This window comes from Paenibacillus sp. FSL H7-0940 (genome assembly GCF_037979415.1).
Classification (GTDB): Bacteria; Bacillota; Bacilli; order Paenibacillales; family Paenibacillaceae; genus Paenibacillus; species Paenibacillus amylolyticus.
This window is the reverse complement of sequence record NZ_CP150280.1, coordinates 2,595,215-2,652,885: the sequence shown is the minus strand read 5'-3', so window position 1 is coordinate 2,652,885 and position 57,671 is coordinate 2,595,215. Positions and strand designations below refer to the sequence as shown.

At 45.4% G+C, this 57,671-nt stretch carries 39 protein-coding genes and 1 other annotated feature (2 of these 40 running past the window's edge); of the genes, 33 read left to right on the top strand and 6 right to left on the bottom strand.

Going from position 1 to position 57,671, the window contains the following annotated elements; genetic code table 11:
• From MHB71_RS11520 to MHB71_RS11460, 13 genes are all read left to right on the top strand, one after another.
• On the top strand, window positions 1–101 hold the 3' portion of the coding sequence (locus MHB71_RS11520; RefSeq protein WP_340029641.1) for an SDR family oxidoreductase. The gene continues 922 nt to the left of window position 1, outside the view; the window shows 101 of its 1,023 coding nt (coding positions 923–1,023); the start codon falls outside the window, past its left edge; the stop codon is at window positions 99–101.
• Window positions 102–256: 155 nt separating this feature from the next.
• Window positions 257–7,759 carry a fibronectin type III domain-containing protein gene (locus MHB71_RS11515; protein ID WP_340029640.1) on the top strand — a complete coding sequence of 2,501 codons (7,503 nt, stop codon included), beginning with the start codon at window positions 257–259 and terminating at the stop codon, window positions 7,757–7,759.
• Between the two features lie 127 nt (window positions 7,760–7,886).
• Window positions 7,887–8,597: a trehalose operon repressor gene (treR, locus tag MHB71_RS11510; protein ID WP_036670703.1), complete on the top strand. Its 711-nt coding sequence runs from the start codon at window positions 7,887–7,889 to the stop codon at window positions 8,595–8,597.
• Between the two features lie 173 nt (window positions 8,598–8,770).
• Entirely contained in the window at window positions 8,771–12,109 is a 3,339-nt protein-coding gene (locus tag MHB71_RS11505) for a DUF5107 domain-containing protein (RefSeq protein WP_340029639.1), read from the top strand.
• A 51-nt stretch (window positions 12,110–12,160) separates the two neighbouring features.
• Complete coding sequence (locus MHB71_RS11500) at window positions 12,161–14,500, top strand: beta-galactosidase (protein WP_340029638.1); 2,340 nt, start codon at window positions 12,161–12,163, stop codon at window positions 14,498–14,500.
• 363 nt (window positions 14,501–14,863) lie between these two features.
• Window positions 14,864–15,844 (top strand): glycoside hydrolase family 5 protein, encoded by a 981-nt coding sequence (locus tag MHB71_RS11495; protein ID WP_036670707.1) that lies wholly within the window; start codon window positions 14,864–14,866, stop codon window positions 15,842–15,844.
• A 179-nt stretch (window positions 15,845–16,023) separates the two neighbouring features.
• Complete coding sequence (locus tag MHB71_RS11490) at window positions 16,024–18,093, top strand: bifunctional aldolase/short-chain dehydrogenase (RefSeq protein WP_340029637.1); 2,070 nt, start codon at window positions 16,024–16,026, stop codon at window positions 18,091–18,093.
• Between the two features lie 19 nt (window positions 18,094–18,112).
• The gene (rhaA, locus tag MHB71_RS11485) at window positions 18,113–19,384 is read left to right on the top strand and encodes an L-rhamnose isomerase (RefSeq protein WP_101313986.1); all 1,272 of its coding nucleotides are present in this window, start codon (window positions 18,113–18,115) and stop codon (window positions 19,382–19,384) included.
• Between the two features lie 158 nt (window positions 19,385–19,542).
• Entirely contained in the window at window positions 19,543–21,216 is a 1,674-nt protein-coding gene (locus tag MHB71_RS11480; RefSeq protein ID WP_340029636.1) for a ribonuclease J, read from the top strand.
• Window positions 21,217–21,648: 432 nt separating this feature from the next.
• Window positions 21,649–22,632, top strand: a complete 984-nt coding sequence (locus MHB71_RS11475; RefSeq protein ID WP_036608469.1) for a LacI family DNA-binding transcriptional regulator — start codon at window positions 21,649–21,651, stop codon at window positions 22,630–22,632.
• Between the two features lie 147 nt (window positions 22,633–22,779).
• On the top strand, window positions 22,780–24,255 hold the full coding sequence (locus tag MHB71_RS11470) for a sucrose-6-phosphate hydrolase (RefSeq protein WP_340029635.1): 1,476 nt from the start codon (window positions 22,780–22,782) through the stop codon (window positions 24,253–24,255).
• A 26-nt stretch (window positions 24,256–24,281) separates the two neighbouring features.
• On the top strand, window positions 24,282–26,264 hold the full coding sequence (locus MHB71_RS11465) for a sucrose-specific PTS transporter subunit IIBC (RefSeq protein ID WP_340029634.1): 1,983 nt from the start codon (window positions 24,282–24,284) through the stop codon (window positions 26,262–26,264).
• A gap of 421 nt (window positions 26,265–26,685) precedes the next feature.
• Window positions 26,686–27,081, top strand: a complete 396-nt coding sequence (locus tag MHB71_RS11460; RefSeq protein WP_340029633.1) for a hypothetical protein — start codon at window positions 26,686–26,688, stop codon at window positions 27,079–27,081.
• 128 nt (window positions 27,082–27,209) lie between these two features.
• Here MHB71_RS11460 and MHB71_RS11455 read toward each other — a convergent pair whose 3' ends face one another.
• Entirely contained in the window at window positions 27,210–28,934 is a 1,725-nt protein-coding gene (locus tag MHB71_RS11455) for a cellulase family glycosylhydrolase (RefSeq protein WP_340029632.1), read from the bottom strand.
• 260 nt (window positions 28,935–29,194) lie between these two features.
• On the opposite strand from MHB71_RS11455, the gene MHB71_RS11450 reads away from it, so the two are divergent.
• From MHB71_RS11450 to abc-f, 5 genes are all read left to right on the top strand, one after another.
• Complete coding sequence (locus MHB71_RS11450; protein WP_340029631.1) at window positions 29,195–30,025, top strand: amidohydrolase family protein; 831 nt, start codon at window positions 29,195–29,197, stop codon at window positions 30,023–30,025.
• Between the two features lie 241 nt (window positions 30,026–30,266).
• Window positions 30,267–31,709, top strand: a complete 1,443-nt coding sequence (locus tag MHB71_RS11445; protein WP_076318032.1) for a 6-phospho-beta-glucosidase — start codon at window positions 30,267–30,269, stop codon at window positions 31,707–31,709.
• A gap of 424 nt (window positions 31,710–32,133) precedes the next feature.
• Window positions 32,134–32,964 (top strand): PRD domain-containing protein, encoded by an 831-nt coding sequence (locus MHB71_RS11440; protein ID WP_047842771.1) that lies wholly within the window; start codon window positions 32,134–32,136, stop codon window positions 32,962–32,964.
• Between the two features lie 211 nt (window positions 32,965–33,175).
• On the top strand, window positions 33,176–35,065 hold the full coding sequence (locus tag MHB71_RS11435; protein WP_340029630.1) for a beta-glucoside-specific PTS transporter subunit IIABC: 1,890 nt from the start codon (window positions 33,176–33,178) through the stop codon (window positions 35,063–35,065).
• Between the two features lie 487 nt (window positions 35,066–35,552).
• A complete protein-coding gene (gene abc-f / locus MHB71_RS11430; protein ID WP_076318030.1) occupies window positions 35,553–37,022 on the top strand; it encodes an ABC-F type ribosomal protection protein in 1,470 nt (489 codons plus the stop codon).
• 144 nt (window positions 37,023–37,166) lie between these two features.
• Here the strand turns inward: abc-f and MHB71_RS11425 are convergent, their stop codons facing one another.
• On the bottom strand, window positions 37,167–37,757 hold the full coding sequence (locus MHB71_RS11425; protein WP_076318029.1) for a biotin transporter BioY: 591 nt from the start codon (window positions 37,755–37,757) through the stop codon (window positions 37,167–37,169).
• 112 nt (window positions 37,758–37,869) lie between these two features.
• Here MHB71_RS11425 and MHB71_RS11420 point away from each other — a divergent pair, with 112 nt between their 5' ends.
• The 7 genes from MHB71_RS11420 (at window position 37,870) to MHB71_RS11390 (ending at window position 44,342) form a co-directional block, all read left to right on the top strand.
• On the top strand, window positions 37,870–38,724 hold the full coding sequence (locus MHB71_RS11420) for an ATP-binding cassette domain-containing protein (protein WP_340020241.1): 855 nt from the start codon (window positions 37,870–37,872) through the stop codon (window positions 38,722–38,724).
• Window positions 38,709–40,472 carry an ATP-binding cassette domain-containing protein gene (locus tag MHB71_RS11415; RefSeq protein ID WP_340029629.1) on the top strand — a complete coding sequence of 588 codons (1,764 nt, stop codon included), beginning with the start codon at window positions 38,709–38,711 and terminating at the stop codon, window positions 40,470–40,472. Before MHB71_RS11420 ends, MHB71_RS11415 begins: the two co-directional genes overlap by 16 nt.
• Before the next feature lie 159 nt (window positions 40,473–40,631).
• Window positions 40,632–40,931, top strand: a complete 300-nt coding sequence (locus MHB71_RS11410; RefSeq protein ID WP_036608432.1) for a hypothetical protein — start codon at window positions 40,632–40,634, stop codon at window positions 40,929–40,931.
• Window positions 40,932–41,080: 149 nt separating this feature from the next.
• Window positions 41,081–41,542 (top strand): NUDIX domain-containing protein, encoded by a 462-nt coding sequence (locus MHB71_RS11405; RefSeq protein WP_340029628.1) that lies wholly within the window; start codon window positions 41,081–41,083, stop codon window positions 41,540–41,542.
• A 33-nt stretch (window positions 41,543–41,575) separates the two neighbouring features.
• Entirely contained in the window at window positions 41,576–42,151 is a 576-nt protein-coding gene (locus MHB71_RS11400) for a GNAT family protein (RefSeq protein ID WP_253508091.1), read from the top strand.
• 122 nt (window positions 42,152–42,273) lie between these two features.
• Complete coding sequence (locus MHB71_RS11395; RefSeq protein WP_340029627.1) at window positions 42,274–43,731, top strand: S8 family serine peptidase; 1,458 nt, start codon at window positions 42,274–42,276, stop codon at window positions 43,729–43,731.
• Between the two features lie 35 nt (window positions 43,732–43,766).
• Window positions 43,767–44,342, top strand: coding sequence for a GNAT family N-acetyltransferase (locus MHB71_RS11390; RefSeq protein ID WP_340029626.1), 576 nt, complete (start codon window positions 43,767–43,769; stop codon window positions 44,340–44,342).
• Window positions 44,343–44,528: 186 nt separating this feature from the next.
• On the opposite strand, the gene MHB71_RS11385 is transcribed toward MHB71_RS11390, so the two are convergent.
• Window positions 44,529–44,888: a MerR family transcriptional regulator gene (locus tag MHB71_RS11385; RefSeq protein WP_076249478.1), complete on the bottom strand. Its 360-nt coding sequence runs from the start codon at window positions 44,886–44,888 to the stop codon at window positions 44,529–44,531.
• 102 nt (window positions 44,889–44,990) lie between these two features.
• Between MHB71_RS11385 and MHB71_RS11380 the strand changes: the two genes are divergently transcribed.
• Window positions 44,991–45,701, top strand: a complete 711-nt coding sequence (locus MHB71_RS11380) for an SDR family NAD(P)-dependent oxidoreductase (RefSeq protein ID WP_340029625.1) — start codon at window positions 44,991–44,993, stop codon at window positions 45,699–45,701.
• Window positions 45,702–46,329: 628 nt separating this feature from the next.
• On the opposite strand, the gene MHB71_RS11375 is transcribed toward MHB71_RS11380, so the two are convergent.
• Window positions 46,330–47,847, bottom strand: coding sequence for an ATP-binding protein (locus MHB71_RS11375; RefSeq protein ID WP_340029624.1), 1,518 nt, complete (start codon window positions 47,845–47,847; stop codon window positions 46,330–46,332).
• Window positions 47,847–48,530: a response regulator transcription factor gene (locus MHB71_RS11370; RefSeq protein ID WP_036670730.1), complete on the bottom strand. Its 684-nt coding sequence runs from the start codon at window positions 48,528–48,530 to the stop codon at window positions 47,847–47,849. Before MHB71_RS11370 ends, MHB71_RS11375 begins: the two co-directional genes overlap by 1 nt.
• Before the next feature lie 204 nt (window positions 48,531–48,734).
• On the opposite strand from MHB71_RS11370, the gene MHB71_RS11365 reads away from it, so the two are divergent.
• From MHB71_RS11365 to asd, 6 genes are all read left to right on the top strand, one after another.
• A complete protein-coding gene (locus MHB71_RS11365; RefSeq protein ID WP_076327736.1) occupies window positions 48,735–50,921 on the top strand; it encodes a glycosyltransferase family 39 protein in 2,187 nt (728 codons plus the stop codon).
• Window positions 50,922–50,970: 49 nt separating this feature from the next.
• On the top strand, window positions 50,971–51,957 hold the full coding sequence (locus MHB71_RS11360) for a glycosyltransferase family 2 protein (protein WP_076327735.1): 987 nt from the start codon (window positions 50,971–50,973) through the stop codon (window positions 51,955–51,957).
• Complete coding sequence (locus MHB71_RS11355) at window positions 51,950–52,342, top strand: GtrA family protein (protein ID WP_076327734.1); 393 nt, start codon at window positions 51,950–51,952, stop codon at window positions 52,340–52,342. The genes MHB71_RS11360 and MHB71_RS11355 overlap by 8 nt, the downstream gene beginning before the upstream one ends.
• 57 nt (window positions 52,343–52,399) lie before the next feature.
• Complete coding sequence (gene galU, locus MHB71_RS11350; protein WP_076327733.1) at window positions 52,400–53,272, top strand: UTP--glucose-1-phosphate uridylyltransferase GalU; 873 nt, start codon at window positions 52,400–52,402, stop codon at window positions 53,270–53,272.
• A gap of 149 nt (window positions 53,273–53,421) precedes the next feature.
• Window positions 53,422–54,267, top strand: coding sequence for a class I SAM-dependent methyltransferase (locus tag MHB71_RS11345; RefSeq protein WP_076327732.1), 846 nt, complete (start codon window positions 53,422–53,424; stop codon window positions 54,265–54,267).
• A 189-nt stretch (window positions 54,268–54,456) separates the two neighbouring features.
• Window positions 54,457–54,734, top strand: a binding site (T-box leader).
• A gap of 172 nt (window positions 54,735–54,906) precedes the next feature.
• Window positions 54,907–55,992: an aspartate-semialdehyde dehydrogenase gene (asd, locus tag MHB71_RS11340; RefSeq protein WP_340029623.1), complete on the top strand. Its 1,086-nt coding sequence runs from the start codon at window positions 54,907–54,909 to the stop codon at window positions 55,990–55,992.
• 264 nt (window positions 55,993–56,256) lie between these two features.
• On the opposite strand, the gene MHB71_RS11335 is transcribed toward asd, so the two are convergent.
• On the bottom strand, window positions 56,257–57,225 hold the full coding sequence (locus tag MHB71_RS11335; RefSeq protein WP_074094894.1) for a bile acid:sodium symporter family protein: 969 nt from the start codon (window positions 57,223–57,225) through the stop codon (window positions 56,257–56,259).
• 141 nt (window positions 57,226–57,366) lie between these two features.
• Here MHB71_RS11335 and MHB71_RS11330 point away from each other — a divergent pair, with 141 nt between their 5' ends.
• Window positions 57,367–57,671: the 5' portion of a DUF6376 family protein gene (locus tag MHB71_RS11330; RefSeq protein WP_127545763.1), read on the top strand. 166 nt of this gene lie beyond the right edge of the window; the window shows 305 of its 471 coding nt (coding positions 1–305); its start codon is at window positions 57,367–57,369; the stop codon falls past the right edge of the window.

The following is a 57,671-nucleotide window of genomic DNA, read 5'->3' as shown; positions in this document are numbered from 1 at the left end:
ATCCTGAGTTACAGACGGAAGATCCGGAATTTGATGTATGGTGTGACAAGGTCGTTGGCGCATTGGACGAAGCGTTACTAAAGATCAGAGATGAGAAATGAGAAGTAAGGCGTTCATGATCAAGTGTTTACATTCATGCGCTTAATCGTTATAATCAAGAAAAATAACACTTGTTAGGGGAGGCACCCCAACTTAGGACATCGTTCCTTTGTTGGGGTGCCTCCTTTTTTTTGTGTGCCAAAAAGGAGAGTAGACGTTGAAGAAATCAGGAAAACGTGTGAAGAAACAAGCGGAACAATTAACCAAAGTGGTACTGGCATTTGCGTTATTATCACCTCAAGCCCTGTTGCTTGAATGGGGCGCAACGACGGTAATGGCTGAAACGGTTGAAACCATCGGGATTGTATCCGATACGTCCAGCATGAAGGCTGTACAGTCCTCCAAGGTGAAAGTGGAGATGAACAGTGATGGTAAATACAGAATTGTATTACTACCAAACACAAATGTATTTTACGGTGGTGATACAGGGAATGTATCCACCATTATCGACCATAATGGATCGCCCGTGAACTTCAAAACATTGCCGCTTAATTATTACCGAATTAACAATAATGTGATTGAAATGTCCCGGCAAAAGGACAATGTCGAATATATTTTGCGTGTATCTATCGTTAATGCTACCTCACAAGGTGGATACATGAAGGTTGAACTGGAAGCCATCAACCGCAGTGGATCGGCACTGAATTTGGGTGGAACATTTTATTGGGATACGATGGTGAATGGCAATGATGCATCTCCGTTTGAAGTCATCGAGAATGGATGGCGCAATTACAGCGGCGGCGTTCAGGTCACGGCTTTTTATGCGAATACGTACAATGTTGTGAATGCAGATCGCATATACATGGGACAGTACAGCGGTCCGGACAATGCGCAGCTAACAGGGGGTTCTTCACCTTCGTCATTCACTACAGGGCAGACCGTTACGGCGAGTGATACAGCTGCGCAATTCTGGTGGAATGCCAAAGCAACAGCGAATCAGGCTTCACGCAAATTTTCAACGATCGTGGGAATCGGCCCTCAGAACGTTCCGCCTTCATTTACACTAACGGCTCCTTCTTCGGGGCAAACGTATTACAAAGGCGAGCAACTTCAGATCTCTGGTACAACGCGAGATACGGATGTAGGCGACCTGTTGACCGTGAAATGGTCCATTGATGGTGGGTCTGAGAACATTTTGACCCAGATGACCGCGACGGGTTCAAATCAGTCTTTCAACACCAATTACGCGTTGCCTGATACCTTGCCAGATGGTACGCATACGTTGCAAGTATGGGTCATGGATGACAAAGGTGGGGTGTCCTCAGCAGGAACCGTTAACTTTACAGTAAGAAGTTTTGTTGTGCCTGGAACGCCGACTTATACACTGGTTAACCCTAATAACCTGACGGTCAACTGGGACAAGAAGGCTAATGATGCATCCGTAACGTATGAACTGAAAAATATGACGACGAATCAGATCGTGGATACAGGTGCATCAAACAGTCGGCAGGTGACTGGGCTCACTCCGAATACGAGTTATTCTTTTGCTGTACGTGCCAAAAATTCAAGTGGTTCCTTCACGGGGTACTCCAGTCCATCCACCAAATATACATTGGCGAATCCACCGGCTGCTGCGGCTGTGACACAATCAGGCAACTCTGTTACAGCGAGCTGGAATAATAATGGAAATCCTGCGGGTACCCATTACAAAACGGAAATACGCAGTCCAGGTGGGCAAGTCCTCGCAACGGGAACAACAACGTCCACACGTACAGCGTTTGCCCTGACCGGACTCGCGGACGGAAAATATGAAGTATTTGTGGCGGCACTGAATGGTGAAGGGATACAGACCCCGTTTATATCCGCTGGAGAGATGATTAAAGATACAACGGGTCCAACTGCTCCTTCCGTTACAGTCACTCCATCCTCATGGACCAAGGAAGATGTTCTCATCACGGTTGAAGAAGGAAAGGATGCTTTGAGCGGAACTCAGAAGACTGAAGTTAAAGTTGGTCCGGCAGGAGAATGGCGTGAATATAGCGATCCGTTTACCGTAAACAGTGAAGGCAACACAACTGTTATGGCACGCAGTATTGATGCGTTTGGTAATACAGGACAGGAAACGGCTGTGACAGCTAGGGTAGATCGGACGGCACCAACGCCTCCCGTTATCTCGCTGAATCCGCCCGATTGGACAAAAGCGGCGGTAATCGTGACATTAACGGAGGGTACGGACGAAGCAAGTGGCATTGGTCTGACACAATATAAGCTGGGAAGTGAGGGAGAATGGATCGACTATAAGGCTCCTCTTACACTAAGTGAAGAAGGGATAACCGAGATTTACGCACGAAGTGTTGATCGGGCCGCCAATGTCAGTGCTTCCACTTCGGCAACAGCCAGAATCGACAAGACTGGGCCTGAGCAACCAACGATTGCGTTAAGTGAAGAGGATTGGACGAATGAGGATGTAACTTTTGCGATAAACAGTGGTGAAGATGCGGGCAGTGGGCTTGCCAAGAGTCAATATCGACTTAACAAAGAAGGTCCTTGGATCGATTATACGGGTGAAGTGACGGTTACCGATGAGGGAGAAACGATCGTATATGCACGCTCAATTGACCGTGTAGGGAATATAAGCACGTCCGCTCAGGCTACAGTTCGAATCGACACGACAGCTCCAACCGAGCCGGTTATTCGTTTAAGTTCTTCTGGATGGAGTAAAGAGCATGTGCAATTCACCATTGCTGGAAGTGTGGATGAACAAGCAATTTCCTATGAATACAGCATGAACGATGCTCCTTATATTGCAGGCAATACGGGTACAGTAAGCACAAACGGCGGTACCACCATTCGAGCTAGAGCAAGGGATACCGTTGGCAATGTGAGCAAGGAAATCAGTCGAATCGCCTATGTGGATCAGATCGCGCCCACGATTACATTTGCCCCGAATGGACATGGATGGACGGCCATGGATATATCCACTACCATTCAGTATGCCGACGCCCACTCAGGCATTCAGGAACTGGAACGATTCTATCAAGTTACGAACAGTGCAGAATCACCGGAGCATTGGCTTGAAGCTCGCTCTGACCAGCATAAAATATCCATCGAATCGGAAGGTATATGGTACATCCATGCGAAAACCATGGACAGAGCAGGGAATACATATGAGACAACATCATCACCTTACCTTATTCAACGCAAGCCCCAGCAACCGACTCATGTGAAAACGACACAGATCGCTGAGACTTCAGCTGAACTTACAGTGGATTTGCCAACTGGGGAAAGGTATACCGATGGATATCAGTATGAGATAACGAACAAAACTACAGGGCAGTCATGGACACTCGATTATCCTAACCACAGTATAATCGATCACTCCCTAAGTGGTGGTCAGGTCTATGAATATGAAGTTAGAGTGAGAAACCATACCGGAGTAAGTGATGCAGTAAGTACTCAAGTATTAACTACCCCGGCAGCTCCCGGAACGTTGCACGTTCGAAAAGTAGATTCACAGCCCCATTTGGCCGAAATCCAATTTGATTCAGTACGGGGTGCAGATGCTTACCGCATCATTGCTGCAACTTCGGACGGTGCCACCGTGTTTGATCAGACGGTATCTGATCCTGGCAGCCTTCCCTATGTCAGCAACCTCGTTCCAGGAACCATTCATAACATCTCGGTAACCGCAATGAATGAAAGTGGCACAGGTGGTAGCAGTAGGACCGGATTTCTCACACTGCCGGCAATGCCCGGTGAGTTTATGGCGGTTCAAATTCAGGAGCATGATATTTCATTAACGTGGGAGACAGTGACTTCTGCAACGTATTATGGTCTTTCACGTGATGGAACAGCCATATATGAAGGAGAGCAGACGGAGTATCTGGACTCGGGTCTGGATAGCGGAACGGAGTACAGCTATACGTTAATAGCCGAAAATGAGACAGGAACAGGACCGTTGGCAGGATTACCTTTGCTCAAGACTTTACCTGGGCAGGTGTCCGGCTTACAGGTATCCGATGCTTCCACAGGGAGCCTTCGTCTGAATTGGGAAGCAGTACGAGGAGCCGATCGTTATGAGTTATGGTTGAATGGAGAGAAGTCTGGAACGGTTCCTGCTGGAACCCAAGAATGGGTCTTTGCGGGACTGAGTTCAGGAACATCTTATCAACTGGATGTACAAGCAGTGAACGGAAGTGGTCAGGGGATGCGCAGTTCGGTATCAGGAACAACGTTACCAGAAAGCCCGTCGGGAATTCACGTTGTTCAAGTAACTGAACAGGGAGCAATCTTGAGCTGGGAACCTGTAGCTGGGGCAACGAAATATCGGGTGGTCATCGATGGACAGAGCCATGAGATATCAGATACACAACTCGCAGTTCACCACCTGTCAAGCAGTCATGAGTATACCTATGAAGTACAGGCGGGCAATGCTGCCGGGTACGGTGTATCTACCAGTAGTACAATTCTTACGCTACCTAGCAGGCCGGAAGGACTTAATGTCACATCGACTGGTGAGACAAGTATGGGACTTGCATGGCAAGCTGTAGATACAGCAAATCTCTATATTGTGAAAATCAATGGAACAGAAATGGGCAGAACATCAGAACTGGCCTACATGCTTGAGGGATTGTTGCCAGGTACAGAGTACGCTTTGCAAGTTCAGGCTGTGAATGCTTCTGGATCAGGTGAAACAGCGCAGCTCATCCGATTGTCCAAACCTGTGTCGCCTGCCGAAGTACTTGTTGATTCAGGAGTACATCATGCAAAAGTTTCCTGGTCTGTCGTGGAAGGTGCCGCTGAATACGTGATTGAGCAGAATGGTAAGGAGATCTATAGAGGAATGGAGAATGAAGCAACGATTACAGGACTCAAGGATGGAACGTGGCATCGCTATCAACTATGGGCGGTCAACAGACAGGGAACTCGTTCTGAAGCGACGGATGTATCTCTGCTGACTTTGCCTGAGAAACCCGTTAAGATTGCGTTATATGATGTGGCAAAAAACAGCCTGGGTCTGGATTTCAGTAACACTGGTGTCCAAGGGGCAGATCATTATGTCATTGAAAGGGATGGAAGAGAGATCACTCAGATGGATTTAAGTGAAACCCATTTCGTAGACAAGGATCTGTTGCCAGGAACGAAATACACTTATGTGATTCGGGCAGTCAATACGAGTGGAACGAGTGCGCCGCTTACTTTCAGTGTAATGACTCAAACGTTGCCATTGGTTGCAGAAAGTATAACAGTGAAAGCCGGAACACATGTGGTGGATCTGGCTTGGGATGTTGTTCAGGGAGCAGTAGCATATGAGATTCGTAATCGGGTAACGGGAGATGTGCAGAGCGTGTCTGAACCGTCTGTACATCTCAATAGTATCCTGGATGGCACGGCGTATGAATTCGAACTTGTTGCGATTAATGAAGATGGGCATCGGTCAGAGTCTATTCAGATTCAAGTTTTAACGAAACCCATATCACCTCAGACGGCAGGCATAACACACATCACAGATAAGACTGCGGTATTGGACCTGACTGGAAGCTCAACACGGGGAGCAGAGCAATTCATCATTATGCGGGATGGTGTTGAAGTCGCTAAGGTTCCAGCGGATCAAGCTTCATTTGAAGATCTTGGACTGACACCAGGAGAGCATTACACGTATACCATCAAAACATCCAATGCAACGGGAGAGAGTGATTCCGGTTTCGAAGTTCACTTGCGAACGTTGCCTGCGATCATTCATGAACCTTTACATGCAAGCAAGATTGGGGAAAAAGAGGGATTGATCTCTTGGCCAAAGGTACAAGGTGCGGAGGGATATACCATACGTATCGGAGATCAGATGTTCACCACGATTGAAGAAGGGGATATCACAGAGGTGAGATTAACTCATCTGGAGAGTGCAACCCGATATGATCAGATACAGATTATTCCTTATAATACGGCTGGTTCAGGAAGTCCAATGATCGTGACTCCTTTTTACACCTTGCCTCATGTGGATTCACTGGAAATGAAGATATATCCGGAGACAGATCACGCCAAACTGGAATGGGACTTCCCTTATGGGAACGAAACTTTCGTTATATTACTGGATGGTATAGAAGTATACCGAGGCAAACAAAAAGAGTTTATTGTTGATCAACTGGATGCAGGCAAACAGTACTCGATTGAAATCTACACAGAGAATGATCAGGGAGATGCATCGGAGAAGCTGGCGTATTCCGTTCTGACCAAACCAGTAGCTCCTGTCAAAGTAGAGTTTAATTCAGCGAAGGATCACATTCGTCTTCTATTGGAACAGAGCCGGGTCGAAGGTGCCGAGCAGTTTATCATTGAGCGTGACGGTGTAGAGATTGCTCGTGTTCCTGCAGACGAAATGTTCTATGACGACAAGGAACTCGAACCGGGCGTGAACTATATCTATACAGTGAAGGCCATGAATGCCTCCGGCAGTAGTGATGGTGGTTATTACCTTCATGCAATGACTTTGCCTGGTAGTGCTGCTTCATCTCCTGTAGTAGAGGGGCGTTCCGTGTATGGTGCAGACATTGTATGGGAACTGATTCCTGGTGCTGGGGGTTATCGAGTTTATCGAAACGAAGAGCTTGTGGGAACAACAACGGAGACATCCATACATGTGTCTGAATTAAACAGTGCCGAGCGTTATACTGACTTTGCAATCGTTCCATTTAATGAGGCAGGTGAGGGTGAGGCGCTCCAGGTTCCAGAATTCGAGACGTTGCCTTCCGAGGATCTGACAGTTGCAGCCGTAGCGCAAGGCACAAGTGCGATTAAGCTAACTTGGGAACTGGATTCAATAAATGAGGTGATTGTGATCACCCATAAAGATCGTGAGATCTACCGTGGCACGCAGCGCAGTCATGTATGGACAGGACTGAATGCTGAGCAGCATTATGAGGTGGAAGTATGGACGGAGAATTCAGCGGGTGAAAAAAGTGAAAGCAAACGGGCAGCAGCCATGACTTTTCCGTATCAACCATCCGCCTGGAGCGGTGGCGGTGCAACCCCGAGTCCAAACGGTACATCGGAACAAGCCGATGAGGTGAGTTCACAACCAGAACCGTCTGAGCAGCCTGATGTACCTGTGAAAAAAATTATCAAATTTATTGATATCAGCCAAACATTCAATAAAGATCAGATCACCTGGCTGGCGGAACAAAATATCATTCAAGGTGTAAGTGAAACTCGCTTCGAGCCACGCCGTCCGATCACCCGTGCGGAGTTCACTGCATTAATCGTGCGTCTGATGGGTGTGGACACAACGGTTAATGAACAACATGGATTTCAGGATGTGAACGATGAGGATTGGTTTGCTCCTGAGATTAAGGCAGCCGTTCATCATGAGATGGTTCAAGGCATGGGGAACGGCAAATTCGCTCCACATGCGCTGGTGACACGGGAACAGGCATCCAAGATTATAGCAAATGTTGTTCGTAAAATCAGACCGGAACCGCTGACTTCCCCAAGAGCGTTTACCGACCAGACTGATGTATCTGATTGGGCCAAAGAAGAAGTGCAGGAACTTGCAGGTTTGTACATGATTACCGGATATGAAGACGGCAGCTTCCGTCCCATGCAGCACTTAAGCAGATCCGAAGCTGCAGCGCTGATCTTCCGTTTAAATAAGCTGATTCAAGTTATGGATGCGAACCGTACAGATCAAGTGGAGAAAGCGTCAGCGTTTGATCGTCATATCTAGATTGAATTGATTCTTACATGTGATACTGCAATCATCGGCAGTAACGACATTACCGCTTGATTGGTTTTTAATGCTATAATGGTTGCCAATATGATAAAAAAAGGGTAATGAACAATGGTGATGAATAATGAATAATAAATTTATCCGGATATATGAAGATATTGCAGATCGTATTCGGACCGGAGAGATTGAGGCAGGGACGTTACTTCAATCGGAACTGGATCTATCGGAAAGTTATCAAACGTCTCGAGAGACTATTCGCAAAGCATTGAAAATGTTGTATGAAGAAGGTTATATTCAGAAGATTCAAGGCAAGGGCTCGATTGTACTGGATATACGCAAGATCGATTTTCCCATCTCAGGTCTGGTTAGCTTCAAGGAATTGGCCAAAAAAATGGGACATCGTGCTCAAACGTATGTGAAGGTTTTCGAGGAGCAACAGGTGGATCAGGCGTTGCACAAGAAGATTAACTTTGGTCTGAATGAACAGGTCTGGGAGATCAGACGTGTGCGCAAAGTGGATGGAGAGCATGTCATACTGGACAAAGATTACATTAGCCAGCGGCTTGTTCCTGGGCTCAGCAAAGAGATCTGTAATGATTCTATCTATCAGTACATTGAGCAAGAGCTGGGACTTTCCATTTCGTTTGCCAAAAAAGAGATTTTGGTGGAAGAACCCACAGCAGAGGACAGGAAATTACTTGACCTTGAAGGTTTCCACAATGTAGTTGTGGTGAGGAGCCAGGTGTACCTGGAGGATGCCAGTCAATTTCAGTATACGGAGTCGAGGCACAGACCGGACAAGTTCAGATTTGTGGATTTTGCACGTCGCAGATAAGTTAATCAAGATCGATCAGAGAGTACCTTTCACTGCATTATTCAGTGGATAGGTGCTCTCTTTGGTTATGGGGGAATCCGAAGATCGTCCATCAAGAACCGCTTAATGTCAATGTTCTTCCTGCATGTCGGAGCGTATGATCACAATATATACGAGGCCGAGGAGTGAGGGAATTGAATCACGTGACAGCGAAATCAAATGTTCGCATATGGGAAGAAACCAGAGATATTCCAACCTATGGTACAGGTAAACCGGACAAAAATCCGATGTTTCTTGAAAAGAGAATCTACCAGGGGAGTTCGGGTAAGGTGTACCCGCATCCCGTGATCGACAGCATTGAAGATGAGGCCAAAATGAAGTCGTATCGATTAGTTATTCTCGAAAATGAATATGTACGTATCGAGATGATGCCCGAACTGGGTGGACGGATCTATCGTGCGCTGGATCGGACCAACAACTACGATTTTGTATATTATAACCGAGTGATTAAACCTGCGCTCGTGGGTCTGGCAGGGCCATGGATTTCCGGAGGAATTGAATTCAACTGGCCACAGCATCATCGGCCCAACACGTTTGGTCCAGTCGATTATACATTTGGCAGTAATCAAGATGGAAGCGCTACCGTGTGGGTGGGTGAGATTGACCGCATGTATGGTACCAAAATGACCGCTGGCTTCACATTGCATCCCGGCAAAGCCTATCTTGAAATCCATGCCGAGGTATACAATCGCACCAGCGCACCTCAAACTTTTCTATGGTGGGCCAATCCGGCTGTAGCTGTCAACGATCATACGCAATCTGTGTTTCCACCTGATGTAACGGCTGTGCTGGACCACGGAAAACGGGACGTATCCCGCTTTCCCATCGCAACCGGCACCTATTACAAGATGGACTATTCCGAAGGTGTGGATATCTCGCGATACAAAAACATACCGGTTCCAACATCCTATATGGCGTATAAGTCGGATTATAATTTTGTAGGGGGTTATGACCATGGGATTCAGGCAGGTTTGTTGCATGTAGCCAATCATCATATTTCTCCGGGCAAGAAGCAATGGACCTGGGGGAACGGGGAATTCGGGCAAGCCTGGGATCGTCAGTTAACGGACAAGGATGGACCTTATATTGAATTAATGACCGGGATCTATACCGATAATCAACCTGATTTTACGTGGTTACAGCCCTATGAAGCGAAATCATTCTCGCAGTATTTTATGCCGTATAAAGGAATTGGTATGGTCAAAAATGCAACGATTGATGCAGCGGTTAATCTGGAAATGGACGAAACGACCGGAATGGTAACCGTGATGGTATATGCGACGTCGGTTTTTGAACAAGTGACCGTTGAAGTGATAGGACCAACCATGGTATATCTCCACGAGAGATGTAATATCTCACCTACGGAACTATATAAATCTTCATTCCCGTGGAGCGGACAAGATGAATGGCATAAGTTGAAGTTAAGTGTTCGAACTGCGGAAGGAAAAGTACTTGTAGCCTATCAGCCTGAACGTTCTGAGATTCAGGAAGTCCCAGACCCGGCCACACCACTCCCGCTACCATCCGAGATTCGTACGAATGAACAACTATATCTGGCGGGTCTTCATTTGGAGCAATATCGGCATGCCACGTATGAACCAGAACCTTATTATCTGGAAGGGTTAAAGCGTGATGCAACGGATATTCGTCTAAACATTGCGTATGGCACATTGCTGCTGCGTAGAGGGTTGTTTCAAGATGCAGAGAAGCATTTCAGACAGGCTGTACAATCGCTGACGTGGAAAAATACGAATCCATATGATAGTGAAGCTTTTTACCAACTCGGTCTGAGTTTGAAATTACAGGGGAAACAGGAAGAAGCCTACGCAGCACTGTATAAAGCCGTATGGTCTGCACAGTATCAGGATACGGGTTATTACATGCTTGCTCAGATCGATACGGCGTTACATCGAGACATCGAAGCGTTGGATCATATCGAACGTTCGCTGATTCGTAATACCAGAAATTATAAGGCTCGCCATCTGAAGGTGGCTCTGTTACGTAGATTGGGTCAAAATAAACAGGCCATTCAATATGCGCGTGAGACATTGGAACTGGACCCGGTTGAATTTGGAGCTGCACATGAATTAGTCCTGATCTACAGTGGAGCAACTGCACCTTCAGAGAGAGAACAAGCGGGGCAAACACGTGAGCATTTCCATCGTCTGATGCGAGGAGACGTTTATAATTATCTGAATCTAGCCGCAGACTACGCGGATTGTGGATTGTGGGAAGAAGCACTGACGGTACTCTCTTATGTTGAATCCGAAATTGCACAGCCGTATCCTATGGTTGGTTATGTTCAGGCTTACTTGTATCGTCAGCTGGGGGATGTGGAGCAGGCCCGAGAATGTAAAAAGCAGGGAAAAGCTGCTCCAACGGATTATTGTTTTCCTAATACGTTATTTGAATTCATGGTGCTCCAGGATTCATTGGCAGTGGATTCGAATGATGCGCGTGCTCACTATTACCTGGGAAATTGGTTATATGATCATAAACGCTACGAGGAAGCAATCACCCATTGGGAAACTTCACGCGAGGTGGATGCTGAATATTCGACTGTACATCGGAATCTGGGACTGGCTTATTATAACAAGCTGAATCGCCCCGATCTTGCACTGGAATCATTAGAGGAAGCTTTCCGGTTGGATTCACAGGATGCCCGAATTTTCTACGAGTTGGATCAATTGCACAAGAAGATAGGGTATTCCTGCGAGCATCGAATCAAATTGCTGGAACAACATATGGAGTTGGTTCACCACCGTGATGATCTGTATATCGAGTGGGTGACTTTATTGAATATGCAAGGTAGTCATCAAGAAGCATGGAATGCCCTTCAGACCCGGCGGTTTCATCCATGGGAGGGTGGAGAAGGCAAGGTAACAGGACAATATGTTACGGCACTGACGGAACTGGCAAAGCGAAATCTGGAGAAACAACAACCTGAACTAGCAATGGAATTGTTGAAGAAGGCTTTGGTTTACCCGGAGAACTTAGGTGAAGGTAAATTGGAGGGAGCCGGAGACAACCCAGTTTACTTTTATCTTGGCTGTGCCTACCAGCAACTGAAGAGTAATCAGGCGGCAGAGGAAAGTTTCCACAAAGCATCCATCGGTTTGAATGAACCGGCAAGCGCGATGTTTTATAATGATCAACCGCCGGAATCCATCTATTATCAGGGTCTGGCCTGGCAGAAACTTGGCAATGTGAAGGAAGCAAACCGACGCTTTAACAAACTCATTGACTATGCGGAAAGACATATGCATGATCATATCCGAATGGATTATTTTGCGGTATCTCTGCCCGATTTTCTAGTATTCGACGACGATCTAGATCAGCGAAATGAAGAACATTGCCGGTATATGCGGGCATTGGGTCTTCTGGGGCTGGGGCGGACAAGTGAAGCCAAACTTGAGTTGGAGCGGGTATTGGAGAAAGACCCGAATCATCAAGGGGCAATCATCCATCGATAATTGATAATCGTTTCAACACATCCCATTTATATCGAAGGAGTTATATAATCCATGAATGATACTATAGCAGGTAGCCAGATTCGTTTCCTATTGGATGCGGAAGATAAAGAGATTCGTGCGGGTCGCATGACTGGCAGTGGCGGCAAAAGCCCACGAGGGGAATCGTATGATTTTACCAACTATTATATGACTCGTAATGCTAAACCCCATATTCCCGTGGTAGGTGAGTTTCATTTCTCCAGATTAGCTTACTTGCAGTGGGAAGAAGAATTACTGAAGATGAAGGCAGGCGGGGTGAGCATTGTCGCTTCCTATGTTTTCTGGAATTTTCACGAGGAGCAGGAAGGCGAATTTAATTGGTCAGGAAATCTGAATTTGCGGCACTTTGTGGATCTGTGTGGCAAACATGAGCTGCCTCTGATCGTACGAATTGGTCCATTCTGTCATGGGGAAGTGCGTAATGGTGGAATGCCGGATTGGTTATTCAGTTATCCATTCGAAGTCAGGTCGAACGATGAAGGATATCTGTATTACGCTAAGCGATTATATCGGGAGATTGCCCGTCAGCTCAACGGCTGCTTTTATCAGGAGGGTGGCCCTGTTATCGGGGTACAGTTAGAAAATGAGTATATGCACGCTGGCGCACCCATGGATGCCTGGGGATATACCCGCGAAAAATACATTACCTCCGGCCGGGACGGGCGAGAACATCTGAAGATGCTTCGCCATATTGCCGAAGAAGTCGGTATGAAGCCGATGTTCTATACTGCCACGGCCTGGGGTAATGCTGCGGTGCCTGAAGAAGGAACATTACCGATGCTAGCGGGGTATGCGTACACACCATGGATTCCCAATCAGCCTCCAAGCCGGGAGTATTTGTTCCGGGATCTGCATATGAATCCTGTGGAAGAAGTGGATTATGACAGTCTGGAGTACCCTGTTGCGTATTGCGAGCTTGCTGGAGGCATGCAGGTCAGTTATCACGCTCGTCCGGTTGTTGATGCGGACAGTGTCGAGGCGATGACCATTGTGAAACTTGCGAACGGCAGCAATCTGGTTGGGTATTATATGTATCACGGGGGGACCAATCCGATAGGCAAAAATTCATATATGAACGAGCAGGCATTGCCGAAAATGACGTATGATTACCAATCGCCACTCGGGGAATTTGGGCGTGTTGGTGAATCGTATGACCGCATTCGTACCTTGTCCATGTTCCTGGAAGGATACGGTGAGTTACTTGCACCAATGGGCTGTGTTGTACCGGATGGTCAACATGCGATAACACCGGAGAACACGATGGATATGCGTTGGTCTGTTCGCCAACAAGATGGCACGGGATTCCTGTTCATGAATAATTATCAGGATCATGTGGCGATGCCTGATCATGTTATACAATTGGAGCTGCATACCAGCAAAGGGACTGTTTTATATCCAAGAGAAGGAACGATGCAGCTGAAATCCGGCATGGCAGCCATTCTGCCTTTCCATATGAATCTGAGTGGAATGAAGATCATTAGTGCTACCGTTCAGCCACTGACCCGATTTATGGTAAATCAGGAGCTTACGGCTGTCTTTTATGTCCATGATGGCATGGCGCCTGAGTATGTTATTGATACATCATCTGTTACAAATGTGGATATGCCTGAAGGTACAGTATCGGAGCAGGGGAATGAAGTTGTGATACATCCGATTGCCGGCAAGGACCATCATCTGCGAATCACAACATCGGACGGTATAATCATACGAATCATTACATTGACCCGTGAAGAGGCATTACATGCCTACCGTTTCCGTGTGGGCGGAGAAGAAAGGCTTGTAATTAGCAGCAGTCATCTGTATGTACAGAATGAGATGCTCATATGTACATCCATGGAGCAACCAGAGATGGAGGTATCCTTCTATCCGGCTCCAGAGCATGTTTCAGCTTCTAAATATGCTGCGTCATCCCAGTCGAAGCAGGGAATATTCGGCACGTATACATTCCAAGTTTCGCCTTACGAGCCTGCTGTAGAGGTTGATTATCCGAAAGAATATGCAGCAACATTGAGATTGGACACAGCGTGGCCGGAACAAGTAGATGACGTGTGGATTGAGATTGATTATGAAGGAGACGTTGCTGCAGCACATATTCATCATCAGATGTTAACGGATCATATTCACTATGGACACAGCTGGATGCTTGGTTTGAAGCAATCCCGTCATTTGCTGGCTGATCACGCGCTTCGTCTGTCTATAACCCCAATTCGAAAAGGGACGACTGAGAGTTATGTGAATCAGGCTTATGTGGAGCGGTTTGAGGGCGTGGAGATCGGAAAGTTTAATGAGATTCGGGTGAGACCACAGTACCGGGTTGGGTTGGTATTGGCGGGAGTTAGGGAAGACACTTAGTCTAAATCAGGGATTAAACAACAGATAAACAAGACTGAAACAAGAGTTAACTGACGTTTATAATACAGAGGGTTCTTTCTCCGAACGATTGTGAGGGGAGAGAGCCTTTTTTGCTGTGTTATGTAAAAACAAATGATTCCTAATCATGGTAAAAATATCTTGACTGGTAAGCGTTTTCAATTTATTATAACCTCATAACCTTAACGATAAAGTTTATTTAAACTAAAAAAAGTAACTATAATAAAGTTATTAGTTGTTTATTTTATAACCAAAAAACTTCTATTACCAACGATTTTAGTTAACTTCTTGCCTAGAGCAGGGTTAATTGAAATAAAAAAAACAAATACAGGAGGTTCCAAACGAATGGTTAATCTGAAAAAGTGTACAATCTTCACGGTTATTGCTGCTCTCATGTTCATGGTATTAGGGAGTGCAGCCCCCAAAGCATCTGCTGCTACAGGATTTTATGTAAGCGGTAACAAGCTATACGATTCCACAGGCAAGGCTTTTGTCATGAGAGGTGTTAATCACGGACATTCCTGGTTCAAAAATGATTTGAATACCGCTATCCCTGCAATCGCCAAAACAGGTGCCAATACGGTACGTATTGTTCTTTCGAATGGTAGCCTGTACACCAAAGATGATCTGAACGCTGTTAAAAATATTATTAATGTGGTTAACCAAAATAAAATGATAGCTGTACTTGAAGTACATGACGCCACAGGGAAAGATGACTATAATTCGTTGGATGCGGCAGTAAACTACTGGATTAGCATTAAGGAAGCTTTGATTGGCAAAGAAGATCGGGTCATCGTCAACATCGCCAATGAATGGTATGGAACGTGGAATGGAAGTGCGTGGGCTGATGGTTACAAAAAAGCCATTCCGAAACTTAGAAATGCGGGAATTAAAAATACGCTAATTGTGGATGCAGCCGGATGGGGACAGTTCCCTCAATCCATCGTGGATTATGGACAAAGTGTATTTGCAGCCGATTCTCAAAAAAATACCGTCTTCTCCATTCATATGTATGAGTATGCTGGCAAAGATGCTGCAACGGTCAAAGCCAATATGGAGAATGTGCTGAACAAAGGATTGGCTCTGATCATTGGTGAATTCGGGGGATATCACACAAACGGTGATGTGGACGAGTATGCCATCATGAGATATGGTCAGGAAAAAGGGGTAGGTTGGCTTGCCTGGTCTTGGTACGGAAACAGCTCCGGTCTAAACTATCTGGACATGGCCACAGGTCCGAACGGAAGCTTAACGAGCTTTGGCAACACCGTAGTTAATGATACCTATGGTATTAAAAACACTTCTCAAAAAGCGGGGATTTTCTAATCCGCCGTTGAAACAGGAACACTCTGACGGTTACGTCAGGGTGTTTTTTTAATAAAATAGTTCAATCTATAATGACTTTTGAATATTTCCGTTTGGTTTTAAAATATTTTGTTTTCAAAATAAAACAAAGATGTTAAACTCGGATTAGGAATAAAACAAACATTATCGGAGGGAAACAAATGGTACAGAGTTTATGGAATGCATCGCAGGCATCTGAGAAAACAACAGGACTTGAGCAGTTGGTTTACCGATCCAATCTGATTGGAACTGATCGCAGTGTATGTAACATCTACGGTGGCAATACGTCTACCAAAACGACAGTGAAGGATTTTCGTGGTCGTGATGTAGAAGTAATGTATGTGAAGGGAAGCGGCTCTGATCTGGGTTCCATGGAAGCGAAACATTTTACCGGACTTGGGCTCGAAGACATTCGACCATTAATTGAACGTGAATCCATGTCGGATGAAGAGATGGTTGAATATCTGGGACATTGCATGATTGATGCAAAGCACCCGCGCGCCTCTATCGAGACTCTGCTGCATGCATTCCTTCCATATAAACATGTGGATCATACGCACCCGGATGCCATTATCAGCTTGTGCTGTGCGCATAACGGCAAGGAATTGGCGAGAGAGATCTACGGTGATCGTTTTGTATGGGTACCGTACGTTCGTCCAGGGTTTACCTTATCTAAAATGATTGCTGAAAGCGTATTCTCGAATCCCAATGCGGAACTCGTACTGATGGAAAAACACGGACTTGTCACTTGGGGAGAAACATCCGAGGAATGTTACGCTCAGACTATCAAGATTATCAATGAAGCAGAAGCTTTCATCGAAGCACGAGTGAACGAAGAAAGTTTGTTTGGTGGTGTGAAACACCAGGCACTTGCCGCTGATGTTCGTCGTCAGATCGTATCACGTGTAATGCCAACGATTCGTGGAGCGGTATCGGATAGCAAAAAAATGATTTTGTCCTTTGACGATCAAGAGGACGTACTTGCTTTTGTTGGCGGGGCGGATTCTCCGCAATTGTCACAGGTGGGTGCGGCTTGCCCGGATCATCTGGTACATACCAAAGTGGTACCTCTGTTCATTGATTGGGCGCCGGATGCGAATGATATCGAAGGCTTAAAAGCGAAACTGGTGGAAGGCGTGGCAGCCTACAAAGAGCAATATCAGCAGTATTTTGAGAGCAACAAAAACGAAGGTGACGTCATGTTCGAAGCGGCACCACGCGTTATCCTCATTCCAGGTGTGGGCATGATCAACACAGGTAAGAGCTGGGCGCTTTCCCAAGTAAGCGGAGCGTTGTATCACAGAGCCATTGCCGTTATGCGTGGAGCTACTAGCTTGGGCCAATTCGTATCACTCAGTGCAAATGAATCTTACAATGTGGAGTACTGGCCGCTGGAATTGTACAAATTGTCTTTGGCACCGGCAGAAACCGAGTTCTCCCGTAAAGTGGCGTTTATTACAGGCGGCGCAGGCGGGATCGGAAGTGAAACGGCACGCAGATTGGTATCTGAAGGCGCACATGTGGTGCTTGCTGATCTCAACCTGGAGGGCGCACAGAAAGTAGCACAGGAAATCAATGATCAGTACGGTACGAACCGTGCTTATGCGTTGAAAATGGACGTCACCGATGAGGAAGCCGTTCAATCTGCGTATGCTGATGTTGCGGTGCAGTATGGCGGAGTGGATATCATCGTGAACAATGCCGGATTGGCGACATCCAGCCCATTTGACGAAACATCCCTGAAAGAATGGAACCTGAATATGAATGTTCTGGGTACAGGGTATTTCCTCGTGGCTCGTGAAGCGTTCAAGCTGATGAAACAGCAGGGTATTGGTGGAAGCATGGTATTTATCGGGTCCAAGAACTCGGTGTATGCAGGTAAAAGTGCTTCGGCTTACAGCTCAGCGAAAGCGCTGGAAGCACATCTGGCACGTTGTATTGCAGCAGAAGGTGGAGAGTATGGCATTCGTGTCAACACGATTCTTCCAGATGCCATTCTACAGGGTTCAGCGATCTGGAACGGTTCCTGGAGAAACGAGCGTGCAGCGGCATATGGAATTGAACCGGATCAATTGGAAGAGTATTATCGCAAGCGGACGACATTACTCGTGAATATCTATCCAAGAGATATTGCGGAAGGAATTGCATTCTTTGCTTCTTCGAAATCCGAAAAAACAACCGGTTGTATGATGACCATTGATGGCGGTGTACCGGCAGCATTTACACGTTAAAATAGGAGGGTTCTTGCGGATGGATAACCAAGTCAAGCAAGCGTATGAAGCAGCCAAGGCATTGTATGCCCAGCACGGAATTGATACGGACGAGGTACTGAACAAACTCGCGGAGATCAAAGTATCCGTACACTGCTGGCAAGGCGACGATGTCAAAGGTTTTCTGAATAAAGATGGGGAGTTAACAGGGGGGATTTCCGTTACCGGTCAATATCCGGGGGCTGCGACCACACCAGCAGAACTTCGTAACGATCTGGAGCAAGCTTTTGCTCTGATTCCTGGCAAACATAAGGTCAATCTGCACGCGATTTACACGGATACAGACGAGCAGGTTGAACTGGATCAGATTGAGCCAAAGCATTATGAGAACTGGGTAAAATGGGCGAAAGAACAAGGACTCGGTCTGGACTTCAACCCAACATGTTTTTCCCATGAAAAATCAAGTGATGGGTTTACGCTCAGTCATCCAGATCCTGAAATTCGCAAGTTCTGGATTGATCACTGCAAGGCATCCCGCCGGATTGGTGCTTATTTCGGGGAACAGCTTGGTCAGACTTGTGTAACCAATGTATGGGTACCGGACGGATTCAAAGATAATCCGGTTGACCGGTTGACACCACGCAAACGTCTCAAAGAATCGCTGGATGAAGTATTCGGCGAACCACTTAACCCGGAGCACAACCTGGACGCGGTAGAGAGTAAGCTGTTTGGGCTGGGTTCGGAAGCATATGTGGTGGGTTCTCATGAATTCTATATGGGTTACGGTTTGCAAAATGATACGTTAATCTGCCTGGATGCGGGTCATTTCCATCCAACAGAGGTTATTTCCAATAAACTGTCGTCCTTGTCTTTGTTTACAAGTGGCATTCTGCTTCACGTAAGCCGCCCGATGCGTTGGGATAGTGACCATGTGGTAATTATGGACGATGAGTTGCTGGAAATTGCCCGTGAACTGGTTCGACATGATCTGCTTGCGACCACACATATTGGATTGGATTTCTTTGATGCAAGCATTAACCGTGTAGCTGCATGGGTTGTGGGGACTCGCAACACGATCAAAGCCCTTCTCCGAGCGATGCTCGAACCAGTGGATGCCTTGAAACAAGCCGAATTGGAAGGGGATTACACGTTGCGTCTTGCCTTAACGGAAGAGTTCAAATCCTATCCGTTTGGCGCGATCTGGGACTACTATTGTGCTCAACAAGGCGTTCCAGTTCGTGAAAAGTGGATCACCGATATCAAAACCTATGAACAAGACGTATTACTACAGCGTGATAAATCATTGGTGTAACCGTATTTATTTTTCGTATAAGCCACTATGGAATGAAAATTCCGTGGTGGTTTTTTTGGCATAATCCCGCTGAAATGCATAACTGAGGCGATTGCTTCCATACTAGGAATATAGATCCGTATCGTATACGATTGCCACGCAGAGGAGGAATAATAGAGTTGAATCTAGCCCACAACAAACTGTATATCGCTGCACTTGGCGGCGTGAATGAAATAGGAAAGAATATGTATTTTATCCAGTACCATCAGGACATCATCGTGATTGACTGTGGTTCGAAGTTTCCTGATGAGACATTGCCTGGTATTGATCTGATCATTCCGGATGTAACGTATCTGCTGGAGAACCTGGATAAAGTGAGGGGTCTTGTGGTTACTCACGGACATGAAGATCACATTGGTGGCATTCCCTATTTGTTAAAACAAATGAACATCCCGGTGTATGCATCCAGGCTCACTCGTGGGCTGATCGAACTTAAACTGAAAGAACATGGGTTGCTGCGCAAAGCCGACTTGCATACGATCGATGCTCATTCCAGCATTACGCTGGGAGGGATCGAGGTTTCTTTTTTTGCAACCAGCCATAGTATACCGGATTGTCTTGGTATCTTTTTTCAGACCCCAGCAGGCAATGTTGTGCATACCGGAGATTTCAAGTTTGATATGTCGCCTGTACATGGACCTTTCCCTGATCTGCACCGTATGGCCGAGATTGGCAAACAGGGTGTCCATATTTTGCTCTCCGAGAGTACCAATGCAGAAAGACCCGGATTTACACCTTCCGAGCGTGTTGTGGGAGACCACATTCTGGATGCCTTTATCCGTGCAAAACAAAAAGTATTCATCTCGACCTTTGCGTCGAATGTCAGCAGGGTACAGCAGATTGTGAATGCAGCATTCGAGACGGGCCGCAAACTGGCACTGTTGGGCAGAAGTATGGTGAATGTGGTATCGGTGGCCAGTGAATTGGGGTATTTGAAAGTTCCTGACGGATTGTTGATTGAAGCTATCGATTCGGATCAGTTTCCACCAGAACAAGTTGTTGTATTATGCACCGGTAGCCAGGGAGAAGCGATGGCAGCATTGTCACGTTTGGCATCCGGTAAACATCCTCACGTAAGAATTAACGCCGGGGACACGGTCATTATTGCTGCCGGAGCCATTCCGGGCAATGAACGAAATCTTGCACATGTAATTGATAACCTGTATGTTCTCGGAGCACGTGTGATATATGGTTCAAGTGGTGCAGCAGGAATGCATGTCTCCGGACACGGCAGTCAGGAAGAACTCAAATTGATGCTTACTCTGATGAAACCGAATTATCTGATTCCGATCCACGGTGAGTTTCGCATGTTGTATCAACACAGACTGCTTGCTGAATCCGTAGGTATAGAGCGTGATCATGTGTTTATCGTGAATAATGGGGATATGGTCCAGTACAAAAACGGCATTGCTTCGTTAGGTCCCAAAGTTGCATCAGGAAATAGTCTCGTAGATGGTCTGATCATGGGTGATGTCGGCAATATTGTACTTCGCGACCGCAGGCAACTGTCCTCCGATGGCATGCTGGTGATCGTGACTACACTGAGCAAAACGGAAAAACAGATGGTCACGTCACCCGAAATTATCTCTAGAGGGTTTGTATTTGTTAAGGATTCGGAAGAATTCATGCATGAGATCCATGAGCTTGTTCTATACCGGATGGGTGAGTTGACCGGGGCTGGGGTGAATCAGTGGAATGTGATCAAAAGAAAGCTGAAAGACGAGATCGGTCACTATATTTACGCTCAAACAAAGAGAAGACCAATGATCTTGCCTATTATTATTGAGGTTTGAGACTGTAGGGCGAGCGTTCTTATGTTAGTGGTCTGTGCAAACATGTATATGGAAGCTAAACAGCCTGATGAATGTCGGATCATACTTCTGTATGAACGTCACATTGCCATCGGGCTTTTGCTATTACATCGGGAATGTACCATAGACGTGCAATAAATGGAGTTTAATCAAATTCGCCATAGGTTCGGGATTCGAAGTATAATAAAAGGTAAACTATATGAATTGAACTAAACATTCACACGAGAACGTAGAGGACAGAAAGAACCTGAAGAAGCGGAGCGTTCGCCTTTATCTCCGGATGTTCACCTTTGAAAAAGTAAATCAAAACATCTGGGGATAACAGCGATCGGAAGGTTGTTCTGTCATCGGAGTGGTAAGTGTGAATATTCTTGATTTCAATTTATATAGCTAATAGAAACAAGAGGAGTCTTTATGAATAAAACGATTTCTGATATCGCTCAGATGGCAGGTGTGGCAAAAAGCACGGTCTCTCGCTTCCTGAATGGCGGATCGGTTAGTGAGGATACACGCCAGAAGATTGAGCGCATTATCAAACAATACAATTATGTTCCCAACACATTTGCACAGAGTCTGAAGGCTAAGAAGACCAGTATCATCGGTACGGTTGTGCCACGTCTTGATTCGTTTGCAACATCACAGACATTGATTGGAATTGATGAAGAACTGCGGAGTAATCAGTACCAGATGCTTATCGCAAATACAAGTCAGGACATGCAGCGCGAGATTGATGCCATCTATGATTTTGCACGACAGAAGGTATCGGGTATTATTCTGCTGGCTGCTGAAGTGACCGAAGCACATCTGAAGGCCGTTGAGGATATACGGATTCCGGTGTTGTTGGTGGGGCAGCAGCATGAGCAACTGCACAGTCTGGTTCACAATGATGACCAAGCAGGTTATGAGATGGGCAGATATGTCGTCGAACAGGGTCATCGCAAGATCGTGTATATGGGGGTTAGCGAGAAGGATCGGGCGGTAGGAATCTATCGTAAACAAGGGTTCCAGCGAGCAATCGCCGAGTGTGGTGGATGTGAAGTGAAGTATTATGAGACAAGCTTTAAGATGTCTGAAGCCATCGTTACCGCTGAAGCCATACTGAAAGAGACCACACCAACGATCATCGTGGGGGCCACGGATAATATCGCACTGGGTGTGATGAAGATTGCATTCTCCAATAAAATCCGCATACCGCAAGATTTGTCTGTTACGGGATTTGGCGGATATGATATTACGGAGATGATTCACCCCACGCTGACGACTGTGAAATATCATTATTTGCAGGCGGGCAAAGTAGCGGCGAATCACATTATTCGTCTGGTCAAAGGCGAGTCGGTGGAGGAACGAACAACACTCGACGTAGAACTAATTCCTCGAGAAAGCGTTGACAAATTATAAAAACATCCTTTATGATAATTCCATCGAACCGGTTCCATTGTGAATATCCAATGCGGATATGCGAACACCGGTGCAGGCACTAATGCCATGGAATTATTTTTTTGCGTCGAATGGAACCGGTTCCTATATTTTGAATGGAGAACAGCTATGAAAATGACTAGAGAGCAACGCTACAGACGAATTGAGCAGGCGGAGCCTGGAGAGATTGCGAAGCTTGAAGCACAGATATCCGTATGTCCTTGGCGACAATGTTTTCATATTCAGCCGATAACAGGTCTGCTTAATGATCCTAACGGCTTTGCATATTATCAAGGCTATTATCATCTGTTCTATCAGTGGTTTCCACTTGGGACAGAACATGGCATGAAATACTGGTATCATACCCGCTCGAAGAATCTGGTGAACTGGGAAAATGTCGGGATTGGAATCGAACCGGGTGGCAGGTATGACTCACACGGAGCTTATTCCGGCAGTGCGATTGAAAAAGACGGCAAGCTGCATTTGCTGTACACAGGCAATACAAGGGATGAGGATTGGGTCAGACATCCGTATCAATGCTTGGCAGTTATGGATGAAAGCGGTTCAGTAACCAAACTGAATGATCCCGTGATCTCGTCTGTGCCAGCCGGATACACGGAACACTTCAGAGATCCCAAGGTGTGGCAACAAGGAGACACGTATTATGGTGTAATTGGTGCACAGAGAACAGACGAGACGGGATGTACAGTGCTGTATCGCTCCATTGATCTGAACAACTGGGAGTTTCTTGGTGAAATTCGCACGCAGCTAACCTCCTTTGGTTACATGTGGGAGTGCCCGGATTATATGGAGATAGACGGGAAAGGTGTACTTGTCTTTTCCCCGCAAGGCATAGACGCTGTGGGAGATCATTATCAGAATATTTTTCAATCCGGTTATCTGATCGGTGAGCCGCTCAATCTCCAGACGAGAGAGTTCAATCATGGTGAATTTCAGGAGTTGGATCGTGGATTCGACTTCTATGCGCCGCAGACGATGCAGGGCCCGGACGGAAGACGTATTCTGGTTGGTTGGATGGGACTTCCCGATCTGGAATATCCAACAGACGATAGTGGCTGGGCTCATTGCCTGACCATTCCTCGGCAATTGTCACTGAGAGACGGCAAGTTAATTCAACAACCGGTTGCAGAGATGGTCCAATTACGTCAGCAGGAGGAAGGGACACATATTCGCGCAACAATTGACAATGAGAGTCGATCTTTCACTGGTCTTAATGGGATTGCCTATGAGCTGATATGTGAGATAAGCCATGTAGAAGCAGAGGTTGTAGGCATCGAATTCCGGGCAAATGGAACTGAAAAAACGGTTCTTCTGTATGATCGGATTCAGCAAAAAGTTGTCTTGGATCGGACCATGTCTGGTACCGAGCTGGCAGAGCAGAATGGCGTTGTACGACAGTGCACACTTACTGTGGAAGTGATTAAGTTCCATCTGTTCGTAGATGCATCTTCAGTCGAGGTCTTTGTGAACGATGGGGAAGAGGTCTTTACCAGCAGGATTTTCCCAAGCCGGGACAGCGTGGACATTCGTTTCTTTACACGCGGAGGCAAAGCTGATTTTGAAGCAACTCAATGGCATTATTAAGTATTACGTGAGAGGAATGAGATAACATGTCGGAGAATCAACGGATTGCCCAGGAAGTCATTCATGCCATCGGGGGCAAAGAGAATATCGCATCATTTGCACATTGTGCAACACGTCTTCGCATCATGGTGAAAGATAAAGAAAAGATTGATCAGAAAACGGTCGAGAACATCGAGAAGGTGAAAGGTGCCTTTTTCAACTCAGGTCAATATCAGATTATCTTTGGTACGGGAACAGTGAATCGAATCTTTGAAGAGGTTGAGAAGCTGGGCATCGAAGGAACGTCCAAGGATGATGTGAAGAGCCAGGGGAAAAAAGAAGGAAATGCTTTTCAACGGGCTATCCGCACGTTTGGTGACGTATTTGTACCCATCATTCCCGTTCTGGTAGCTACAGGACTGTTCATGGGGTTGCGCGGATTACTTACACAGAATGAAATTCTGGCGTTGTTCGGTGCAACACCGGATGATATCTCGGCCAACTTCCTGTTGTTCACTCAAATCCTGACGGATACGGCTTTTGCATTCCTGCCTGCACTAGTAGCGTGGTCCGCATTCCGCGTATTTGGCGGAAGTCCGGTACTTGGTATTGTACTGGGGCTAATGCTGGTCAATCCCGCATTACCCAATGCTTACGCGGTGGCAGATGGATCAGCACAGCCGCTGCATATGTTCGGTTTTATACCTGTCGTGGGTTATCAGGGATCGGTTCTGCCCGCGTTCTTTGTAGGTTTGATTGGAGCCAAGTTTGAGAAGGTACTAAGAAGACGGGTGCCTGAGGCACTGGACTTAATTCTGACTCCTTTTATTACGTTAACGGTTATGATTACGCTTGGACTATTCGCGATTGGTCCCGTATTCCATTCCCTAGAAGAGTGGGTGCTGCATGGAACAACTGCCGTATTGGATCTTCCGTTTGGCATCGCAGGTATTATCATTGGATTCTTCCATCAGATTATTGTCGTTACCGGTGTACATCACATCTTTAATTTCCTGGAGATTCAGCTACTGGAGAAAACGGGATTCAATCCGTTCAACGCCATCATTACCTGTGCCATGGCAGCACAAGGAGCGGCTTGTCTCGCAGTCGGTCTGAAGACCAAAAATATGAAACTCAAAGCACTCGCATTACCTTCTTCCTTGTCCGCATTTCTGGGCATTACGGAGCCAGCGATCTTCGGAGTTAACTTGCGTTATATGAAACCATTTATTATGGGACTGGTTGGTGGTGGTGTAGGTGGTTTCATCGCTTCCTTGTTCCATCTGCAGGGTACAGGCATGGCTGTAACGGTTATTCCCGGTACACTGCTCTATCTGAACAGCCAACTGCCGTTGTATATCTTGTCCAACGTGGTTGCCATGGCGATTGCATTTGCACTTACCTGGTTCTTCGGATATAAGGATCAACCGGTCGCAGAAGAATCGGTGAGCCATGAGAACAGTGGAGTAACATCAACTGAAGTTAAAGCAGAGGAATCTAATCCGCGTATTAATTCAGTTACCGAAGCCGTTACAAGCAATCGTCCTAAGGTAGATTTTCTCGAAATCGCTTCGCCAATGAACGGTACCGTCGTTGCTCTGGAGCAGGTTCCTGACCCGGCGTTCTCGGAAAAACACATGGGTGAGGGCATTGCCATTGAGCCATCAGAAGGTAAGGTGTATGCACCGTTTGCTGGTGTCATCGCACATGTCATGAACAAGAGTAAACATGCGGTGATTCTGGAGCATGAGACAGGTGTACAGATGTTGGTTCATATCGGAATTAATACGGTTGGACTGAAAGGAAACGGTTTTACCGCGCATGTGAATAGCGGAGATCGTGTAACTGCAGGTCAATTGTTGATTGAATTTGACATGGATGTCATTCAGTCTGCGGGTCTGCCTTTGATTACACCTGTGTTGATCCCTAGTGGAAACGAAACCATAGCAACTGTTACAGCAGCCTCAACAGGTCATGTTCAAGCCAATGGGGAAGCGGTGCTAGTAGTGAAATTCAAAGAACCTCAATAAGTGATCGTTTGAAATAGAAATGTACTGGAACATGGATGTAGAGAAATACAAATCATACAAGGCAAAGGAACTGATGTATCATCAGGTTTCCTTCGTCTTTTTGTATTACTTTTAGCCAAAGTATTAAGACAGTTTGCTTTGAATCTGTGCATGTAAGCGATTAAAAAGAGATATATCTTCGATTAAGGCTCGGTTAATCAGATTTTTTTAATCGCTTATGATTAACGGAGATATAAGGAGATCCAGAGCGTAAAGGGCAGATTAGACAGGATATAAAGAGGAATATGGTCTGGAATCAATCAGGAAGGTTCTGAATCGGATACGGTTCAATTGCGGAAAGGCAGACAGAGGACTATGATTCGCACATAACGTACTTGAGATGATATATGCAGGATCTGATGTGAAGGCGAGGTAGACAGCAATGGATGAAGCATTGATTGTTGTATCAGCAGGACACAGTGCAGCGGGGATGAATTTTGTAGATTTATTACTGAAAAAGGGATTAGCCTTCGTTGTGCTTGTACACAGTGAAGAGGAACGGGAGCAACTTCAAACCCTTGGAGCATTTCCTGTGCGTTATATTCAAGAAACGGAAGGGATGCAACAGACTCGACCCGAATATATGGTCACAAATGCATTTGTGTTCGAGAATAATCTGCCTCAGTGTTGCCAGGATATCCAGTTGTGTCACAGCTGGTATCCGCAACATCTCTATGTCGTTTCCAGTAACAAGGCTCCAGTTGGTCTGGTATATAAAGGGCTTGGTGCGACGTATGTCATTCATAGCCAGAGTGGGAATGTTTCGTTTTTATTGTGAACGGTCATTCATAATGGATACGGATTATCTGATTAAAAGGAAAAACGTTCTGTTCGAACCGATGGCTCTGGACAGAACGTTTTCGTGATTACCACAGGTATAGATCAAGTGGGGAATCCTTATAACTATTATGAAGTTACGCCAACAACGCTGGTTCCATTTTTCGTGATTTTGTACGTCAGCACATCTCCATTCCAGAAATGGAACTTAAGCGTGACTTCGCCATCATTGGTTTCATTGAAGAAGTTAGGTTTCAGCTCAATCACATTACGTTCGTAATCTGGGCTAAATGTGTAGGAGAATTCTTTGAACGAAGTCCAGTTCTGTGGACCAGCATTTTCTCCGTTTGCATATGTTGCTTCCATCGTGGCCAGTTGGTTCCCGTTAAACGTAGTCGGAATGGCAAATGCACTGGTTGTACCTGTTGCATCGTTCAACTTAGGTGTGTCATATTTAATGATATTAAAGTTCCAGTCAGCACCTTCATTGAATCCAGCCGTGAGTGTGGCATTTACGCCCAAATCACCAGAGGTTGTCAATTTGGTTAACAGATTGGATTTTAACGTAAGCACATCTTTTTTGATCGTATAGTCTTTACCTCTTACAAGAGGGGTAGTGCCATTTTTCAACGAATTGAATTTGTTCCCATTCAGATTGAGTTTTACCTTCTTATCTTGAATGGCTTCATTTTGTTTAAGATATACGAGATCCGTTTCGGCTGTGGATGAGCGACCTGTCCAGCTGGCTTTCATGGTATCAAATAATTCCTGATCAGACCAAGTAAAACTTGTGCGACCGAAGTGTTGTCCGTTATCCCACAACATCGTTGTCATCTGTTTTTGACGCAGATATTGTCCAACAAATTCGAAGAATTTCAGTTTTTCGCCTTGCTCAATGACACCTGTGTGTTGATCAAAACCAAGCAAGCCATACTCACCAACGATAACCGGAATGCCTTTCGCTGTAAAAGCATTGTATACCCGATCAAAAGTGTCGGTAACGTCCTTCTGTACTTCCTCGTTATACTTGGTGTAACCTGCGATGTTCACACTGAATGGCCAGAACCCGTAGTAGTGAACGGTTGCAATAATATTGCTGTCATTCAATTTCTGAATGGTCTTATTCAGTTCATCCAGATCAGGTTGAGCGGAAGAGGTATGCATCGTTGGAAGTACAAGTGGACGTGTCTCGTTGTTTCCACCCGAAGTTCTTACGATCTTGTGAAAAGAAGTATTCAATTCGTCCAGCATGCGATATCCAATCGCTGCATCTGTTGTGCCGCCTTCGGAGAAACGTGGTTCGTTAACACTTTCGAACATGAGTTTATCGGATGCATCTTTGAATTTGTCCGCAATCTGAGTCCAAGCAGCGTTGTAACGTGCAAGCACGTTGTCATGGTCTTTCTCCATGTAACTGATCCAGCGCCAGGAATCATGGTGAAGATTGATCATGACGTAGAGATCCGCATCAAGCGCCCAGTCTACTACTTCCTGAACCCGATTCATGTAAGCGGAATCAATTGTGTAGTCGGGTGCGTCACCGATATGGGCTTCCCAGGTTACAGGAATACGGATACTGTTGTAGCCCTCATCTGCGATCGACTGAATTAGTTCCTTCGTAATGCGCGGGTTGCCCCAGGCAGTTTCATCTTCACCAACGGCGTCCAGAGAGTTACCCAGATTCCAGCCAGGCTCCATGGCGTTTACATAGGTCTGCATTTTGCTTGGAGCGGGTGATGCATTGGCCTGTTCGCTGTTGTCAGTTGCAGCTGAAGCCATAGCCGAGGAGAATAGAGATAGAATCATGGCAGTCACAAGCGTAAGAGAAAGGACTGATTTGCGGTTTTTTTTCATTAATATAGTCTCCTTCGAATAGAGAATGGTTGAACGTGAATAGCGGTTAAGCAGGGTGGAAATAGAGCTCAACGCAAACAAAAATTCACTTGTTTAATACTAGAATCACCACCGATTTATGTACTGAAAGCGTTTTCGTAATTTACTATATCATGATTTAATATTGGACAATACCTGCACAATTGGAATAAAAATCATGTGAAAATCAGTGATTGCTTTTTAATGATAATTAGATTTAAATACCCTGGGAGGGATCTAATATGAAGCTGGATGCACATCAACATTTTTGGGAATACAACGTCGCCGAGTACGGATGGATTGGAGAAGAGATGAAAGTCATTCGTCAATCTTTTCTTCCAAAAGATCTTGAACCTTTATTGGTCCAATCCGGACTGGATGGATGTATTGCGGTACAAGCCAGACAATCACTGACAGAAACCGAGTGGCTTCTGCAGTTGGCAGATCGGCATGAATGTATCAAAGGTGTTGTCGGATGGGTGGACCTTTGTTCGAATGAAGTTCGGAATCAGCTTGAATTGTTCGCGTCCAATCCGTATCTGAAGGGCGTACGTCATGTCATACAGGATGAACCTGATCTGAAGTATGTATTGAGAGAAGACTTTCAGCGCGGAATTTCATTGCTTAAGGAGTATGATTTGGCCTATGATCTGTTGGTGTCCAAGGAGCAACTGCCTTATGCCGTTGAACTGGTTAAGGCGTTTCCTGAACAGCGATTTGTACTTGATCATCTAGCCAAACCCGACATAAAATCAGGTATACTCTCACCCTGGAAAGAAGCGCTTGAGTCATTGGCCGCACAACCCAATGCGTACTGTAAACTTTCAGGGATGGTGACGGAAGCAGACTGGGCAAATTGGACTCCAAAGGATTTTACAGCCTATCTGAATATCGCCATAGAAGCCTTTGGTGCAGAACGGTTAATGTTCGGGTCCGACTGGCCCGTGAGCAACGTTTCAGCTATGTATTCTGAAGTATATGGTCTTATTATGAATCACATTAATACCCTACCTATATCAGATCAACAGATGATTCTTGGCGGCACATGTGCTGCGTTCTATCAAATATCGTAGTGGGCAATCCGAAGCTAAACCGGTTTCAAGAAGTTGACAACTGTTCTGATTCTTGCTAAAGTTTTATCCAATCCGCATATAATCATGATCTGGGAATGTTACCGATATGGGCATAACCTGAGCTGGCTTGTTTACACATTTTCGTGTATCCAGGCTGGTTCGGGTTTTTTCTATTTTGTCTTTTTAATATTCTAACGATTTGAGCGGGTAGCTGCATTACATATTTGGAAGGAGAATGATGATGACGAATTTTAAATTTCCTAAAGACTTTCTGTGGGGTGGAGCCATTGCTGCCAATCAGGCGGAGGGCGCGTATCTGGAAGATGGCAAAGGGCTGAGTATTGTTGACTTGCTTCCGACAGGAGAGAACCGCAGAAGTATTATGAAAGGCAATGTTCCGGCTTTTACACCGCTGGCTACTGAGTTCTATCCTTCGCACGAAGCAATCGATTTCTATCACCGTTACCATGAAGACATTGCTCTATTTGCAGAAATGGGATTCAAAGCACTGCGTGTCTCCATTGCTTGGGCACGGATTTTCCCGACAGGAGAAGATGCACAGCCAAATGAAGCCGGATTACAATTTTACGATAACCTGTTTGATGAATTGTTGAAAAACGGCATTGAACCTGTAGTTACATTAGCTCACTTCGATGTGCCTGTGCATCTGATCGAGAAGTATGGCAGCTGGAGAAGTCGTGAACTGGTAACTCTTTTCGAGACTTACGCTACAACGGTATTCACTCGGTACAAGAACAAGGTGAAATACTGGATGACATTTAATGAGATCAACATGCTGTTACATCTTCCGTTCCTTGGGGCGGGGCTGGCGTTTAATGAAGGGGATAACATCAAGGAAATTCAATATCAGGCTGCTCACCACCAACTGGTTGCAAGTGCACTGGCAGTCAAGGCATGTCATGAGATTATTCCTGGTGCCATGATTGGGTGTATGCTCGCCGCAGGAAGCTTCTATCCGTATACTTGTAATCCGGAAGATGTGTTCCAGGGCATGGAAAAAGATAGAGAGTCCTATTTCTTCATCGATGTGCAGTCACGTGGGGAATATCCGGGTTACGCCAAACGTTTCTTCAAAGATCACGAGTTGAATATTGTTATGCAGCCGGGTGATGCGGAAATTTTGAAGAATCATACCGTAGATTATATCGGATTCAGTTATTATTCTAGTCGTACAACCAGTACCGATCCGGAAGTTATCAAAAATATGACCAGTGGTAATGTATTTGGCTCGGTAGCCAATCCATATCTGGCGAAGTCCGAGTGGGGCTGGACGATTGATCCCAAAGGATTCCGTATTACCGCCAATCAACTACATGATCGTTATCAGAAGCCGCTGTTTGTTGTTGAGAATGGATTTGGTGCCAATGACGAGGTTACACCGGAAGGTGAAGTGGATGATGCGTACCGGATTGACTACTTGAAACGACATGTAGCTGAAATGGGTGAGGCCATTCAGGATGGGGTGAACATCATCGGTTACACCAGCTGGGGACCTATTGATATTGTAAGTGCCTCCTCAGGTGAGATGAGAAAACGTTATGGCTACATTTACGTGGATCGTAATAATGAAGGTCAAGGTGAGCTGACACGACTGAAGAAGAAGAGTTTTAAGTGGTACAAAAATGTGATCGAATCCAACGGAACAAACCTGGGTGACGCGTAGTTTATATTTTTCTGAATTAAAATGATCTTGTACGGTAATAAAACATCGGAAGTTTCATCTATATAAATTGAACTAAACATATACACAAAACGGAGAGGACAGAAAAAAGCTGGAGATAACAGCGATCGGAAGGTTGTTCTGTCATCGGAGTAGCTAGTGTAAATATTCTCTAGTTCAATTTATATAACCATGGGACTTCCGATTGTTCCTGCATTGAAAGCGTTGACATATAGTCAGGTTCGCGCTATACTTGACGCAATTATATCGTTTCTGGGATTGTTACTACTCGAAGTAGGCAAAACCTAAGCACCAAAAAAAGCAGACCACCATGTCTTGTTTATTTTGTGATGCTTCAGGTTTTTTTTGTATGCCCAAAAGACGATGTATAACTGCCAAGAGAGTGGAACGTGACGGGGGGATTGAAGTGAAAATAGCAAAGGTTATCAACAATAACGTCATTAGCATCTATCAGGCGGATGGAGCAGAGCTTGTGGTGATGGGACGTGGGATTGCCTTTAAGAAAAAGCCGGGGGATAAAGTAGACGAGACCCGCATCCAGAAAGTATTTGCATTGAAAAACAAACAAACTTCCGATAATTTCAAAATGCTACTGCGGGAAGTTCCGATGGAACTGATTGAAATTGTGGAAGAGATTATCACGTATGCACGTGAGAATCTGGGCCGAAAGCTGAATGAGAACATCTATGTATCTCTTACAGATCATATTAACTTCGCCATCGAACGTTATCGGGAAGGCGTGGAGATCAAGAACGCATTAATGTGGGAGATCAAACAGTTGTACAAGTCCGAATTCGAACTCGGCCTGAGGACGCTGGAACAGATCAATACCCGAATGAATATTGAGCTTCCACCCGATGAAGCCGCTTTTATTGCTCTTCATATTGTTAACGCAGAGATGAACGAAGAAGTTATTACAACGATGAATATTACGAAGTTTATCCAGCAGATTATTAATATAGCGAAATATCATTTCAAAATGGAATTTGATGAGGACTCTCTCAGTTATTTTCGCTTTATCACACATCTGAAGTTCTTCTCCCAGCGTGTGCTCAGTGGTACGCATTACGACAACAACTATGATCATTTCTATGACATGATTAAGGAGAAACATCCGGATGCCGCAGCGTGCACGGAGAAAATTGAGTTGTTTGTCAAAAAGGAATACAACCATGAGTTGACCAATGAAGAAAAGTTGTATCTGACGGTTCATATCGAACGAGTGGTTAATCGATAATATTTAAATGTTGACAAAAATGGTTTTATTATAATAATATGTGATTAACAGGAATTGAATACGATTTAACTGGGATTGTTACTGGTTATGCAGGCAAAACCTAAGTCATGAGAAGGTCAGGACCATTGTGTCCCCTTGCTCAAGGCTTAGGTTTTTTGCGTGCAAAAAAATCGGTAAGAGTCCTGTTTGAGAAAAAGTGGGGGTGCAGATCATGAGTCAAGAGAAACTGGCCAAAGAGATTGTAGAATTGGTTGGCGGTGAGAAAAATGTGGAATCGCTGGTTCATTGTGCAACACGATTACGGTTTGTATTGAAGGACGATGCCAAGGCAGACAAAGCCAAACTTGAGAAAACAGAAGGCATCATCGCAGTCAAAGAAAATGGAGGACAATTCCAGGTGGTTGTTGGTAACAAGGTGCCTGAAGTCTATAGTGCCATTGGACAGATCAGTAACATTCTGGACGATTCGTCAGATAAAGAAAAACCTCGCAAAGCAGCCAAAGGACTCGGGGGTATTATCGATATCATATCCAGCATCTTTGCACCACTTCTGGGTGTTATGGCGGGAGCCGGTATTCTAAAAGGGTTATTGTTGATTGCAAGCAATATTGGATGGCTGGAAACGACAGAAACAACATATACGATCCTGTATGCAGCAGCAGATAGTCTCTTCTATTTCCTGCCTCTCTTGTTAGCGGTTACAACAGCACGTAAATTCCAGGGGAATATGTTTGTTGCGATGACGATTGCAGGAGCACTGATCTATCCGTCCATCGTCACGTTGAAATCAGAGGGAACACCAACGGATTTCTTCGGTATCCCTGTCATTTTGATGAACTATTCATCTACAGTTATCCCTATCATTTTAGCTGTCATTGTCATGAGCAAGTTGGAGAAGTTCTTTAATAAAACACTTCACGATAGTGTGAAAAACTTTGTTACGCCATTGTTTTTGCTAGTGATTATGGTACCTCTGACATTGCTTGTATTCGGACCATTTGGCGTATACGTTGGTAATGGAATTGCAGCTGGACTGGTTGCCGCATTTGGATTCAGTCCATTGCTCGCAGGAGCCGTTATGGGTGCAAGCTGGCAGTTGCTCGTTATCTTCGGAATACACTGGGGCTTGATTCCGGTATTTATCAACAACGTTGCAGTGTATGGACAGGATGGCGTTAAACCGGCTGCGACAGCTTCGATCTTTGCTCAAACGGGCGCTGCTTTTGGGGTTATGCTTAAAACCAAGAACAAAAAACTGAAAACATTGGCGGGATCATCCACGTTGACGGCTCTGTTCGGTATTACGGAACCGGCTATCTACGGGGTAACATTACCACTGAAACGCCCATTCATTGCAGGGGTAATCGGTGGTGCAGTTGGTGGAGCTATCATTGGTCAAGCGGGCACATTGGCATTTGCATCCGGTGCACCAGGGTTGCTGACCTTGCCAATCTTCTACGGACCAGGTGGACAAGGTTTCCCAGGATTGATTCTGGGTATCGTAGTATCGTTTGTTGTTTCGGCTGTACTGACGTACATCATGGGCTTCAAAGATCCAGTTGAAGAAGAAACAAAAACCGAATCTACGTCATCCGCTAAGCAATCTGTTCGTGCAACGAATGCTTCAGACGAAAATGTATTTAGCCCAATCGAAGGAACAATTGTTGAATTGTCGGAAGTTCCAGATCCGGCCTTTGCATCGGGAGCAATGGGTAAAGGGATTGCGATTGAGCCAGCTGTAGGCAGAGTTGTAGCGCCTTTTGATGGTACAGTTACCGTTGCATTCAAGAAAAAACATGCCTTGGCTGTAGTATCAGACACCGGTGCTGAGATATTGGTTCATGTGGGAGTTGATACCGTTAAATTGGATGGGCAGCATTTTGTTTCCCATATCAAGGAAGGCGATCGGGTCCAAGCGGGAGATCTGTTGCTTGAGTTCGATATTGCACAGATTAAGGCTGCTGGTTATCATACGGTGACACCTATTATTGTAACCAACTCAGCCAACTACGAAGAAGTGATTCCGCAGGCTACAGGTCAGGTTAGTAGCCAAGAGCTTCTATTAAAATTAAGTAGCGGTAATGTTCAGGAACAAAAGTAGATTGATGTACTAATCTGATGGTATAGTGTTTTCATCGTTCCGTTGACATGGTGGAATTGGAAAATTATAATTAGAATTGTACATCTATACATCATAATGAAAGGTGGATTATTGAACATGACACATGCAATGAGACTGCGCTTCCTTCCTTTGAATCGGTAATTGAATACGTTCAAAGGCTCTGACTATCGGTTCAGAGTAAACGGGATCAGTCTGTCATTTTCAATCATCCTGACCTTAAGATAAGTGTTATACTCGCTTTCCCGTTTACGTTGAATCACAGGCCGTGGCCTGTGATTCTTTGTTTTTCTTCTGAATATCTATATCAGTTAAATAATTAGGTAAAGGCGCTCAATACAGACTACTGGAGGTAACCGCTATGATGACGTTACTGTTCTATTGATACGAGCTGGCACGATAAGCTCGTATCGATAGAAGCGTGCTTCGCTATCGATACGAAATAAATCTTATTTCGGAGGTAGCGAATATGGAAAAGATATGTTTTGAATTAGAACAGGTTGAGATGACCTATATGGATAAAGTAATACTGAACATTGAGCGACTGGCTGTGCATCAACTGGATCGCATTGGTGTAGTAGGTGTTAATGGTCAGGGTAAAAGTACACTGTTGAAACTCATTGCGGGGCAGATCCAGCCAACAGCCGGAAAGGTAAAACGTTTTGCAGAGTTTGGTTATATGGAACAAGTGGAACCACCCCAGTCTAACGAAAGTATCGAAGTTGACGGGGCTCTACTCAGTAAATTAGCCATACCTCAACACGATCAGCCATGGAGTGGTGGAGAACAGACCCGTTTAAAACTGGCTCAAATGTTCACTCATTATCATGAAGTACTGTTACTGGATGAACCAACAACACACCTGGATCAAGAGGGCATTACATTTTTACTGGATGAATTGCGTTATTATTATGGGGCGCTTGTGCTGATCAGTCATGATCGTGCGGTTCTGGATGAACTGGTGACCACGATCTGGGAAATCCATCAAGGTGAGGTTCACGTATATTCCGGCAACTATAGCGATTACCAGGCACAGAAGAGGCTGGAGCGTGAACAACAAAACCAGGCCCATGAGCAGTTCTCGAAGGAGAAGAGGCGATTGGAGCTGGCCGCCCGGGAAAAGATGAAGAAAGCCGAGAAAATCACGCAGGCTGGAAGCATGTCCAAAAAAGAATCCAAGGCAAAAACAAACCGTATGGTTGAAACCAAATCCAAAGGCACCAGTCAAAAAGCGGTCCACCGCGCAGCCAAAGCGATTGAACAGCGGATGCAACAACTTCTTGAGGTTAAAGCGGTGCAAGAGGATCGGCCTATGATCTTCCGTCAGCCAAAGACACTGGAGCTGCACAACCGATTTCCGATTATGGCAGATCGCCTTACACTTGAAGTGGAAGGTAACGTATTGCTGGAGGATGTAAGTTTTCAGGTTCCATTAAAACAAAAAATAGCGATAACCGGAGCCAATGGCAGCGGGAAAAGTACATTGCTTAACCATGTTTTCCATGCTGGGGATCACATCACAATGTCTCCAAAAGCAAAGCTCGGTTATTTTCAGCAAATGAGCTATCGTTTCACGACAAAAGAGACCGTATTACAATTCCTGAAAAATCGTTCGGAATATGAGGAATCTGAGCTGAGAAGTGCGTTGCATGCGATGCAGTTTACAGGCAATGACTTGCTGAAGAATGTTGGGACATTAAGTGGAGGAGAAGCGATTCGTCTTCAATTATGTCACTTATTTCTTGGACAATATAACATTCTATTGTTGGATGAGCCGACGAACTTTCTTGATATGCATGCATTGGAAGCATTGGAGCGTTTTATTAAGGCGTATGAAGGGACGATTCTGTATGTATCTCATGATCAGAGGTTTGTTGAAAATACAGCGGATCAACAATTTCATATTACAGAGCGCCAATTAATTCAGGTGAATATATAAGTTGAACTAAAGAAGATTTACACGGATCACTCCGATGATAGAATAACCTTCGAGGAAGAGAAGTAACAAAAACAGCCAAAGTGATTTTGGCTGTTTTTTTTTAGAATATGGAGGCTCGTGATCTAATAGGATATGTAGCTTCTATTAAGAATCCACCTTTATAACCGTGGAATGCATGTTACCTGTGAGACGTTGAGGTGGGAAAACCATTCGCACTGGCGCAATGATGATGGCAGCAAATACAGCTTTGATCAGATCCCCAATTATGTAAGGATAGAACCCTTGAATCATGGCCTCAGGTAAGTCCATTTTGAAAGCATAAGCAAGCCAAGGGACCCCCGAGACATACACGAGCAGTGAACCAAATAGTTCAAATACAACAAAAGCGAGTATGAATCCTGTTACACCTTTGATGTTGATTCGTGCAAGCAACAATCCAATCAATAATGCGGAGAACGGCCACATCATCACATATCCTCCGGTAGGTCCAAGAAGTACTGCAAGTCCTCCGGTCCCGTGCAGCAAGGGGAATCCAAGAGCGGTGAGCAGAACAACCATCGTGACACTTAGAAAACCATATAGTGGACCAAGTAATCCTCCGGCCAGCATGACAGCCAAAGTTTGTAATGTTATCGGTACAGGGGAGAAGCCAATGGGAATGCTTATGTAACCAAAAAGTACTAATATTGCGGCCATAAGTGCGCTGAATACAATGCCTCGCAAAGATAATTTCATGTTTGAACAATCCTCTCCATTTTGGTAATATGATTGTTAACCAATTATATAAATGTGGTTAACGATTAGGATCGTACCACATAACAATAGAAAGGGAAAGGACTAATTTACGATGCAAGGCAACCTGCCTATAATTACATTAGAAGATGTTCGAGTGCATTATGCTTCCGAAGGTAGTCAGGTGAGAAAAGCACTGGATGGGGTCTCACTTACGCTGCACCAAGGAGAATGGATTAGTATTGTAGGGGCGAATGGCAGTGGAAAAAGCACACTCGCTGGACTACTGATTGGATTCATTCCACTATCTGGAGGGGTACGGGATATCTCGGATGAACTTACCGTTCGGGGTGTACTGCAGCAACCGGATGCACAGGTACTAGGCGATACGATTGAAGAGGAGTTTCATTTTGCGCTGTCACCATTGATGGAATCTGTAGAAGAGCAATTGGAGCGCAGGCAGGATGCATTACATACCGTAGGACTTCAATATCCCCCGGAGAAGGCGGTCTCACAATTATCCGGTGGACAGAAACAACTGCTTAATATTGCTGTAGCGCTCGCAGCCAAACCGGATATACTGATTCTGGATGAGCCAACAGCCATGCTTGATCCGGGAGCAAGAGACCGTATCGAGGCCATCGTTCAGAAGATTACCCAGCGGGGTACAACGGTGATCTGGATTACACACCATCTGGAGGAAGCAACCCTGTGTGATCAAATCATTGCTATGGAGAGGGGACGTTGTGTGTACAACGGGGCGCCTGAGTCCTTTTTCTATGAAACAGAGTTGAATGAGAAGGCTACTTGGGAAAATGTACAGCTCTCTCCCTGTGAACGGTTAGGGTTGGACCCTCCTTTTACTGTAAAAACTGCGTTATTGCTCAAGCAAAAAGGTATGATGCCAGAAGCCATGCCACTGCGACCCGAGCAACTGGCTAAGGAGGTCGCACGTTGGGGATTGAGCTGACCGATATACGTATAGAAGCATCGGCATCGGGCAAACGTGCACTGCTTGAAGATGTGAGTGTACAGTTGAACAGTGGGGAAATCACCTTGTTGCTGGGCTGTACGGGTTCAGGAAAAACGACTTTACTACAGACGTTGGCTGGTCTAAGACCGCCCGATGCAGGAAGTATCACATTGGATGGCACTCCTTTCTGGAAAGAAGGAAAAGTGCCGCAGTCGATTTTATTGCAAACGGGACTATTGTTTCAATTTCCGGAACAACAACTGTTTGCCCGAAGTATTCAGCGTGAATTCTCATATTCTCTGCGTCCCTATCGACTTTCAGAGAAACAGCAACAAGAGCAGATCACAAAAGCACTGAACCAATGGGACCCGCCAGTATCCTCGGAGTTGGGCCGACGTTTTCATCTGGACAGGTCGCCATTTGCTCTAAGTGGGGGAGAGAAGCGCAGGCTTGGACTTGCTCTCGGAAGTGTGACCAATCCACACTGGCTTCTGCTGGATGAGCCGAGCGCAGGGTTGGAAGCGCAAAGTGTCGGGCTTCTGCTGGATGTATTGGAGCAACATCGTCTGGCAGGTGGTGGGGGTGTGGTAGCGACCCATGATCTGGATACATTTTTGCCTTGTGCGGATCGAGTATTGTTGTTGCAGGAAGGCCGTCTAATTGCCGATCTTACGCCGAGAGAACTTCACAAAAGGCCTGAACTGCTGGAGCAGACAGGGATTGGACTGCCACCATCGATGAGACTGGCACAGCAGTTTAGAGCAGCGGGTCTAGAGCTGCCTTTGACCGCGATGACGCCAGAGGAGATGGCTGAAAGTATTGTTCAATCCAAGTCAGTTGAGTTACAGATTCAAACCGAATCGAAAGAAACATCAGGTACGGTAACGATGGAACTCAAGAGCGATGTAATGAAGTATGAAAAAAAAGCACAGAAGCTGTCGTCCGTTGAAACTGAAGATGATCCAAAGCTTCTTCCGAACACCTTGACTCATTCAGGCGGATTATATGGCGTTATGGACCCGCGTCTGAAATGGATTTTGTATATTTTGCTGGTCACCGCAGCTATGCTTCAACAGCGATGGCTGGGATTGACTTTAACACTGGTGCCGGTAGTAGTAGCACTTGCCGTGCTCCCGCGTCAGACTTTGGCTGGATGTATGAAGTTAATGAAGCCATTATTATTCTTTTTCATCATCTCAACGGCGTTATCTGGGACAACTCTTTCAACAGAGGGAGGAGGTCTGCACTTTGGCTTTTCCCTGATGCAGGCGGAGGGCACTTTGCTGAATGTGTATCGTTTGTTTATCGTCACATTGGCAAGCCTTTGGTTTTCGTTGACGACGCCTTATGGGCGAATGGTAGAAGGGCTTAACTGGGTACTCGGTATCGGTAAAAAGATCAGGTTGCCCGTAGCTTCGTTTGCTCTTGCTGTATCGTTAATCTTTCGGTTTATCCCGATGATCTGGAGTGAGTGGCAGCGATTCTCACTGATCGTGCGGGCACGTGGAAAGGCAGCTTTAAGACCAAATACCGTTCGAATTCGTGACCTGGGTCCGATGGTGATTCCCTTGTTGATGGCACTGTTCCAACGTGCAGAGGATATGACCATTGCGATGGAAATGCGTAAAGTTAGAGAGCACTCTACGCTCGGAGGACGTTCATCGTTATTGGTATGGTCCAAACGCGATACCTGGATTAGCATGGCTGGCCTCATTGCTTTTGTACTTTTAATATGGATTCGCTAATGATGATGGCGATGATTAACGTGATTAATCCGGTGATGAATAAGACGATGGATTAGAACCATAAACGCAGTGTTTTCCAAAGATCATGCATAAATGCGTTTGTCCTCGCTCACAATAAGTGGACGTTGGTCATCTGAAGTGGATTAGGAGGGATAAACGATGAAAGATAAGTTTTTGCGTGAAGAACGGCAAGAATATACCGATGTGTCTACGGTGGAGTCGCAGCGAAACGATATCACACTCGAAGAATTCCCGGAGGGTCCTTACGGTTCATCTCTGTTATCCGAGTCTCTTGGGAAAAGTTCTCCGTGGCGGGTGGACCAGCGGTCTGCACATCGTTTTGATTATGAAAATCATGAGCTTCACGAGGGAGACGTACGGGATTATCCAGGTCAGGATGTTTTTGACGAAACGGTTCCGGATAACGTGTCCAAGCCTCAATATACGGAAGAATCGTAAAGGGATTTTGATATAAATTAGAGCGTAGCCTCCGACAGGTTTTATCCTGTTCGGGGGTTATTTTCGTTGTGTTTAATGAAAACAAATCTCCTCCAATTCCACATTATGGGTTATTATATTCTATATAAAACAAGCTAAGGAGACGGTCCATGGAGCAAGACTATATTAAGTATGTGAGCTCATTTGTTGGTAATTCCAAAGTGATCATGGTGGTTTCAGGAGCAATCGTGTTCGATAAGGCTGGAAGAATTCTATTGCAGAAACGGTCGGATAATGGATTCTGGGGATTTCCCGGTGGTTTTATGGAGATGGGAGAAAGTGTCCAGGAGACAGCCAAGAGAGAAGTCTACGAAGAAACTGGTCTAATACTGAACTCCATGGATTTATTCTCGATATATTCTGGGCCCCAGTACGAAGAGGTTTATGGTAATGGAGATGAAGTTGCATTAGTGCAAGTGATGTTTAAAAGCAAAGATTTTTCTGGAGCTATAATAGAAAGTGAAGAATCCATAGAAACAAGATTTTTTGATATACATTCTATACCAAAACATTTCTTGTCTACGCATAAGCAAATTATAGAAGATCTGAAAAGCCATAAAGATGGATCTTAAAGTTGGAGATAAAATAATCTAGGGGGCGGCGAATTGAGAGAGATCGATTATAGTCAATATTTCTGGCAGGATGACAAGGTTAGATTGCGTGCTTTGCGTGAGGAAGATTGGGAAGATCATTATTATAACCGCTTTGATACACCCGCCCGTCGGTTATTGGAGTGTGCAGTAGAGTTGCCGCCAACCCATGTTGAAGCGAAGAGTTTCACGGAAAACTTCTCTGATTTTTCTTTAGCCAAAGGACGGATCATGTTTACAATTGTAAACATGGATGGTGAAAATGTCGGAGGTGTGAATCTGAACAGCATTGATGAGAGAAACGGTACCTTTAGCATTGGCATTCAAATTGACAGGGATCATCGAGGAAAAGGATACGGGACCAGAGCCGTACGAATCTTACTGAAGTATGCCTTCTTCGAGCGTAGGCTCAACAAATTCAATGATTCTGTACTCGAAGGAAATGAACCTTCTGCAGCCATGATGAGAAAACTTGGATGTATTCAGGAAGGTGTGCGTCGCCAGGTGATCTACACCGATGGAAAATACCAGGATATGATCCTCTTTGGATTAACCAAAGATGAGTTTATGGAAAAAGAGGGCCTTGTATGATTCTAGTATAAATAAGATCGCCAGAGAGCTCGAAATCTGCCGATTTTAGTTGGATGAATGATAATGTACTTTAAGCGGAAGGCGAGAGAGTATTCTAATGATATCAAATCTGAGGTGATCGTGTGGATAGAGCAATACCCGATCCGACATGGAAAAGGTTAGGTTTTGCTGAACAACCTGATTTTCATACTTCTGGTCTGGGTGTGGGAATTGTAATTATCGATTCAATTAAACAACATCATCTCGTAAATCACTTAAATACACGAATCAAATGTGTTGCCGTACATGAAAATATGACTGTCTCTGTGCGAGACATTTCATCTATGAACAGGGAGGAGGATAATCGGAAAGGTGAACATGGCCTTATGAGTGTACTGGCTTTAGCTCATGAACCTATTCTGTTAGAGGAACAAATTCACGTCGGGATTGCACCAGCAGCAACATTAATCGTTTTAGATCATGGCGCATTTACAACTGGAGAAGGAGAACGTCTGAAAAAAGGAATGGAATGGATTCTTGAACATGGGGTCGAATGGAATATTAAAATTATTTTAAGTACTGGTTGGCAGGCATTAGATAATGAAGTTTATCTTAAAAATACGAGTGAAAACTCAACTGTTAAAGCATTGGCGACAGCTGTGCAACAGGGCATTTTGGTTATTTGTTCGAATGGAAATACACGTTTAAATAACATCATGCCTCCAATACAATATCTAGCAGTAGGAGGCTACGTTGATCGTGGAAAGGCCGATCGTTCATTACACGTTCCTTACCCTGATGAACCTTATGGTAGAAATGGAGATGGCCACTTTAGGCCAGATATATTAGCGCCCAGACTACACCTTACAATCCCCTCTTATGAAACTGAAGATTCTGGTCAGCGCGTATCTTTTTATGGGGGCACCTCTGGATCGGCTGCGCTTGTGGCTGGTGTTGCGGCCCATTTGTTCTCCCAATTTCCGAGTCTAAGTGCGGAGATGCTAAGACACTTGTTAGTCGAGCATGGAGAACCACTTGAGGGTAATGATAACCTGGCTCCTCGAATTAATGTTGAGAATACAATTCGTTATATGAACAGGGCAGATAAGCCAAGGTACATAAAAAAAACTTTACCCATGATAAGTATAAAAAATCAAAATCTCTATAGCGCAATTCATTCAATCGATGATACCGAAAGAGCGCTCTCTTTAACAGTTTTAGTTGAGAGGGACGAATTATCACGTGAAGAGTTATGGAGTTTCACGAAAGATTCATCCGCTATTGTTCGTAAAATTGCAGTATCGACCCTCGGCGAACCGATGAATGAACAAGAGCGAAAGTTGTATTGGGTGCATTTAATGCATGAAACAGAAGGAGGAGTGCGTGGATGGTATATGCATGGATTATTGCAAAATGCTCCAAAGGAGGAAATACACAATTGGATAAAATGGTCAACAGATATTAACTGGTCGGTTCGATGGTGTGTTAGCGAATATTTGGCTCAATATCCAGAGTATTTTCCCCAACTCGAAAAAACCCAAGACCCTGACGCTATACATATCAAGGCATTGCCTTTAAGGGAATGGTACACGGCTCTATAATGATGTAATGTAAATTAAAATGTGGAGGCAACCTTATGAACCAACCTATACAAACTGATGAATTAATCATCGATTGCAAGGATATTTATTTACGTGAGTATCGACTCGAGGATTTGAAGAAACTGCAAGAAATTACGTGGCAACCCGAGGTGTATGAATTCTTACCGGGATGGAACGCTACGATTGAAGATAGGAGCCTGTGGCTCACCGAATATGAAATTCCTGAGAATCAGCGTTTTAAACAAGCTGTGGTGGCGGGAGGAGACATCGGAGATTTATACTTACGTATGGCTATCGTACTCAAAGAAAATGATGAGTTTATAGGATGGTGTTGCTCAGGGATTAAGGACGAACTGCCAGCACCCAATCGGGAGATTATGTACGGTATTTCGAAACACTTCAGAAATCGTGGTTACACCACGCAGGCGCTCAAAGGAATGACGGAGTATTTGTTTGAACATACAAACGTGGAAGTGTTAAATGCCATCGCTTTGACTACCAATCCAGCATCTAATAAGGTGATACAGAAATGTAATTTTGAACGGGTCAGCTCGATCGAGATCGAGGATGAAAAGTATAACCATTACCACCTGCGTAAGCAACAAGGCTAATTTTAATAGAACGTAGTCCCATAGTGAAGGGCTATAAAATGAAAGTTTCGGATCAGGTTGGACAGTTATTGCTCTGGCTGTCTGATCTTTTTTGTATTTATTTTAAGAAGCTACTGAGGAAACCTTGTTAGGATACGTGCTCCCTTACATAAATGCAAAAGAGTAATCTATCGCATAAGGCTTATATTAATAATTTTCTCCACGATAATAGCGCTCCAGTTTGTTATCCAAATGAACAAGCTGCGCTTTTTTCTCCTCTATATCATTCAGCAACTTTTGCTTTTGATCCTCAATCAGCTTGGTTCTTTCCTTCAGCGTGGAGGTTCCTTCGTTGACCTGATCATAATATTTTTTGATGTCTTCCACACTCATCCCGGTTTCGCGAAGGCATTTGATAAAAACCAGCCAGTTCAGATCATCCTCCAAATAAAGACGGTTATTCTGCTCATTTCGTGCAGCAGGTTTCAGCAGTCCCTTTCTTTCATAAAAGCGGATCGCACCAATGGAGATTTCAACTTTTTTTGCTACTTCTCCAATCGTTAACATGTTAATCCCCCTTTTTATAAAAATAATTTGACCTACACTAAGTGTAGCATAGTAACTTATACATTGTTAAATATAAATCAAATTATGGAAAGAAGGATTCGCATGAAAAAGACTGTCTTTGTAACCGGAGCAAATAAAGGAATTGGATATGAAATCGTAAAGCAGTTGGGTGAAGCAGGTTGGAAAGTTATCCTCGGCGCACGTAGTGTTGAACGGGGTGAAAGAGCTGTTTCAGAATTAACTTCCAAGGGGTTAGATGTAGAATTTGTACAGATCGACATGTGCGACTTGAAGAGCATTGAGCAGGCAGCCGATACGATTCACAAGAGTTATCCTGCAATAAATCTTCTGATCAATAACGCGGGTATGCCGGGTGCTTTCTCTCATTCCTTTACGGATACAAAAGAGGAAGATCTACGGAACGCCTTTGAAGTGAACTTTTTCGGCACCTTCCGTTTGAATCAGCGATTGTTCCCATTAATCAAAGATAATGAAGGCACAATCATTAATGTATCAACTGACATGGCTTCTCTGGACCATATGCAAAATGCGGAATTTACTTTAAATGCCTTCGACTATAATTCATCCAAAACGGCCAACAGTGCCATGACACTTTCGATGGCTTATGAAGTGAAAAACAGCAGGGCTCAAGTGTTTGCAGTAACGCCCGGATTCACATCAACAGATCTTAATGGCAATGCCGAAGGCGGTAAATCAAAAGAAGCCGGCGCTGCGATTATCGTGCACTATGCGACGGATGGTAAACGCCATAACGGGGAGTTCCTAGATGAAAATGGCGTGTACCCTTGGTAATCCGCCGTTGCCAAAAGCAACGATAGAACGGGATGAATTTTAGCGTGTATCTTCAAACTCAAACTCAAACTCATATTCAAATTTAGGCAAGCTATACGATGATGGATACCAAGGTCTCAAAAGTCTTAAGGTCCAAGATGGCTGATCCTGGCTAATCTTAGTGAATGCCTAGACGATTTTCTAACGAACTCAGAACGTCTTATTCGGCCTCTAGGTACGCTTCTTAAATTGTAAGGAACATCAGACACGCTATTTTCTGAAATCCCCTGAGAAAAACGCAGTAAACGGTTGTTTATTCTAATATAACGTGGCTCAGGTTCATTAGATCTCTGCGGACGCTTCAAATGCTCGAATAAGACGCCTCAGATTCGTTAGCCCGAAAGCCATTGGGCTACCACTCTACCCAATCGGATACAAAAAAAGAATCCCCCATTCATTCCTCAACCGAAATGAGTGGGGGAATTCGTCATGCAATGAAAAGCCGGAATTAAAATGGAAGATGAGCATCGTTTGGAGAGCTTGCCTAGAGCTTGCGTAATGATCAAGTAGATCTTACGTAAAGCTGCGTATAGCCAACTTATAGCCAACTTATAGCTTACGTATAGCCTACTTGCAGCCGACGCTCAGCCTAGACATCAGCCTTATACAACGGCATTAATATCATAAATTCAGTTCCCACGCCTACCTGACTTTGTACGGTAATATTCCCACCATGCGACTCCACAATCGAGCGGGTAATGGCGAGACCGAGACCTGCGCCACCTTGTTTGCGCGAACGAGAACTGCTTGTGCGGTAAAATCGCTCAAAGATATGCGGCAGATGTTCAGGTTCAATGCCTGTGCCGTTATCTTTCACTGATAATTCAGCCTTATGATGCGTGGCATATAATGTTATGGAGATGGCTCCATGCTCAGGATCGGTATGCTGCACCGCGTTATGGAACAGATTCAGCACAACCTGTTTCAGCTTGTAAGGGTCAGCCAGTACATGTACTTCAGCCGTCAAATCGAGATGAATGGATCTTTGTTGAGCCATCATGGCAAGTTGTGGTTGCATTTCGAGCAGCAGACTATCCAGCTGAATGACCTCCCGCTCCTGCTTTGGAGCCTGATCCAGCTTGGTTAGTAACAGCAAATCTTCAACCAGCTTGTTAATTCGTACGGATTCGCCGTGCATGCTGTCCAGTGCTTTATACAATTGATCTTGATTGGTCGCTGCACCCCGTTGTAAAACTTCAATGAAGCCGTGAATGGAGGTGAGCGGGGTACGAAGCTCATGAGAAGCATCAGACAAGAAACGCTGCATCTGCTCTTTCGATTCCCGCTCCGCTTCAAACGAGTTCTCCAGCCTTTCAAGCATGCCATTGAAGGAAACTGCGAGCTGATCCACTTCCTCTTGTCCCTGAACGACGGGAAGGCGATCTGCGAGGCTGCCTGCATCGATCTGCTGTACTTTATTCACCATGTTGGACAGGGGAACCAGCGTCCGGCGTAATACCTTGGTGTATAGAATCAGACCGGCTACCATGGCCAACAGCGATAACATGATGAAGATCAGGAGCTGTTTAATAATCAAGTCTCTCAGTGGCTTTGTAGCCGTGCCCATCTGCACCATTGGTAAACCACGATTGCGTGGACCGGGTGAAGCAAATACAATCAATTGCTCATTCCCTTGGCTATCCGTGACGATCCGATAGGGAATGTGTTTTTGTTCTTTCAACTCATCTGTAATGTCCTGATATTCAAAGGTTGATAGTTGAGGGGCTTTCAGACCGTCTTCCCCAAAAACATCCTCGAACGTACCTTGGTTATCAAACAGGGCTAGTGAACGGTCAGGAATAAACAACACCCGATTACCAGACCCGTTTCCTACCTGTCCACCAAAAGGATTGTTGGAAGAGCCGTTACGTGACTGGATACCGAGCCAAACCGGGGGCATGGACATGAGCTGTTCTTCCATGGTTTTTGCCTGATTCCGGTAGAGAAAGCTTTCCATGATCCAGAATTGCAGAATACCGATTAACAATAACAGCCCGGCAAGCACGAACAAAGAACGTGAGAGCAATTGAGAACGTAGTGAATGAGGCCAGATCCAGTGGTGGAGACGTCTTAAACGAAGTTTATTTTTCTTTGGCAGCGAGTTCATCAGAGATCCACCCTGTACCCGACACCTCGAAGTGTGCGAATGAGTTTATGCTCTTTATCTCCGAGTTTGTCGCGCAAGGAACGAACGTATACCTCCACAATATTTTCTTCCCCGCCAAAATCATACCCCCAAACCCGGCTCAGAATGGTCGCTTTGCTAAGCACAATCCCATGATTAAGAACAATAAATTTTAACAGTTCGTATTCGGTAGGAGATAACTCCAAGACCTGATTCTGATAGGTGATTTCTTTGCGCTGATCATCAATTCGGAAGGGACCGTGGGTGACGGCTCCTATTAATAAAGGAAATTGATTCCGCAGTCTGGCCTGAATCCGGGCGAGCAGCTCATCAAAGGCAAAGGGTTTGATCATGTAATCGTCAGCACCTAACCAAAGGCCCTTAACCCGATTCTCGACTTCATCCTTCGCTGTCAGCATAATTACACCAACCTCGGCACCGGTCTTACGCAGACGCTCGACCACTTCGAATCCATCCATCTCAGGCATCATGACATCCAGAATAGCCATATGTGGCTTGAATTCAAGCGCCAACTCAAGCGCAGCGGCTCCATCGGGTGCGGTGCGCACATCAAAGCCCTCATTGCTTAATCCAAGCTCTAGAAATTGTAAAATATGTGGTTCATCATCAGCCAATAGTATTTTAATTCCGCTGCTAAGCTTCATAATATGCTTTCTCTCCTTGCCCGTTTCATCTAGACTTCTCCCTCACTTCGGAGGGACTGTATGTAGTATTATCGCTTGCCAAACTGAAATTTAGCTGAAAGGATTGTGAATTATCCTCAGACAACATTCAGCGGGCACTCATCCCAGCTTTATTTTGGCATGTCACAATACTAGACATGAAGAACTTTGAAGGAGTGATTAACATTGAATAACATCAAAAGAAGGATGGATCTTGTCCTTCTGCCGATTGTATTACTGGCGGCATTTCTGAATGGGTACGGCATCTGGAACGATCAATATGCCAATTCCTATTATACGACTGCCGTTGGGAGTATGCTCAGCAACTTCCATAACTTTTTCTATGCTTCACTCGACTCGGCAGGCTCGGTCACTGTAGATAAACCACCTGTTGTCTTCTGGATCCAGACGGCCTTTGCCTATGTCTTCGGATTGCACGGATGGAGCGTTATTTTGCCGCAGGTATTAGCGGGAATCGGTTCGGTGCTCCTGATCTATTTCATGGTGAAACCTACATATGGTCTTGCAGCAGCACGAATCTCGGCACTTGTGCTGGCGACTGTGCCTGTCGTGGCGGCAGTCAGCCGTACCAACAATATTGACAGCATGTTGGTGTTTACACTACTGCTGGGTTCATGGTTTTTGTTCAAAGGCAGCAAACAAGGCAGTACTTGGCGCATTCTGGTTGCTTTTGGGTTAATAGGCGTAGCATTTAATATGAAAATGCTTCAAGCCTACATGATTCTCCCGGCTTTTTACTTGTTTTATCTGATTGCATTTCAGGCGAAATGGAGAAGGAAGATCATCCTGCTGATCGGCAGCACAGCGGTTCTGGCGGTGGTTTCCTTATCCTGGGCGGTCACTGTGGATTCTATACCCGAAGACGAGCGGCCTTATATCGGCAGCAGTGAAACAAACTCGGTCATGGAACTCGCCTTTGGATACAATGGTCTGGCTCGCCTAACGGGTCAGCAGAATACTGCAGGTAACGCAGGTATGCCAAATGGTATGGGACAGGGAGATAATCGTGGCAATCGAGGAGACTCGTCTTCAGGTCCTAATCAGACAGGCAGTGATGTTCCTGGCGTTGGGCAAGATGTCAATGCACCGAATAACGATAATATGAGTGGTTCGAACGGCTTGAACACCATGGGCGGCATGAATGGTTCGAATGGCAATTTCCCGAACAGGCAGATGCCAAATGATATGGAAATGCCAAACGGAAGAGATTTCGGCGGAGGCATGGGCGGAATGTTTGGTACGGGGGAGAAAGGTCCTCTGCGTCTGTTCCAGACTGAACTGTCAGGCCAAGCTAGCTGGCTTCTGCCAGTTGTGCTGCTTGGATGCATTGCCATATTTGCAGGATTAAGACGGAGAAATATAACCAACAAGCACAAGGAAGCCTTGTTCTGGCTGACCTGGCTGCTTCCCGTTGCTGCCTTTTTCAGTGTGGCAGGTTTCTTCCATCAGTATTATCTGATTATGCTTGCACCTCCAATTGCGGCGCTGACTGGCGCAGGATTTGTAGCGATGTGGAAGTCATATCGTGATCGCAATGGCTGGCAGGCATGGTTGCTTCCGGTGTCCGTGTTGCTGACGACTCTGTTCGGCTGGTATATCATGCAGGTGTATAACGATACGATTGGTGCAGGCTGGTCCATTAGTGAATTGATCGCAGGCATTCTGGTCACGGTCATCCTAATCGTTATGCTTCATCGCACACATCAATGGAAACAGGGCTTCATTATCGCGGGATTCATAGTGATGCTGATTGGTCCAATCTACTGGGCATTCACCCCAATAACTTATGGTGGCAACAGCATGATTCCGGCAGCAGGACCTACTGGTTCCAATGGTATGTTTGGTGGAGCAGGAATGGGCATGCCGATGGGTAACGGTGCAGGAGACACAGAAATGCCTACAATGGGTGGCCGTGGCGGAATGGGCAACCGTAACGAAGAAGTGGATACAGCCACACTGAATTATCTGAAGGAGCACAATACAGGCGAAACGTATCTCTTCGCTACTACGGACTATAATCAGGCAGCACCTTATATCATCGATGAAAGAGCAGCGGTCATTACGCTTGGAGGTTTCTCAGGGTCAGACCCGGTGTACACAACGGAGGAACTGGAGCAACTCGTCAAGAGCGGGCAAGTGAAATACTTCATGGTTGGTGGCATGGGTGGGCGCGGAGGAAACTCAGATATTAGCGATTGGATCAAAGAGCACGGAACCGAGATTCCAACGTCAGAGTGGAAGACAGGTACGGACAGCGGAACTATGGATAACGGAGACACGGAGAATGAAGCTGGACTTGGATTTGGATTCGGATTTGGCGGACAGACGACTTTGTATGAAGTGAAATTGTAGACGAAATAAAAATCTCGAACGAAGTCCATTGAAAAGGGAGGGGACAAACATGGCTCACGCGTACCGATACAGCATTATTATTCCCATGTATAACGAGGAAGCGGTGATCGAGGAGACTTATCGGCGTCTGAAGAAGGTCATGGGCAGCACAGGAGAGAGTTATGAACTGTTGTTTGTTAATGATGGCAGCGTGGATCGAAGTGCACAGATGATCCGTGATTACGCCCGTTGGGACGAGAGTGTGAAGCTGATAGATTTTGCCCGTAACTTCGGACATCAGATTGCGATAACAGCTGGTATGGATTATGCAGTGGGGGATGCGGTGGTTATTATTGATGCGGATCTGCAGGACCCTCCCGAACTGATACTGGATATGATCGCCAAATGGAAAGAGGGCTATGAAGTCGTATATGCCCGTCGCACCAGACGAAGTGGGGAAACTCGCTTTAAGAAATGGTCGGCGAGTCTGTTCTATCGTGTACTGCGTGCTTCAACGGATACGGATATCCCGGTAGACACCGGAGATTTTCGCCTGATTGACCGCAAAGTATGTGATGAGATGAAACGTCTTCCGGAGAAAAACCGATTTGTGCGGGGGTTGGTCAGTTGGGTCGGATTTCGTCAGACTGCGATTGAATATGAACGTGATGAACGTCTGGCAGGTGAAACAAAATATCCGCTGAAACGCATGTTGAAACTAAGCCTGGACGGCATTACTTCATTTTCGTATAAACCGCTCAAGCTCGCAGGTTATGTAGGTGCGATCCTGTCGGTTGGCGGATTCATCTATATGTTAACGGTTATTGTTTCGGCCATCTTTACGGATTCAACGATTAAGGGATGGCCATCCATTGTGAGTATCATGCTGATCTTTAACGGATTCATCCTGATCATGCTGGGCATTCTGGGCGAGTACGTGGGCCGCATCTATGATGAGACCAAGGCGCGTCCGCTATACATTGTGAGAGATGTGGTGCAGGCCGAAGGCCAGCAAGCAAAATCCCAATTGACAGTCCGAGTTGCTCATCATGACTAAGCGTCTGGTGACACTCTTCAAGTTCGGTATTGTGGGTGTTGCAAATACGACAGTGGATGCGGTGGTGTTTGCTTTACTTGCAGTGGTCGGTGTACCGGTTCTGATGGCTCAAGTAATTTCGTACAGCTGCGGTGTTGCGAACAGTTATTGGCTGAACGGCAGGTGGACTTTTCGAGATACGGCACGAGGAGGTGGCGATAGAGCGAAACTTATTCGTTTTCTAATCACTAATCTTATCGTTCTCGCGTTATCCGCTCTCATACTGATGACTTTGCACGATATGCTGGGTTGGAGTCTCGTGATGAGTAAAATCCTGGCGACCTTGATGGGGATGGTTCTGAACTATATGGCCAGCAGATATTGGGTGTTTCGTATCGCTACTTAGCTGCCCACAGCGTGCAATATTGGTTATAAGAAGCAAATGAAAGGAGTCTATGATGATATGCGAATCAAAAAAGCAGTTATTCCGGCAGCGGGTCTCGGAACCCGTTTCCTGCCAGCGACCAAAGCACAGCCTAAAGAGATGTTACCGATTGTAGACAAACCGGCCATCCAATACATTGTTGAAGAAGCAGTGCAATCAGGCATTGAGAATATCCTCATTGTGACCGGACGCAACAAAAAATCCATAGAGGACCATTTTGATAAATCGGTTGAACTTGAACACTCTTTATATGCCAAGGGCAAACAGTCTTTACTGGAAGAGGTGCAGGCCATCAGCGAGATGGCCAATATTCATTTTATTCGTCAAAAGGAACCACTGGGTCTGGGGCATGCCATTGGGTGTGCACGGCAATTTGTAGGAGAGGATGCCTTCGCTGTACTGCTGGGAGATGACATAATGGTGTCTGATCCGCCTGCACTTGCACAGATGGTTCATCTCTACGAAAAAACAGGCAACCAGATCATCGGTGTCCGTCAGGTAGACGCGGCAAATGTGAGCAAATATGGCATTATTGATTCGAATGGTGCAAAGGACCGGGTTCACCGAGTCACCAATCTGGTCGAAAAACCTTCCCTTGCAGAAGCGCCATCCCGAACAGCTGTAATGGGACGATACATTCTGAAACCTTCCATCTTTCCTATTCTGGATCAGATCGAGAGAGGTGCTGGAGGGGAATATCAGTTAACGGATGCCTTGAAAGAAGTAAGTCAGGTGGAGGAACTGTTGGCCCTTGAACTGGAGGGGCGTCGCTACGATATAGGCGATCAATTCGGATATATTCAGGCGATCTTGGAGATCGGACTGTTGCGCAAGGAATTACAGCCCATGCTGACACCCTATCTTCAGAAGCTTGCAACTCAGTGGACATAGGAATTGATATGTAGCAGAGCTTTAGATCTGCTATAGGACGAGTTCTCCTCCGTGCCATGGTTCTGTCATAGACTCTAGTGTTGTACAATTATTCCAGTAACGCTACAATTAGCAAGAAGTTTAAGTTGCTCTTTGAGGAGTGAGGAATCATGAATGAATCTATCATCAGGGACCTTATTAAGTATATGGACGTGGAGGACAACGCCGCCATTCAGTACATTCAGACCGAGCATCGGATGAAACTGGGACTCTTTTGGGGGATACAGGAAGGCAGCCGGGTTCTGGAAATCGGGTGTGGTCAGGGAGATACAACGGCCGTGCTTGCACATCTGGTGGGGGAGCACGGGTACGTTCATGGTGTAGATATTGCACCGGAGGATTATGGTACACCGCTGACCGTAGGCGAAGCGGCAGCCAAGCTGCGGAGATCTCCACTGGGTGATCGAATTCGAATGGATTATGATTTTGATATTCTGAGTGATCAGACTCAATTCGCCGAGAATGAGTTTGATGTTATTGTACTTTCCCATTGTTCTTGGTACTTGAAATCGTTTGACGAACTCGCCCAGATTCTTAGCAAGGTCAGGACGTGGGGACATCAGTTATGTTTTGCTGAATGGGATGCACGAGTAACAGATGTGAGCCAGCTCTCACATTGGTTATCCGTTCTGATTCAGTCTCAGGTTGAATGTTACAAGGAGAACAGCTTCTCCAATGTGCGCACGCTTTTTACACCGGAGGATATCCAAGAGCTTGTCTTTGCGGCAGGCTGGACGATTAAGGAAGAGACTTCGACCCATTCTCCTGAGCTGCAGGACGGTCGCTGGGAAACCGAAATGACACTGGCAGAAGCGCCTGTGGAACTGAAACTGCTTCCGATCCCGTACAAAGTAAAGACACTTCTTCTTTCCGAACTGAAATTACTTAAGACACATCATGCCTCGGGGCCCGGGAGCCCACTGGGAACGTATGCGATGGTTGCCAAAAAGCAGTAAGGAAATAGCTATTTGTAGTATGTTATAAGAAAAAAGTCCATCACGTACTTTTCACAGAAGACAGACCGTTTAGCTGAAGTTTTTCTTGCGATAATTGAATGGTTCAGCTCCGCTGGAAACATATAAATTCCATGATCTAAAAAAATGTGTTTACTTCATCACAGTAATTTTGATATTATAATCGCAATATCAAATGCGACGAAGAGACGAGTAGATAAAAATCATTCTTTCAAAGAGAGCTCCGGCAGCTGAAAAGGAGTAAAGAACTTTTTATTGAATAAAGACTCAGAGCAGCACATCGGAACTTAGCATTTAAGGGATGGTGTGACAGGAGCTCCTGTTACAGAGCTAGAGTATGAATGGTCTACAGCTTTCAACATGGTTGTAAACCTTTACTTGAAGAGGCGGATATGGTGACATATTGGCGAATCTGGGTGGTACCACGAGAGTTCAATCTCGTCCCTGAGACTATTGTCTTGGGGATGGGATTTTTTGGTTTTTCCGGGCTGTGACTACACGCTTTGGAATTGCCTGAATAGTGTTAATTAGGAAGTCAATTTCATAATACGTTGTTTTTAGTGAGTTATGAAATTGATTTGAAGAGAAGAATCACTTAAACCGAAAGGAAATGATGATTGAATGTCAGCAAAATTGAAAGTTGGTATCGTCGGAGGAACAGGAATGGTGGGTCAGCGTTTTGTGGACCTGCTTGATCAACATCCATGGTTTGAAGTAACAGCTATTTCTGCAAGCGCCAATTCGGCAGGTAAAACATATGAAGAATCCGTACAAGGTAGATGGAAACTCGCAGTTCCTATTCCGGAAGCTGTGAAGAAAATCGTTGTTCAGGATGCTTCCCAGGTTGAGGCTTTTGCCAGTCAGGTTGATTTTATTTTCTGCGCGGTTGATATGAAAAAGAATGAGATTCAAGCGCTCGAAGAAGCTTACGCTAGAACAGGCACACCTGTCGTGTCCAATAACTCGGCTCACCGCTGGACAGCAGATGTACCAATGGTAATCCCTGAGATTAACCCGGGACATCTGGATGTTATTGAAGCTCAACGCAAACGTCTGGGTACAAAAACAGGATTTATTGCTGTAAAACCAAACTGCTCGATTCAGAGCTATGTGCCTGCACTGCACGCCTTGCGTGAGTTCAACCCGACTCAGGTTGTTGCTTCCACGTATCAAGCAATCTCCGGAGCAGGTAAAAACTTTACGGACTGGCCAGATATGCTCGATAATGTCATTCCATACATCGGTGGCGAAGAAGAGAAGAGTGAGCAGGAACCACTGCGGATCTGGGGTAGCATCGAAAATAATGAGATCGTCAAAGCATCGGCTCCATTAATTACAACCCAATGTATTCGTGTACCGGTAACGGATGGACATCTGGCTACTGTGTTTGTAAACTTCGAGAAAAAACCAAGTAAAGACGAAATTTTGGAGCGTTGGTTGCAGTTCAAAGGTCGTCCGCAGGAACTGGCTCTGCCAAGTGCACCAAAACAGTTCATTACGTATTTTGAAGAAGAGAACAGACCACAGACAAAACTGGATCGTGAAATCGAACGCGGAATGGGTGTCTCCACAGGCCGACTGCGCGAAGATTCACTCTATGATTACAAATTCGTTGGATTGTCCCACAACACGCTCCGCGGAGCGGCAGGTGGTGCGGTTCTGATCGCAGAACTGCTTAAAGCCGAAGGATATATTCAACCGAAATAAGCATCAAGGCATCATGAGTAGCAACAGATTTCTGAAAAGAATGAACAGATGAAAACCATCACTCGTTGATGGTTTTTTATATTGTGGACAAGCATTGGTAAATCTACATTCTTATCGTAGCTACAGGTTTAACAGCAATGTTTTCACAAACAAATTACTAGGTTTACGAAACGTAGCAGTATCGTAACAATAATAGTAATAATAGCAACACAAATCAAAACGCCGACAATCGTGTCGGCGTTTTTTTTACATTCCAGTATTTTGTTAGGCAGCGGATGTCTTATCCGACTTTTGCAGAAGCTGCGATCGACGACCGAGCAGATAACCTGTCAGGGAAGCGAGCATCTGTTGAAATACCATGCCAAGCACGACGGGGACAGCAACAGGTGGCGGAAAATAAGAAACAGCCAGTACTGCACCTGCGCTGATATTACGCATGCCTCCATTGAACACCAGAGCGACCTGATCGGCCTCGTTCCAGCCCAGCAATCGGGCGATGAAGTAACTTAGTGCATAACCGAATGATGCCAGGAAAATGATGATGACCGCAAGACCAGCCAACTTCCAGTTGAAATCAGCCAAGTAGGGCGCAACGACAGATCCGTTAATCGCAACAACTGATGCCATGAACAATTTGGATAACGGGTTCAACCTTGGTCCCCAGACCGGGACAATGGCGCCTTTGGTCCACTCATTCAGCAGCATACCGAGCAGGGATGGTACAACAATCATCCAGAACAGACTGCTCATCATGGCTGCTGTGTCCAGTGTGACACTGGTTCCGATTAACAGGGATAACACCCCGGGCACTACAAAAGGAGCAAGCATGGTGTCAATCAGGATGATGGATAGCGTAAGTGCGATATTGCCCCGATAGATACTGACCCAGATGAAGCTGCTTATTCCTGTCGGAATCACGGCTGCCAGAACAAGGCCCGTTATGGTGTACGCATCTGTAGGGAAAACCAGATGACCCATACCAAGAGCAATTAGAGGCATCGCCAAATGCAAAATAAACAGACATACAAACAGGGGGAACGGCTTCTTCAGCACGTTCACAAAATCCCGTATCCCAAGACTGATACTTCCAGCGAACGTCATGAACGCAAAAAGCCAAGGGGATAAAAAGGTATAAGAAGAAAGAAAACTCCCGCATAACACGCCAATAATAATGCTGATTGGGGTAATCAGTGGCATGATGCGGTTCAAGCGTTGGTTCAAGGCTTGAAGCATAATCATGACATCCCTTTACCGTGTGATTTTACTATTATACATCTTAATAACGTTGGCTGCAGACCCATTTGCAAAGAAGCAGTCTGAACAGGTATCATGGACTTTGAACAAGGATTCCGATTAGGAGAAGGGGAGATGATCATGTTCATAAGAAAAAGAAAGCACACATTAATGATGACAGGCCTTATTGCATCAAGTATTCTTTTGATTTCAGCCTGTTCTGTCGTGGAACAAGCTAATCAAAGTTTAAATTATGTGAGTGGGGCTACTGATTATATAGAACAGGTATCAAACGCCGGGGCTGATCTGCAAGAGCTCGCATCGGGTGCGGTGAATAATCCGGAGATTACAACGCAGATTCAGGAGAAAATCGATCTGATCCAAGCAGAGGCAAGCGAATTTTCTCAGTTGACTGCTCCTGCAATAGGAGAGAGCATTCATGAGAA

Coding starts and splice junctions, on each gene's coding strand:
- treR (WP_036670703.1), top strand. CDS start 7,887: ATGAATAATAAATTTATCCGGATATATGAAGATATTGCAGATCGTATT.
- MHB71_RS11500 (WP_340029638.1), top strand. CDS start 12,161: ATGAATGATACTATAGCAGGTAGCCAGATTCGTTTCCTATTGGATGCG.
- MHB71_RS11495 (WP_036670707.1), top strand. CDS start 14,864: ATGGTTAATCTGAAAAAGTGTACAATCTTCACGGTTATTGCTGCTCTC.
- MHB71_RS11490 (WP_340029637.1), top strand. CDS start 16,024: ATGGTACAGAGTTTATGGAATGCATCGCAGGCATCTGAGAAAACAACA.
- rhaA (WP_101313986.1), top strand. CDS start 18,113: ATGGATAACCAAGTCAAGCAAGCGTATGAAGCAGCCAAGGCATTGTAT.
- MHB71_RS11475 (WP_036608469.1), top strand. CDS start 21,649: ATGAATAAAACGATTTCTGATATCGCTCAGATGGCAGGTGTGGCAAAA.
- MHB71_RS11470 (WP_340029635.1), top strand. CDS start 22,780: ATGAAAATGACTAGAGAGCAACGCTACAGACGAATTGAGCAGGCGGAG.
- MHB71_RS11465 (WP_340029634.1), top strand. CDS start 24,282: ATGTCGGAGAATCAACGGATTGCCCAGGAAGTCATTCATGCCATCGGG.
- MHB71_RS11460 (WP_340029633.1), top strand. CDS start 26,686: ATGGATGAAGCATTGATTGTTGTATCAGCAGGACACAGTGCAGCGGGG.
- MHB71_RS11455 (WP_340029632.1), bottom strand. CDS start 28,934: ATGAAAAAAAACCGCAAATCAGTCCTTTCTCTTACGCTTGTGACTGCC.
- MHB71_RS11450 (WP_340029631.1), top strand. CDS start 29,195: ATGAAGCTGGATGCACATCAACATTTTTGGGAATACAACGTCGCCGAG.
- MHB71_RS11445 (WP_076318032.1), top strand. CDS start 30,267: ATGACGAATTTTAAATTTCCTAAAGACTTTCTGTGGGGTGGAGCCATT.
- MHB71_RS11435 (WP_340029630.1), top strand. CDS start 33,176: ATGAGTCAAGAGAAACTGGCCAAAGAGATTGTAGAATTGGTTGGCGGT.
- abc-f (WP_076318030.1), top strand. CDS start 35,553: ATGGAAAAGATATGTTTTGAATTAGAACAGGTTGAGATGACCTATATG.
- MHB71_RS11425 (WP_076318029.1), bottom strand. CDS start 37,757: ATGAAATTATCTTTGCGAGGCATTGTATTCAGCGCACTTATGGCCGCA.
- MHB71_RS11420 (WP_340020241.1), top strand. CDS start 37,870: ATGCAAGGCAACCTGCCTATAATTACATTAGAAGATGTTCGAGTGCAT.
- MHB71_RS11410 (WP_036608432.1), top strand. CDS start 40,632: ATGAAAGATAAGTTTTTGCGTGAAGAACGGCAAGAATATACCGATGTG.
- MHB71_RS11405 (WP_340029628.1), top strand. CDS start 41,081: ATGGAGCAAGACTATATTAAGTATGTGAGCTCATTTGTTGGTAATTCC.
- MHB71_RS11390 (WP_340029626.1), top strand. CDS start 43,767: ATGAACCAACCTATACAAACTGATGAATTAATCATCGATTGCAAGGAT.
- MHB71_RS11385 (WP_076249478.1), bottom strand. CDS start 44,888: ATGTTAACGATTGGAGAAGTAGCAAAAAAAGTTGAAATCTCCATTGGT.
- MHB71_RS11380 (WP_340029625.1), top strand. CDS start 44,991: ATGAAAAAGACTGTCTTTGTAACCGGAGCAAATAAAGGAATTGGATAT.
- MHB71_RS11375 (WP_340029624.1), bottom strand. CDS start 47,847: ATGAACTCGCTGCCAAAGAAAAATAAACTTCGTTTAAGACGTCTCCAC.
- MHB71_RS11370 (WP_036670730.1), bottom strand. CDS start 48,530: ATGAAGCTTAGCAGCGGAATTAAAATACTATTGGCTGATGATGAACCA.
- MHB71_RS11360 (WP_076327735.1), top strand. CDS start 50,971: ATGGCTCACGCGTACCGATACAGCATTATTATTCCCATGTATAACGAG.
- MHB71_RS11355 (WP_076327734.1), top strand. CDS start 51,950: ATGACTAAGCGTCTGGTGACACTCTTCAAGTTCGGTATTGTGGGTGTT.
- galU (WP_076327733.1), top strand. CDS start 52,400: ATGCGAATCAAAAAAGCAGTTATTCCGGCAGCGGGTCTCGGAACCCGT.
- MHB71_RS11345 (WP_076327732.1), top strand. CDS start 53,422: ATGAATGAATCTATCATCAGGGACCTTATTAAGTATATGGACGTGGAG.
- asd (WP_340029623.1), top strand. CDS start 54,907: ATGTCAGCAAAATTGAAAGTTGGTATCGTCGGAGGAACAGGAATGGTG.
- MHB71_RS11335 (WP_074094894.1), bottom strand. CDS start 57,225: ATGCTTCAAGCCTTGAACCAACGCTTGAACCGCATCATGCCACTGATT.